This is a genomic window from Mucilaginibacter sp. P2_A5 (assembly GCF_056404995.1).
In genome coordinates this window covers 1-57,671 of the sequence record NZ_JBFUCY010000036.1, presented here as the reverse complement: position 1 = coordinate 57,671, position 57,671 = coordinate 1, and the positions used below count along the sequence as shown (strand labels likewise).

At 43.1% G+C, this 57,671-nt stretch carries 43 protein-coding genes and 2 pseudogenes; 10 read left to right on the top strand and 35 right to left on the bottom strand.

Features of this window, described 5'->3' with window-relative positions; genetic code table 11:
• Positions 1-11: 11 nt before the first annotated feature.
• The 5 genes from AC1DXF_RS24900 to AC1DXF_RS24880 form a co-directional block, all read right to left on the bottom strand.
• A complete protein-coding gene (locus AC1DXF_RS24900) occupies positions 12-632 on the bottom strand; it encodes an L-threonylcarbamoyladenylate synthase (RefSeq protein WP_477451411.1) in 621 nt (206 codons plus the stop codon).
• 137 nt (positions 633-769) lie between these two features.
• Positions 770-1,654 carry a tetratricopeptide repeat protein gene (locus AC1DXF_RS24895; RefSeq protein WP_477451410.1) on the bottom strand — a complete coding sequence of 295 codons (885 nt, stop codon included), beginning with the start codon at positions 1,652-1,654 and terminating at the stop codon, positions 770-772.
• A gap of 219 nt (positions 1,655-1,873) precedes the next feature.
• Positions 1,874-4,000 (bottom strand): ATP-binding response regulator, encoded by a 2,127-nt coding sequence (locus AC1DXF_RS24890; protein WP_477451409.1) that lies wholly within the window; start codon positions 3,998-4,000, stop codon positions 1,874-1,876.
• A gap of 377 nt (positions 4,001-4,377) precedes the next feature.
• Positions 4,378-4,731: a hypothetical protein gene (locus AC1DXF_RS24885; protein ID WP_477451408.1), complete on the bottom strand. Its 354-nt coding sequence runs from the start codon at positions 4,729-4,731 to the stop codon at positions 4,378-4,380.
• Positions 4,732-5,493: 762 nt separating this feature from the next.
• Positions 5,494-5,928 carry a hypothetical protein gene (locus AC1DXF_RS24880; RefSeq protein ID WP_477451407.1) on the bottom strand — a complete coding sequence of 145 codons (435 nt, stop codon included), beginning with the start codon at positions 5,926-5,928 and terminating at the stop codon, positions 5,494-5,496.
• A gap of 246 nt (positions 5,929-6,174) precedes the next feature.
• On the opposite strand from AC1DXF_RS24880, the gene AC1DXF_RS24875 reads away from it, so the two are divergent.
• The 4 genes and pseudogenes from AC1DXF_RS24875 to AC1DXF_RS24860 all read left to right on the top strand — a co-directional run bounded on the left by AC1DXF_RS24875 (position 6,175) and on the right by AC1DXF_RS24860 (position 11,547).
• Positions 6,175-6,384 (top strand): hypothetical protein, encoded by a 210-nt coding sequence (locus AC1DXF_RS24875; RefSeq protein ID WP_477357707.1) that lies wholly within the window; start codon positions 6,175-6,177, stop codon positions 6,382-6,384.
• 79 nt (positions 6,385-6,463) lie between these two features.
• Positions 6,464-6,805 (top strand): annotated as a pseudogene (locus tag AC1DXF_RS24870) (PIN domain-containing protein); the annotation flags it as partial.
• Positions 6,806-6,932: 127 nt separating this feature from the next.
• On the top strand, positions 6,933-8,945 hold the full coding sequence (locus tag AC1DXF_RS24865) for a glycoside hydrolase family 127 protein (protein WP_477451406.1): 2,013 nt from the start codon (positions 6,933-6,935) through the stop codon (positions 8,943-8,945).
• A 373-nt stretch (positions 8,946-9,318) separates the two neighbouring features.
• Positions 9,319-11,547, top strand: coding sequence for a putative Ig domain-containing protein (locus AC1DXF_RS24860; RefSeq protein WP_477451405.1), 2,229 nt, complete (start codon positions 9,319-9,321; stop codon positions 11,545-11,547).
• Between the two features lie 98 nt (positions 11,548-11,645).
• Here the strand turns inward: AC1DXF_RS24860 and AC1DXF_RS24855 are convergent, their stop codons facing one another.
• From AC1DXF_RS24855 to AC1DXF_RS24840, 4 genes are all read right to left on the bottom strand, one after another.
• Positions 11,646-12,551 carry a hypothetical protein gene (locus AC1DXF_RS24855; protein WP_477451404.1) on the bottom strand — a complete coding sequence of 302 codons (906 nt, stop codon included), beginning with the start codon at positions 12,549-12,551 and terminating at the stop codon, positions 11,646-11,648.
• Between the two features lie 154 nt (positions 12,552-12,705).
• On the bottom strand, positions 12,706-13,539 hold the full coding sequence (locus AC1DXF_RS24850) for a sterol desaturase family protein (RefSeq protein ID WP_477451403.1): 834 nt from the start codon (positions 13,537-13,539) through the stop codon (positions 12,706-12,708).
• Positions 13,540-13,738: 199 nt separating this feature from the next.
• The gene (locus tag AC1DXF_RS24845) at positions 13,739-14,743 is read right to left on the bottom strand and encodes a fatty acid desaturase (protein ID WP_477451402.1); all 1,005 of its coding nucleotides are present in this window, start codon (positions 14,741-14,743) and stop codon (positions 13,739-13,741) included.
• 120 nt (positions 14,744-14,863) lie between these two features.
• Positions 14,864-15,865 carry a YncE family protein gene (locus AC1DXF_RS24840; protein ID WP_477451401.1) on the bottom strand — a complete coding sequence of 334 codons (1,002 nt, stop codon included), beginning with the start codon at positions 15,863-15,865 and terminating at the stop codon, positions 14,864-14,866.
• A gap of 363 nt (positions 15,866-16,228) precedes the next feature.
• On the opposite strand from AC1DXF_RS24840, the gene AC1DXF_RS24835 reads away from it, so the two are divergent.
• Positions 16,229-19,189 carry a discoidin domain-containing protein gene (locus AC1DXF_RS24835; RefSeq protein WP_477451400.1) on the top strand — a complete coding sequence of 987 codons (2,961 nt, stop codon included), beginning with the start codon at positions 16,229-16,231 and terminating at the stop codon, positions 19,187-19,189.
• 92 nt (positions 19,190-19,281) lie between these two features.
• Positions 19,282-19,851 (top strand): hypothetical protein, encoded by a 570-nt coding sequence (locus tag AC1DXF_RS24830; protein WP_477451399.1) that lies wholly within the window; start codon positions 19,282-19,284, stop codon positions 19,849-19,851.
• Between the two features lie 22 nt (positions 19,852-19,873).
• Here the strand turns inward: AC1DXF_RS24830 and AC1DXF_RS24825 are convergent, their stop codons facing one another.
• The 10 genes from AC1DXF_RS24825 to AC1DXF_RS24780 form a co-directional block, all read right to left on the bottom strand.
• Positions 19,874-20,251, bottom strand: a complete 378-nt coding sequence (locus AC1DXF_RS24825) for a DMT family transporter (protein ID WP_477451398.1) — start codon at positions 20,249-20,251, stop codon at positions 19,874-19,876.
• 100 nt (positions 20,252-20,351) lie between these two features.
• On the bottom strand, positions 20,352-21,338 hold the full coding sequence (locus AC1DXF_RS24820) for a sterol desaturase family protein (RefSeq protein WP_477451397.1): 987 nt from the start codon (positions 21,336-21,338) through the stop codon (positions 20,352-20,354).
• A gap of 2 nt (positions 21,339-21,340) precedes the next feature.
• Complete coding sequence (locus AC1DXF_RS24815; RefSeq protein WP_477451396.1) at positions 21,341-22,780, bottom strand: N-acetylneuraminate synthase family protein; 1,440 nt, start codon at positions 22,778-22,780, stop codon at positions 21,341-21,343.
• 13 nt (positions 22,781-22,793) lie between these two features.
• Positions 22,794-23,600, bottom strand: a complete 807-nt coding sequence (locus AC1DXF_RS24810) for an SDR family oxidoreductase (RefSeq protein WP_477451395.1) — start codon at positions 23,598-23,600, stop codon at positions 22,794-22,796.
• Positions 23,601-24,947 (bottom strand): aminotransferase class III-fold pyridoxal phosphate-dependent enzyme, encoded by a 1,347-nt coding sequence (locus AC1DXF_RS24805; protein WP_477451394.1) that lies wholly within the window; start codon positions 24,945-24,947, stop codon positions 23,601-23,603.
• Between the two features lie 13 nt (positions 24,948-24,960).
• Positions 24,961-25,899, bottom strand: a complete 939-nt coding sequence (locus tag AC1DXF_RS24800) for a transketolase family protein (RefSeq protein ID WP_477451393.1) — start codon at positions 25,897-25,899, stop codon at positions 24,961-24,963.
• A 2-nt stretch (positions 25,900-25,901) separates the two neighbouring features.
• Positions 25,902-26,771 (bottom strand): transketolase, encoded by an 870-nt coding sequence (locus tag AC1DXF_RS24795; RefSeq protein ID WP_477451392.1) that lies wholly within the window; start codon positions 26,769-26,771, stop codon positions 25,902-25,904.
• A complete protein-coding gene (locus AC1DXF_RS24790) occupies positions 26,761-27,603 on the bottom strand; it encodes a cytidylyltransferase domain-containing protein (protein WP_477451391.1) in 843 nt (280 codons plus the stop codon). Before AC1DXF_RS24790 ends, AC1DXF_RS24795 begins: the two co-directional genes overlap by 11 nt.
• A gap of 14 nt (positions 27,604-27,617) precedes the next feature.
• Positions 27,618-28,682, bottom strand: coding sequence for a hypothetical protein (locus AC1DXF_RS24785; RefSeq protein WP_477451390.1), 1,065 nt, complete (start codon positions 28,680-28,682; stop codon positions 27,618-27,620).
• A 336-nt stretch (positions 28,683-29,018) separates the two neighbouring features.
• Positions 29,019-29,858, bottom strand: a complete 840-nt coding sequence (locus AC1DXF_RS24780) for a phosphatidylinositol-specific phospholipase C/glycerophosphodiester phosphodiesterase family protein (RefSeq protein ID WP_477451389.1) — start codon at positions 29,856-29,858, stop codon at positions 29,019-29,021.
• Positions 29,859-30,101: 243 nt separating this feature from the next.
• On the opposite strand from AC1DXF_RS24780, the gene AC1DXF_RS24775 reads away from it, so the two are divergent.
• Positions 30,102-30,731 (top strand): hypothetical protein, encoded by a 630-nt coding sequence (locus AC1DXF_RS24775; RefSeq protein WP_477451388.1) that lies wholly within the window; start codon positions 30,102-30,104, stop codon positions 30,729-30,731.
• A gap of 84 nt (positions 30,732-30,815) precedes the next feature.
• Here AC1DXF_RS24775 and AC1DXF_RS24770 read toward each other — a convergent pair.
• The 11 genes and pseudogenes from AC1DXF_RS24770 to AC1DXF_RS24720 all read right to left on the bottom strand — a co-directional run.
• A pseudogene (locus AC1DXF_RS24770) lies at positions 30,816-31,103 on the bottom strand (PD-(D/E)XK nuclease family transposase); the annotation flags it as partial.
• Positions 31,104-31,206: 103 nt separating this feature from the next.
• Positions 31,207-32,079, bottom strand: a complete 873-nt coding sequence (locus AC1DXF_RS24765; RefSeq protein WP_477451387.1) for an Rpn family recombination-promoting nuclease/putative transposase — start codon at positions 32,077-32,079, stop codon at positions 31,207-31,209.
• A gap of 124 nt (positions 32,080-32,203) precedes the next feature.
• Positions 32,204-32,725, bottom strand: coding sequence for a YceI family protein (locus AC1DXF_RS24760; protein ID WP_477451386.1), 522 nt, complete (start codon positions 32,723-32,725; stop codon positions 32,204-32,206).
• A gap of 160 nt (positions 32,726-32,885) precedes the next feature.
• On the bottom strand, positions 32,886-33,869 hold the full coding sequence (locus AC1DXF_RS24755; protein ID WP_477451385.1) for a hypothetical protein: 984 nt from the start codon (positions 33,867-33,869) through the stop codon (positions 32,886-32,888).
• Positions 33,870-33,903: 34 nt separating this feature from the next.
• Entirely contained in the window at positions 33,904-34,026 is a 123-nt protein-coding gene (locus AC1DXF_RS24750) for a hypothetical protein (RefSeq protein WP_477451384.1), read from the bottom strand.
• 62 nt (positions 34,027-34,088) lie between these two features.
• The gene (locus AC1DXF_RS24745) at positions 34,089-36,248 is read right to left on the bottom strand and encodes an LA_2272 family surface repeat-containing protein (RefSeq protein WP_477451383.1); all 2,160 of its coding nucleotides are present in this window, start codon (positions 36,246-36,248) and stop codon (positions 34,089-34,091) included.
• Positions 36,249-36,263: 15 nt separating this feature from the next.
• Entirely contained in the window at positions 36,264-37,238 is a 975-nt protein-coding gene (locus tag AC1DXF_RS24740) for a FecR family protein (RefSeq protein ID WP_477451382.1), read from the bottom strand.
• Complete coding sequence (locus tag AC1DXF_RS24735) at positions 37,235-37,819, bottom strand: RNA polymerase sigma-70 factor (protein WP_477451381.1); 585 nt, start codon at positions 37,817-37,819, stop codon at positions 37,235-37,237. Before AC1DXF_RS24735 ends, AC1DXF_RS24740 begins: the two co-directional genes overlap by 4 nt.
• A 272-nt stretch (positions 37,820-38,091) precedes the next feature.
• On the bottom strand, positions 38,092-38,553 hold the full coding sequence (locus AC1DXF_RS24730; RefSeq protein ID WP_477451380.1) for a DUF1569 domain-containing protein: 462 nt from the start codon (positions 38,551-38,553) through the stop codon (positions 38,092-38,094).
• A 102-nt stretch (positions 38,554-38,655) separates the two neighbouring features.
• Positions 38,656-39,867: an alkaline phosphatase family protein gene (locus AC1DXF_RS24725; RefSeq protein WP_477451379.1), complete on the bottom strand. Its 1,212-nt coding sequence runs from the start codon at positions 39,865-39,867 to the stop codon at positions 38,656-38,658.
• 106 nt (positions 39,868-39,973) lie between these two features.
• Positions 39,974-44,164, bottom strand: coding sequence for a hybrid sensor histidine kinase/response regulator (locus tag AC1DXF_RS24720; protein ID WP_477451378.1), 4,191 nt, complete (start codon positions 44,162-44,164; stop codon positions 39,974-39,976).
• 421 nt (positions 44,165-44,585) lie between these two features.
• On the opposite strand from AC1DXF_RS24720, the gene AC1DXF_RS24715 reads away from it, so the two are divergent.
• Complete coding sequence (locus tag AC1DXF_RS24715) at positions 44,586-45,002, top strand: response regulator (protein ID WP_477451377.1); 417 nt, start codon at positions 44,586-44,588, stop codon at positions 45,000-45,002.
• 98 nt (positions 45,003-45,100) lie between these two features.
• A complete protein-coding gene (locus tag AC1DXF_RS24710) occupies positions 45,101-45,667 on the top strand; it encodes a Crp/Fnr family transcriptional regulator (protein ID WP_477451376.1) in 567 nt (188 codons plus the stop codon).
• Here AC1DXF_RS24710 and AC1DXF_RS24705 read toward each other — a convergent pair.
• The 5 genes from AC1DXF_RS24705 to AC1DXF_RS24685 all read right to left on the bottom strand — a co-directional run bounded on the left by AC1DXF_RS24705 (position 45,660) and on the right by AC1DXF_RS24685 (position 55,881).
• Positions 45,660-49,823, bottom strand: a complete 4,164-nt coding sequence (locus AC1DXF_RS24705; protein WP_477451375.1) for a hybrid sensor histidine kinase/response regulator — start codon at positions 49,821-49,823, stop codon at positions 45,660-45,662. The two genes, AC1DXF_RS24710 and AC1DXF_RS24705, sit on opposite strands and share 8 nt — an antisense overlap.
• A gap of 282 nt (positions 49,824-50,105) precedes the next feature.
• Positions 50,106-51,326 (bottom strand): family 8 glycosyl hydrolase, encoded by a 1,221-nt coding sequence (locus AC1DXF_RS24700; protein ID WP_477451374.1) that lies wholly within the window; start codon positions 51,324-51,326, stop codon positions 50,106-50,108.
• A 203-nt stretch (positions 51,327-51,529) separates the two neighbouring features.
• The gene (locus AC1DXF_RS24695) at positions 51,530-53,095 is read right to left on the bottom strand and encodes an ArnT family glycosyltransferase (protein WP_477451373.1); all 1,566 of its coding nucleotides are present in this window, start codon (positions 53,093-53,095) and stop codon (positions 51,530-51,532) included.
• Between the two features lie 251 nt (positions 53,096-53,346).
• Complete coding sequence (murA, locus tag AC1DXF_RS24690) at positions 53,347-54,654, bottom strand: UDP-N-acetylglucosamine 1-carboxyvinyltransferase (protein ID WP_477451372.1); 1,308 nt, start codon at positions 54,652-54,654, stop codon at positions 53,347-53,349.
• 474 nt (positions 54,655-55,128) lie between these two features.
• A complete protein-coding gene (locus AC1DXF_RS24685) occupies positions 55,129-55,881 on the bottom strand; it encodes a DUF4290 domain-containing protein (RefSeq protein WP_477451371.1) in 753 nt (250 codons plus the stop codon).
• Positions 55,882-56,231: 350 nt separating this feature from the next.
• On the opposite strand from AC1DXF_RS24685, the gene AC1DXF_RS24680 reads away from it, so the two are divergent.
• The gene (locus AC1DXF_RS24680; protein WP_477451370.1) at positions 56,232-57,341 is read left to right on the top strand and encodes a mandelate racemase/muconate lactonizing enzyme family protein; all 1,110 of its coding nucleotides are present in this window, start codon (positions 56,232-56,234) and stop codon (positions 57,339-57,341) included.
• Positions 57,342-57,671: the final 330 nt, after the last annotated feature.

Here is a 57,671-nt window from a genome sequence, read left to right as displayed (position 1 = left end):
TGACAGAGCCCCTACAAATACAATTCCAAATCCCCCTTACCCTCACGAATTACTTCAAACTCGCCGTTGGTACAGTCGACAACGGTTGATGCTATGTTATCGCCGTAGCCGCCATCAATCACGATGTCAACCAGGTCTTCATATTTTTCGTGGATCAGTTCCGGGTCGGTAGAGTATTCGATGATGTCGTCATCGTCGCGGATAGAGGTTGATAGGATGGGGTTACCTAATACACGTACAATTTCGCGGGCAATATCATTGTCAGGAACACGGATACCAACCGTTTTTTTGTTGCTGCTTAATAGCTTGGGCACTTTATGGCTTGCGTTAAATATAAAGGTGAACGGGCCGGGCAGCGCTTTTTTAAGCACACGGAAAGTGGCGTTATCTATCGGTTTAATATAATCAGATATATGGCTTAAATCGTAGCAGATAAAGGAAAAATTCGCCTTCTCGGGTTTAATGTTCCTGATTTTGCAGATGGCTTCGATAGCTTTATGGTTGTGGATATCGCAACCAAGCCCGTAAATGGTATCTGTAGGATAAATGATCAATCCGCCTTTGCGCAGCACTTCAACAACCTGCTCTATCGCTTTAGGATTCGGATTTTCGGGATATATTTTAATGAGCATATTTAATAGACAAATATACGCTGAAGTAGTTTAAAAAATGTATGGTTGTATAAACAACGAACGTAAATGTGTTGCTGTTCGGAAATCGAACGGCGGGTGTGATTTACAGTATCAACTATAATGTAATTACCACCGGATTACCAGTTAAACAATCCTTTAGCTTTTTTAAGCAGGTTTGTTTTATTGCAATGCACGTCAATCCTCGCTTGTGCGTAGGGTGCGCCAAGTTCCTTTGCTTTGTGCCAATCGGCGCAAGCTCCTTTAGCATCGTTCATGTTCAATTTTGAATTTCCCCGGTTAAAATATGCCATCTCATTTTCGGGATCCAATTCAATAGCTTTTGAATAATCGTTAATGGCTTCCTGATGTTCCCCGGCTTCATCTTTATTTGCTGCCCTGTTTACTATTGCATCTGTAAAATCGGGCGCTATTTCGATGGCTTTGTCATAATCACGCCTTGCAGCTTTCCACGTGTGCAATTCATCTTTTATCGTTGCCCTCGAATACCACGAGTTAGGGTCGTTCGGATTTATTTTAATTGCCGTAGAAAAATGGATTATTGCCATTCCGAGGTTTCTTTTGTTATAGGCTTCCATTGCAAGATCGAAATAATGACCGGCCTGACCGGCATCCATGTTAGGGAATAACTGGTTTTGCGGATCGCCCATGGCCCCGTACCCATCCAATTTACAATCAAATTCATAGCCTTTGCAATACAAGTCGAGTGCCCAATACATCAGGTTATTTTCATCAACCGGAAACTCAGTTGCCTCGCCTGATATTTCCCAATAGTCAGTTTTTTTCGCTATATCACCAATTTTGAATCCATAATTATTTGTTAAAAATGAAGCTAAAGCATCAAGCTTGCCTTTGGTATCTGAAATGAAATTGAAATCATACGTTGCTAAGGCATTATCCTGCATTCCGCTTTTTTTTCGTTGTTCAAATACATTGGCGGCGGACGTCATTTCTTTGCCAAATTTGTTATGAAACTCCGTTTTGGTAAAAAATCTATTTTCCATCTTGTAATAAGGTTTGAGATAGCTATAATAAAGGAATCAAACAACAATCACAAATAAAATATCGACTGTTAAGGGAAAAGGTTACTGTAGTTGCAAACTACAGGCATAATCGTCCGAAGTCGGAATCGAACAGCGGGAAACACCTTATCGGAAGGCAGGAGGTGAGTCTTGACTTAGAACTTAATACTTACGACTCAGTACTCAAATTCTACCATCAATTCAATTCCCCGCCTTCGGTTTCAATACCTTTACCAGCTTATCCACCAGTTGTGTATCGATAACAGATTTTTCAATGATACCGGCAAAACCCATTTTTAAATACTTTTCCGTATCAGCCGATTCTGTTAACCCGCTTATCGCAATTACAGGCAACTTATTCGGCAAGATGGTTGATTTTTGTATTGCAGCCAATAATTCGGCCACATCTGTTTCAGGTGTCTGTACCGCTGTTAACACAACGTTTATGTCGTTTTTAGCCATTATTTCTAAGGCTTCTTTGGTATTTCCTGCCTGCATAAAATTGACATCCCATTTTGCCAGCATCATTTTCAGCGACATTAAATCAAGCTCATTATCGTCTACCGCCAAAATGTTAATCCCACTCAACAGTAATGCCGGGTCAAGCGTATTTGGTTTAACAACAGTGGCAGTATTGCTTTTTTGATACGGAATAACAAAGCTAAAAGTAGTGCCTGCTCCGGGCTTGCTATTTACCGTGATATGCCCGTCCTGCAGTTTTATCAGTTGTTTGCAAATAAACAACCCGAGTCCGGTACCCGCTTTTCCATTGGATGAGCTGGTTTGATAATATTTTGAAAACAGGTTTGATTGCTGATMTAAGCTAATCCCAGCCCCGGTATCCCTGATATCAACCAATAGTTTATTTTCTGCGCTAACCAGCTCGGCTATTACCCTTATTCCTCCTTCTTTGGTAAATTTAATGGCGTTACTCAGTAAGTTAACCACAACCTGTTTAAGCCGCAGGCTATCGCCCAGTAAAATGGCGTCTTTATCGCCTTTGAAATGATAATCTAAAGTCAGGCCCTTTTTAGTTGCGCCAAACTCCATGCTTTCTACAACTGTTTTTAATGTAAAATCGGGGTTAAAAGGTTCGCTGTTAATTTTAAACTCGCTGTTTTCCATTTTTGCCGCGTCCAGCGTATCGTTAAGGGTACGCAGCAGCATATCTGATGAGTGTTTTATAGAGTCGAGCATATCAACCTGTTTTTGCGCCAGGTTGGTTTTGCCAAAAATGTAAAGGAAACCCTTAATAGCGGTAAGGGGGTTACGTATCTCATGGCTCATATGCAAAAGCAGGTCCATTTTTTGCTGGGCAATGGTAACCGATTGTTCAATTTCTTTGTGTAAAAACAATTCGGCCTTGTTAAGCTGAATAACAAAGATAATAAGCAGGATAGCAAACACCAGTACAAGGAATAAAGCGATAAGCGAAAATTTATTTAGCAAGCCGGTAGTTTCCTGGTAGCTTTTGAACGACATTTCCCTGAATTCATTCGTCACGTTATAATTAATTTCCTTCATATCGTTAATAATGCGCTCTAGCTCATTACTGATATGTGTATTAAGGCCAATCAACTCCCGCTGCATGGTAATTAGCCTTAGGTTTTGCTGCTGCAATTGCTTAAGGCTGTTAGCGTAAGCCTTTTGATCTTTAGCTAAAACTTTTTGTGTAGAGGCGTTAACCTCATTTAAATTGTTGCGATGGTTAATCTCAATTGCAGATATCGCCCTGTCGTCTTTATCGTTAATGGCGTCTTTAATTCGTTTAAAAAGCCCCCTTTTTACTACCGGAGTAGTTTTTTTAACAGTGTCTGTACTGGTTTTAAATGATTTATTTGCATTACGGGAAAGTTCCTGCGCGTACTTACCGGCTTCGGTGTTAAAAGCAGCATAAACAGTAAGCAGTGAATCAAAATTGTGCTTAAGCTGGAATAACTGGTTGGATAACGTTAGCTTTTTTTGATACCATAACTTTATTTTATTGCTTTGGGCAGCGTTAAGGCTGGTTGTATCGGCGGCCCCTTTTAATAAAGTATCCAGTTCATTAAACGCCGATGTAAGCTTTGTTTTATAATCGTCGCTATTTTTACTGTTGGTGTTTAGTAAGGATGCCTGGAAATCGTCTTCGGCCTGGTGCAGTAGTAACAATATATGCTCAGGATGGTTATTGCCCTGGCCCATATTGTTAGCCAGTTTAGAAATGTTTTCTAACTTTTTAGTAATTGACCTGCGGACAATAAGCGCTGTTACAGAAAAAATGATGGCGAATGCAAGGAACGCAAGAAGGATTTTCCGGGCTAATGTTTTGGTATAAGTTGTTGGCATAAAATTGCGTTTGGCACAACTACACATGGTATAGTTTGGTGTGCAAAACTATCAAAAATTAAGTGCATTTAACTGATGATGTTGGCAATGGCCAGGAAGCATTTAATGACGTGTTTTGGGAACGATCTCAATGTCATTCCTCCTTCAGAGTTTAACTAAAATTTGATAACTATTTAACTAAAATTTGATAACTATCTATGACATATCCCATTTTGCTGTCATCCTGGACGAAGGATCTATCAGCTGTGCATAACCGATAGAAAAGTTCGCGAATAGATGCTTCGTTCCTCAGGATGACAGTCTTTTTATAACGTTATTCCCACCAGGGTTTCGATGGATTTTATAACTCCTGACGATACCTGAAATCTAACTCAACGCTACTTCCTTTTCAGCGTAGTATGCGCCTTAACCCCATTAGCCGCAATGTCTACGCCGATAGAATCGCCATAAAATTTGCCACTGTGTGGTATTTCGATATCGCCCAGGGTAACTGTAAACGTAAATTTATCGCCGTTAATTTTGCCATCGTCAACAGGTAGTTCGCCTTTAGGGGTTTGTACGGTGCCGGCTAATTTATCACCGTCAATTTTAAAATTGTAGGTTAAGGGATATTGGTCGCCATTTTCCATTGTTAAAATTCCGGCCCAGCTTCCGCTAAAATCGGCAATGGCAGCTAAGCAGGCAAAAAAGCAGCAGCACAGCAATACAGTTGTTAAGAATTTTCTTTTCATAACGTGTTGTTTTTCTGTAGCTAAAAGTACTGTTGCTATTAAAATTTATCATAAACAATAGGTTAAGTTTAATGGTGGGTGGGAAACGTTAGTAAATTAAGAGGTTTTTAGCGTAAAGATCGCGGAGACGCCAAGTGAGTTACTTGTTTTTTCTAAGCGATTTTGTGCGAAAGGATTATAAATGAGACCATCAAACAGTTGCCCTGCCAGGAATATCATAAAATTAAACGTCATCTCTTCGATAGTTTATCATAAACGCGTTTTGTCAATAAAATTATTGACAAGATATTTTGACAATAATTTTATTGACAGATTTTGTGTATAGACATGGGCCGTGCCTACGGCACTTTCGCGATTGTTCAAATATCCCACGGGTTGAAACCCGTGGCTACAATATGTTTCGGGCCTATGGCCCTTAGCTGCAATTGTATGGGTAGGGGGGGGATATACCCTGAGTCAAGAAAATAGAGGCAAAGCCCCGGCCTATATTGTTATTGTGGCAACAATATATGATCCTTAACGGGGGGAATTGGCCAGGAACTAAGAAATACTCTAAATCGCTAAAAAGAGGCGTAGCCTCGGCCAATATTGTAGCACCGGGTTTCAACCCGGTGTAAAATAAACAGGAGGCAAATGAGAAACGGTTCGGCACATATAAAACGGCGGAATTTGCAATTTCTATGGAACTCATAGCAAGCCCAAAGCTTATGAGAAACAAAGCGTAAGGCAGATCCCATCCGCCTCACGCAAAAACAATCAAGCCTACTCAAATTTATCGGCTACTACCATGATCTTCATTCCCGGTTTTTCCTCGGCTTCAAATGTGAGCGTAACTTTGCCTGCTACACCGGCGATAGTTATGGTTGCGGTTCTGTCATGACCATTATCATCACTGAGTTTCGCTTTGATAACTGTTTTGCCTTCTTTAAAAGGCGTTTTCCAGTCGCAGGTTTTTGAACTGATTGGTCCCGACATCTTGTGATCGTCGCCACCGGGAACAATGGTTACTTCTGTTTTTGTAATGGTAACAACCGTGTTTTCATCCCTGCTGTCGGTGTTGCCCTGGTCATCAATTTTACTTGTTTTTGATGATGTTAAGGTTACGGTTTTGTCGCACTGCGCGAAACCTGCTGTGGTACCGGCTACCAGCAAAAAGATGATAATAACCGCTTTTTTTAAATTGAATGCTGTTTTCATATACTGATGATTAAGTTTGAAATAAAGATAGGTGTTTTATATAGTATTATGCAATACAAAGTACTGTATAAAATATAGATATCTGATTATAAATGAGATGATTTTTTATCGGTTCGCTTTTCATAAAAAAGCGAATCTGAAGTGTTGTTTGGTAACGGTGTTATTAGGCACCCGTTAAACCAATTGAATAAAAAATGGTATATAAAAAATATTCTTTAAATTTGTTTACATCGTTGAGTAAACTTTATGAGCATTTTAAAATATCCGTTAAATAATGCCCAGATAGAATTGATGAAACTATTTGGAACCAACTTGTCTGATAATGACCTTACAGATCTGAAAAATTTGTTGGCCCGTTTTTTTGCTGATAAAGCCATTAAAGCTGCCGATAGTATTTGGGACGAAAGGAACCTTACAAATGATGATATGGACAAGTTATTGAATGAGCAACGGTAAAAAGCTTGTCATCGTTCTTGATACCAATATCATGCTTGTATCGGTTTAAAGCCGCTCAAAGTATCATTGGCTTTACCAGGCTCTTCTGAATGATAAGTATCAGCTTGCAATTACAGCTGATATTCTTTTGGAATATGAAGAAATGATAGGCACACATTGGAACAATAATGTTGCGCTGAACGTTATCAGATCTATAACCGAACTTCCGAACGCATTATTTACCCCAATTTATTATAATCTTAATTTAATTACCGATGAAGACGATAACAAGTTTGTTGATTGTGCTTTTGCTGCAAATGCCGACTATATAGTTACTCATGACCGCCATTTTAATATTCTTAAAACAATTCCTTTTCCTCGTATCCCATTAATTGACATTCATCAGTTTCAATTGCTATTGCAATCTCAAAAATTGATTTAATATTAAAATTATCTCCGGATAATTTCCTGCTATTAACAGTTAAAATTAATTAGTGTGAAAACAACAATTAATGTACATTTGAAATGTATTACCTTTATATTGTTAAAGCCAATTATATTAACCCGTTATGCGTAAAAACATCTGTTTATTATTAGCTGTATGCTACAGCTTTTCGGCCTTTGCACAAAAGCAGCAGGATTATCCCATTCAGCCGGTTCCGTTTACCAGTGTAAAACTGGCCGATCATTTCTGGAATTCGCGGATTGAAACCAACCGCACGGCCACTATCCCGGCATCGTTTACCCGTTGCGAAAGTACTGGCAGGGTAAAAAACTTCCAGATGGCAGCAGCCCGTTCGGGCAAATTTTGCACCACTTACCCTTTTGATGATACCGATATTTATAAAACCATCGAGGGCGCTTCGTATTCGTTGGCCGTTCATCCTGATAAACAGCTGGATCATTACCTCGATTCGATGATCACCATAGTAGGCAAGGCGCAGGAACCCGATGGTTACCTGTACACCGCCCGCACTATCGACCCAATTCATCCGCAAGCTTGGGCCGGCCCCGAGCGCTGGGTTAACGAGCAAAATATGAGCCATGAGCTTTACAATAGCGGCCATATGTACGAAGCCGCCGCGGCCCACTTTATGGCTACCGGCAAACGCAATTTCCTTAATATCGCCCTTAAAAACGCCGATTTGCTGGTACGCACTTTTGGCCCCGGTAAACGCACGGTTGCGCCCGGACATGAAATTGTAGAGATGGGGCTGGTACGGCTATACCGCATCAGCGGTAAAAAGGAATATCTTGACCTGGCCAAATTTTTTATTGATGCCCGTGGCCACAAGGAATACAACAAAAAAAGCAAGAATCCATGGGAAAATGGTGTTTACTGGCAGGATGACACCCCCGTTACCAACCAGGAGGAAGCCGAAGGCCACGCCGTACGCGCAATGTACCTGTATTCGGGAATGACAGATGTTGCAGCCCTCACCGGCGATAAGCAATACATCGCCGCTATTGATAAGATATGGGATAACATGGTGAGCAAAAAGATTTATGTACAGGGCAGCATAGGCGCAGTCGGTGATGGTGAACGCTTTGGCGGCAATTACGAGTTGCCAAACACTACAGCATACAACGAAACCTGCGCCGCTATAGGCAATGTTTTCTGGAACCAAAGGATGTTTTTATTGCATGGCGATTCAAAATATATCGACCTGTTGGAGAAGACCTTGTATAACGGATTAATTTCGGGTGTTGGACTCGATGGTAAATCGTTCTTTTATACCAATGCCATGCAAATCCGCGATAGCTTTACGCACCCCGATATTGAGCGTGAGCGCTCAGGCTGGTTTACCTGCTCGTGCTGCCCAACCAATATTGTGCGGCTAATCCCTTCTATCCCAGGTTACATGTACGCCCAAAATGGTAACGATGTTTACGTCAACCTGTTCATCAGCGGATCGGCAAATTTGAAGGTTAACGAAAAGGCGCTTAAAATTACTCAGCAAAATAATTACCCCTGGGAAGGCGGCCTGGTATTCAATATCGATCCGGCTTCGGCTATGGATATGAACCTCAAAATACGTATTCCGGGCTGGGCACAGGATAAAGCTATCCCGTCTGATTTGTACAGCTACGAGAAGCCATCGGCACAAAAAATAGAAATAAAAGTAAACGGTAAAGCTATTGATTACCAAATGGAACATGGCTATGCCGTTATCAGCAAAAAATGGAAAAAGAACGATAAGGTAGAGCTTACGCTGCCCATGGATGTGCAACGCGTAATAGCCAACGAAAAACTGGCCGACGACAACGGAAAAATTGCCATTCAGCGCGGCCCTATCATGTATTGTGCCGAGTGGAAGGATAATGCCGGCAAACCGAGCAGCTTTATTATCCCTAAAGACGTTGTTTTTACCCCAACTTATAATGCTGATTTGCTAAATGGCGTAATGACATTAAAGGCCGATGTAAAAAGTGTTAATGTTGATGAAGCAAACCAAAACATCACCACGGGCACCAGTACATTAACCGCTATTCCATATTATTCATGGGCAAACCGCGGTAAAGGGGAGATGACCGTTTGGTTTCCCGAGCAGGTGAAGTATGTGGAGTTGTTGAGTAAATAAAAGTAGGTTCGGCTCGTTATTGAAAAATTAATGTGGTAACCTACCGTCATTACGAGTATCCATCAGGTAAAACCTGAAAAAATCATTATGACGTGCAACGGAGATAGTTAAACTAATGTTCTAAACTACCGTCATTGCGAGGTACGAAGCAATCCCGAACTATGTTGGACTTAGCATGTAGGGGATTGCTTCGTGCCTCGCAATGACGATTTTAGACTATTCCCATTTTTAATAAATGTTACACATACATTTCTATTTTCTTGAAATGTTTATACCTTTAAAAAGTATAAACAAACCAGTAAACCATTCTGAGCCAATTGCAGGCCGCCTTTAATTTATGGCGACTTTTAATGGTATCATTAAAACATCAATTATGATAAGAAAGATTTTTATCCTATTATTCCTTGCCACGGGTTACCTGACAGCCTCGGCGCAGGAGGTTTCCATCAGCAAAGGCTGGAAATTTACGGTCGGCGATTCGATTCAATGGGCGTCGCCGACATATAACGATCAGCATTGGCAGGTTGCCAAACTTGATGAAAACTGGGAGCGCCAGGGCCATCCCAATTACGATGGTTTCGGCTGGTATCGTACCAAAGTGGTTATTCCGTCGTCATTAAAAGATAAATCGTACCTGAAAGATAGCCTGCGCTTAAATTTAGGCACTGTTGATGATAACGACGAGGTTTACCTTAACGGTAAACTGGTAGCCAAATACGGTGGTTACGGCGGTACCATAAAAGATGGCCATTACGGCGGCCGCTCATATACCATAGCGGCAAACAACCCCGCTATTTTGTGGGATAAAGAAAACGTGCTGGCGGTGCGTATATTTGATACCGGTGGCGATGGCGGTTTGGTAACCAGCGGCTACGGTAGTGCATTTAACATTACCATGGCCGATGTAATGGATCATGTGGCTGTAAATACCGAGGCTGATTTTGTATACGGCGATAATAACAGCCTGAGCAAAAGTGTTAAACTACACACTACAAATGCTTACCAGTACAGCGGCACCCTTGCATTTAAAGTAACCGACCCCGAAAACGGTACCGTGCTTTACGAAAAAACAAACCCGGCCAATTTTACCAGCGGCAAGCCGTTTACATACTCGTTTTCGATAGCGCGCCTGGCAAAAAGATCATATATTATCAGCTATACTTTTACCGATACCAAATCGGGCAAATCGATAGTACAAACAGAAACTACGCCTTATATTTTAACGCCTTACCCAACGGCAAAGGTGAAAATTAATGGTGCCGATGTATTTGGGGCGCGGCCGGGCCACCCGTTCCTTTACCTTATACCTGCCACCGGTAAAAGGCCGTTGCTGTACAAGGTAGCAGGGCTTCCCGAAGGTTTAAAGGTAGATGCCGCAACCGGGGTAATCAGCGGTTCGGTAGCTCAAAAGGGCAATTACCCGGTAACTTTTACGGTAAGCAACAGCCTTGGCGCCAAAACAAAACAATTCACCATTAGCATTGGCGATAATATTGGTTTAACCCCTGCTTTAGGCTGGAACAGCTGGAATGCCTGGGGCCTGAGTGTTAACGACGAAAAGGTACGTATTTCGGCCAAAGCCATGATTGATAAACTGAGTTCGCACGGGTGGGCTTATATCAATATCGATGATGGATGGGAAGCCGAAAACCGCGCTGCCGACGGCAAAATTGTAACCAACAGCAAATTTCCTGATATGAAAGGCCTTACCGATTTTGTGCATGGTTTAGGCTTGCGCATGGGTATTTATTCGTCGCCCGGCCCGCGTACCTGCGGTGGCTTTTTAGGCAGCTGGCAGCATGAAGACCAGGATGCCCAAACCTACGCCGACTGGGGTATCGATTATTTAAAATACGATTGGTGCTCATACTCGGATATTGCACCCAAACCAGATCTTGATGGATTGAAGAAACCTTACCAGGTAATGCAGGCTGCATTAGGTAAAGCAAACCGCGATATCATGTACAGCCTTTGCCAGTATGGCTGGGGCAATGTATGGGAGTGGGGTGCCGAAGTAAACGGTAATAGCTGGCGCACCACAGGCGATATCCAGGATACCTGGCAAAGTATGGCTACCATTGGCTTTAACCAGGGCCCGGCAGCGCCACATGCCCAGCCCGGTCATTTTAATGACCCGGATATGCTGGTTGTTGGTAAAGTAGGATGGGGCCCAAGCCTGCATAACACCAGGCTTACGTTTGATGAGCAGTACACGCACATTAGCTTGTGGAGCCTGTTGGCATCACCTTTGTTAATTGGGTGCGATATGGGGCACCTGGATGCCTTTACATTAAGCCTGCTTACCAACGACGAAGTGCTGGCAATTGACCAGGACGCATTAGGAAAAGGCGCAAACCAATATATCAAAAAAGATGATTACCAGGTTTGGGTAAAAGAGTTAAAGGATGGGGGCAAGGCAATCGGTCTGTTTAATACATCCGATAAATACCAAACCATCAGCCTTGATAAAACCGATCCGGCTATAGCGGGCTATACCAAATTCAGGGATGCCTGGCAGCAAAAATATATTGTGGTTACCGGCAATACGCTAACAGCTAAAATAGCGCCGCATGGTGTACTGCTGGTACGGGTGGAAAAATAAATTGGGAGCGACGCTTGTTGCCGTCAACTTTAATACGAAGGCCTGTGAAGTTTTATATTTTCACAGGCCTTTATTATTTGATGCCGTCTTTTATCGATCTATTTTCCGGGGCTATCGTAATAGTAAATAGGCGAGAATACGCCTTCGCTGGTAGTGTAGTATCCTTTACCGTCGGGTGTAAAGCCTATGGCTTCGCCTTGTTTTTCAACGGTGTAAGGCAGTTCTTTTGGTTTCCTGGCCATGGCATCCCATACATGCTCATTAGGCTGGCGTTGCCAGTAGTAAACTTTTTCGTAGCTTTTTAACAGGATCTGTTGCCCGTCTTTCGAGATATCGCCCGCGGTAATCCATTTAAAAGGCTTAAAACCGGCGAAAAATAGCTTGGTACGCCTGGTTAAGGTAAGCGTATCATTCGCTTTATAACTCAATGGCGATGTATACACCGCTACGGTATCGCTGCGCTTGGTTACAATGTATAAAAGTTTTTCAACCGGATCAATCATCAGGGTTTCGGCGTCTTTAGGGCCATCGGGATATTTGAAATTAACAGTTACCGGCGTGGCGTGTGTTGTTGTATCCTGCGCCCATAAGGTGTTTTCTAAAAAGCGGTAAACAGTAATGTATTTCCTGTCCAGCCTGTTATCGCCGATATCGCCTAGGTATATGTAGCTTTTACCTTTTTGCGGGCCTGGGCCAACGGCTATGTCCTCGCAGTCGTTTACGCCCAATTTAGCTTTTTTATCCCCTTTAAAATAAATGGTGGCTTTTAACTTGCCCTCGGGGTTTATCGAAAAAAAACGGCTGGTATCGCCGCTGTCGTTATGCACATAGTATACATCGGGATTAATTGATGATGCCGCTATGCCCGATGTTTCGTCCATTAATTTGCTGCTTAGCGTACCGCTTATTGGTTTTTTATCCAATAAACGATGCTTGGCATATGCGACTATAAAAAGCAGCATTACAACGGGCACCAGTATTTGTAACTTTTTTCTTCGACTCATTTTATCGTTGCAAATAATAATGCAAATAAACCATATTAGTATGAAATTGACATTAATTAAATGCAATTGTTGATAATGTGTGCAAAAATGCAGCCAAAATTACCTGGCTGTGTCAAAGTGCAGATTAAGGCAGTATTTGGCCCGATGCAAAGGCCTACACCTGTTTATGCTTTTGGTGATGATTGAACTTTTGAAAAGGGAGTTTTAATACATTTGCAAATTTCCCATTCAGGTTTTCATCCATATGGGTGTCTATGCCAAATACGGTGTCTTCTCTATCCAGGTTGGCATAAGTGCCAAACAGCCGGTCCCAGACGCTTAGTACATCCCCATAATTGCGGTCGGTGTAGGGTAGTTGGTAGTGGTGGTGTACGTGGTGCAGGTTAGGGGTAATAAATACCAAACCAATAATTTTGTTAAGCCTTGAAGGTAGCCTGAACTCGGTATGGGCAACAATATTTGAAAACGACTGGAAGGTTTGCCTCAATATTAAAACGCCTATGGCGGGGCCGCAAATAAATACCCAAAGCATTAAAAAGCAGGTGCGGATGCAGGTTTCGCAAGGATGTTCCCTGATGGTGGTTGATACATCTACCTTAAGATCGCTATGGTGCACAAGGTGAAATCTCCATAAGGGCTCTATTTTGTGCATGGTAACGTGGTAAACGTACTCGCAAAAATCCATCATCATAAACATGGTAATGTAATATACCCAGGGGGTGGTGTGAAAAGGAATAAAATTGATAAGCCCCCAGTGGTGGGCGGTGACCCAACCCGATATTAAAACAACAAATGTTGTGAGCATCAGTTGTATTGGCAGGGCGGTAAATATAAACAGCGTGTTAACTGAGGTGTGTTTCCATTTGGTTTTTATACCATCAAAGGAAGCCAGCATTTCGGCAAACCATAAGGCTGTTATTACACCGGCGTATAAAAGTACCTGCGTGAGATCTTCATGCTGAGAAAAAAATGAGCTCAGTTTGTGCATAGTTAAATTAAAATAGAGATTTAAAGATAATATCTTTGTTACAACTACTTTAATTCAATATTAACTCTTCATTATTTGTTCATCTTTCTGCCCTGAAAATGAACATGGTTTTCTGGTTGCACAGGTCTAATGTCTTCTTTTACAATGCCGTACGGATAAAAAAATAAAGGGGCTTTAAAGCCCCTTCTGTATTTTAATGTTATTTTACCATTTCCATTTCCGCATCGGGCTTGGATATATCGGTGAGTGCTACCCGGCCGCGGTCTTTACGCAATATGCGGTTGAAAAGCGAGATTTCCCTGTCAAACAGGAACCGGAAAAATAGCTTTGTCCATGAGGTATGATAGTACAGGGTATCGTAATATTCAGGAGCTGTTTTTTTGATTTCGGGCAATTTATTCCATGGGATAGAAGGGAAATCGTGGTGCTCGTTGTGGAAGCCTACGTTGAATGCTACCGCGTTAAAATTACCATAGTAGCTATAAGTTTCCTGCTCAACGCTGTGGGTAAGGTAATGTTCCTGGATCCAGCGGGCGCCAAGCGGGTGTAAGCCTACCGAGAAGGAAAAACTAAGCAGTAAAAATGCAACCGAATGCCAGCCCATAAAATAAGCTATAGCCGTGGTAAAAATAACCTGCAATAAAAAGTTAGTAACTATCCAACCGTCAATAGGGTGTATTTCCCTTAACCTGGATAAGCGGAAAAGCTGGAATACCGGGAAAAACAGCAGCCATATTGCTTTGCCAAAAAACGAATTGCTGATGAGTTTTGCTTCCCATTTGTTGGGCAAATCGGCATCCAGCTCATGTACACCCTGGAAAGAGTGGTGTTTGATGTGGTATTTTTCGAACGAGATGGCGCTTGGCAATATTTGCGGCAAATTGGCAAACATAGATGCCCAGCGGTTGGCATTGCGGTTTTTAAACAACAATTGGTGGGTACATTCGTGAATCATCACAAACAATGCGTGATCGGCAAAGGCGCCTAACAGGTAGGCTGCTCCAAATATCCACCACCATGATTGGTCGCGCAAAAACCAGGCTAAAACCACCTGGAAGGCTACCAAACCAATAATAGCAAATATGGTATTGGGGTTTTTACCTATCAGCTTACGCAATTGCGGAAACTGCTTTAAAATCTTTTTTGTACGGATACGATGTGGTTCAGACTCGGACGAGTAAACAAAATCAGTTCTTTTAATCATATAAAATATAAACGTTAAATATAGGAATAACGTTTTAAAAATATCATTTTGCCGTCAAAATAAAAGTTCAACCTGGAAAATTCACGAACATTTCATATTCTTTTTATATAAGAAATTAATTTATTGAAGCTTGTAAACCAGTACTTTAAATGTTCCGGGTAACGGTTTGCGGGTGCCAGGCTCAAACTCGGCCACGCTTAAGTAAATTTTATGGGTTTTGGTATCCAGGGCTAATGTTTTAGCGCGCACGGCGGTTTTCAGGGTTTGAATAACGCTGTATTCATCTGCCGTTTTTTGTTTGATAATGGTGGTTGTACCATCGCCGTTGGAGCAAAATACCAGTTTTGTTTCTGCATCATAAGCTACTGCATCAACACCCGCACCAATTGGTATGGTGGCTGTTACTTTGCCGGTATTGATATCAACAACGCTCATGCCTTTATTTTCGCGGCAAACAGTAAATACGCGCTGGTTAGCGGCATCCAAAGCAAGGCCGGTAGGGCCACCGCATGGTGCCAGCGGGTAGTTTTTAAGTACTTTAAGGGTTTTGCTGTCAATAATGTTCAGGCTGTTTTTATCTTCCAGGTTGTTGTAAATTTTGCCTTTGCCATCAGGTAACGCAAATTCGGGGCCTCCGCCCAATGCCACCGTACCAACCTGTTTTAAAGTTTTGGGGTCGATAACCGAAGAGTTATTGCTTTCGCCATTGAAGCTGAAAATGCGATCTGAATAAGGATCATACATGATAGCATCGGGACCCTTGGCATCTGTAAGCGCTATGGTTGTAATGGTTTTTAGCGTTTTAATATCAAATGCAATCACCGCGTTGGCCTTACCATCGGTAATAAAACCTCGATTTAGCTTATTCACGATGGCGATACCGTGCACGCCTTTCATATCGTTGATCGAACCTACTTCTTTATCGGTAGCCAGGTCGATAACGTTCACCTGGGTGCCGTGCGATACATATAAACGGTTGTTTACTTTATCAATGGCAAGGTAATCGTACCCGCCATCGCCGGTCAGGGAGATGGTTTTGTCGGCCACATAGGTTTGGGCTTTTAGGGTAAAAGGTGCTAAACCGATTATTGCCGCGACAAAAGTTAAAATTTGTTTTTTCATTTTGATAGATCTGATTTTGCAATGAAATTACTTTGCGAATCTGTAGAAATATTGTTGTTTATAATGGTTTTGGTAGTTTGTTTTTGAATAGCGGATGCATCATGTTTATTATAAGAGGTTAAAACTGGATGATGATGAATATACGTCATTCCTCCCCCAAGAATTCCCCGAAATTTCATCGCCCAATATGTCAAAAACCAATACATACAAGTGGTTTTTTAGTTAGAATTTAATAAATTATTTTACTTATTTTAAGTAAAATAATCCATCGCATTCAACAGTTTATCCATTTTTTGAGCTGAGGGCATCAGATAAATTTACCGGTCTGAAAACTACATTGTAAACCACCGCTCAAATTTAAAAATGTTACCAACAAACCTGATCTCTTGTTTTAAGACTGCTTTTACCATAATCTTCGTGATGTTGCTGTGCAGCAACTCAAACGCACAGTCAAATTTTGTTTACCTCAATAGCTCAAAAACGCAGCAATGGAAGATAAAGCCGCAGTCCGATGTGAACGATGCGGATAAGATAAAATCAGCAGGTTATAACACGAATAGCTGGGTGCAGGCCATAGTTCCGGGAACCACATTTTCATCATATGTGGCTGCCGGATTAGAAAAAGACCCCAACTTTGGCGATAATATTTATAAGGTTGACCGCGCAAAATACGACCGTAACTTTTGGTACCGTACCGAATTTAAGGTACCGGCCCATTACTCCCAAAAGAATACCTGGCTAAACTTTAAAGGCGTAAACCGCAAAGCCGACATTTATTTGAACGGTACCTTGCTGGGTAGCCTGGATGGTTTTATGATGCGCGGGCAATTCAATATCTCTGCGTTGATAAAAGGTCGCGATAAAAATGTGCTGGCGGTATTGGTTTACCTGCCCGTGCAACCGCTGGCCAATGTAGGCAGCCCCAATTATGTATCAAGCGCCGGCTGGGATTGGATGCCCTACGTACCCGGCTTAAATTCGGGCATTACAGATAATGTTTATTTGAGCAATACCGGTGATATCACCATAAAAGATCCATGGATACAAAGCAGCCTGCCAACCAATGCCCGGGCCGATATATCCGTTTCGGCCGAGTTGAAAAACAATAGTGCAAGCTCGCAGGCTGTACTCGTCAAAGGTATTATCACCCCTGGCAATATCGAATTTTCAAAAAAAGTTTATGTAAATGGTAACAGCAGTACTAACATTAAGCTGGATAAAAAGGATTTTGAGCAACTGATGATCAACAGCCCCAAACTATGGTGGCCAAATGGCTATGGCGAGCCAAACCTTTACAGCTGTAAGCTAAGTGCATTGGTTGGCGATGAGATTTCGGATGTTCAGAATATTAAATTCGGTATCAAAAGGTACAGCTATGATACCATTGGTCAGGTTTTGCATGTGGCCATTAATGGGGTTAAAGTATTTATAAAAGGCGGCGACTGGGGAATGTCGGAATATATGTTACGCTGCCGCGGGGCCGAATACGATACCAGGGTTAGGCTGCACAAGGAGATGAACTTTAACATGATCCGTAACTGGATTGGCTCGGTAACCGACGAGGAATTTTATGATGCCTGCGATAAATATGGTATAATGGTTTGGGACGATTTTTGGCTGAACGCCAACGAAAACCTGCCTGCCGATATCAATGTTTTTAATGCTAACGCGATTGAAAAAATAAAACGTTTCCGTAACCACCCTGCAATAGCCGTGTGGTGTGCCGAGAACGAAGGCTGGCCGATGGCGCCGCTGAATAACTGGCTTAAAGAAGACCTGGCGACATTTGATGGCGGCGAACGCTACTACCAACCAAACTCGCATGCCGAAAACCTAACCGGTAGCGGGCCCTGGGCCAATAAAGATCCGCGCTATTACTTTACAGCCTATCCAATCGGCTCTGGCGGCAATAAGGGCTGGGGCCTGCGTTCTGAACTGGGTACCGCCGTGTTCACCAATTTCGACAGCTTTAAAAAATTCATGCCGAAAGATAAATGGTGGCCGCGCAACGAGATGTGGAACCAGCACTTTTTTGGTCCGCTGGCGTTTAATGCCGGACCCGATTATTATGACGAAAGCGTAAGCAGTTACGGCACGCCAAAAGGAATTGAAGATTACTGCCGCAAGGCCCAGTTTGTAAACATCGAGACCAACAAGGCGATGTTTGAGGGCTGGCAGGATGCCATGGGCGAAGATGCCTCGGGCCTGATGACCTGGATGAGCCAATCGGCCTATCCATCAATGGTGTGGCAAACTTATGATTATTATTACGACCTCACCGGAGCATTCTGGGGAGCAAAAAAAGCCTGCGAACCGTTACATATCCAATGGAACCCGTTAACCAATGCCATCAAAATCATCAATACCACCCGTGCGGACGTGGAGGGATTAACCGCCTCGGCAGATGTATATAACCTCGACGGCTCTTTGGTAAAACAATATAGTATTAGCAAAAACGCAGATGCGCCTGCCAACAGTGCAGCACAGGTGTTCGATATTAAATTTAATCCCTACAAAGCCGATCTGGCTAAAGATAAACCTGTTTTTGCCTCATCATCAACCAATGGCAATGCATCGGATGTTAACGACGGTAAAAGCGACACCCGGTGGGCCAGCAGCTATAGCGACGCAGAATGGATCACTATCGATTTGGGTAACGACGAAGTTATCAACGGCGTTGGCCTCACCTGGGAAGATGCGTATGCCAAATCATTCAAAATCCAAACATCAAACGACAACCGTACCTGGCGCGATGTTTATAGCACCACCGATGGCCGCCAGGGAACGCAAAAGATCACCTTCCCCGAAGTAACCGCCAGGTATGTACGGATGCAGGGTGTAGAACGGGCGACTTACTGGGGCTACTCCCTATACAATTTTGAAGTTTACCAGGGTGATGTGGCCAGCGAAGGGTTATCTGCAGTCCATTTTATCAAACTAAAACTCACGGATAAAAACGGCAAACTGGTATCTGATAATTTTTACTGGCGCGGCAACAAACGCCGGGATTATACGGCACTGAAAACCCTGCCAAAAGTAAATTTGAAAGTAACTTATAAAACGGTTAAAGCTGATGGTAAATATTATATCACAGCCCAGGTAACCAATCCGGCGTCGTCAAAAGCGGTAGCATTTGGTATTAGGGCACAGGCAGTAAAAGCATCAAACGGCGAACAGATTTTACCGGCTATAGTAAATGACAACTATTTTACGCTGTTAAAAGGAGAAACTAAAGTTGTTAGGATTGAATTTGATGCGGATGTTTTGGGTAATGATGGTATTAAACTGATAGCTGACCCGTACAATAATAATATAGAGCGCTAACTGAAATAAAGTGGTATTCGGTATTAAGAGACCATTTTATAATTTTTGATAAATATAAACTCGTTATTATTGTAACACTTTAGCGTAACGGAATGACATTTAAACTGGTACTAATTTTACTCGCTTTTATCGGATATGGTAGCAAAAGCTTTTCGCAGCAAAAAAACGGCGATCCAACCGATACTCTTGGGGTGAAAATATCGAATATTGAATACAAGGTAAAAGCGCTGCCGGAGGATACCAGCGATTTTGATAACGGAATTATTCCTTGGGTAAACCTTGAAAACCCTGGTAAGGAGCTAAACAGGCTTGTTGACTCTGATGAAGTAGTTTTGGCTTTTGCCAAAGTTACATTGATTATTGATTATCCGCTTACCAAACCAGCATCATTTACCTTGGAATCCGTTTCAAAAAGCTTCTCCCGTAAGGAATTGATTAAGGCCATCAGCGAAAAATATCACGAAGTTTACGCCGGGGAGGAAAAATCTACAAAAACAGAAATTGTACCGAGGGATAAAAGGGAGGGCCTGATCAACAGGAATGAAACTAACGGAAAATATGGAATTTGTTGCCATGATCTGTCCGATTTGGATTTAAGTTCGATAGATGTTTTTAAAAACGATGAAGGCAAAATATATCTTGTACTTAACGTAGAATCTTAAAGGGCTACAAAAGGACGAGTTGCTATTTCACTTCCGTCCCAAAAAACTTCAAACCTAAAATACCGGTCATAATCAGCGTCATAAAAAACACCTCCATCCAGGATAGTTTCTGGTTGAATACCGCCATTTCGGCAATTTTGATCAGTATCAGTGTAATGGCCGTCCAAACCGCATAGGCAACTGCTGTAGGTACCAGTTTGATGGCCAGCGAAAAAAAGTAGATATTTCCTATCCCGAAAAGAATGTAGCCGGCAAAGGGCAGCCAAACCGGCAAACCATATTGTAAACTTAAAGCCGAATGCCAGCGCAGGGCTTTCAAGTCACTGAACTTCATGAACTTGAGCGAAAAGGTCCAGGCGGCTTCAAATGCCGCGGCTATGATGAGATATATCCAGGCCAATTTGTGCTTTTTAGTTAAAATTATGTGTTAAGTTGCTGGTAATCAGTTGTTAAGGTGTTTCGCTGAAATTGTTTTTTTAATTTATTTAAAATGTTCATTATCAGGCATTAAGGTGTTCCACCCGCTCCATGCGTTCCACCCGTTCCGGTGGAACATCATTCGTTAATGCAGGTTTCTCGTTTGGCGGCGGCAGATGAAAATCAGGTACACTGTATATTTTACCGAGCCGTTTTTTAAAGTAGCCCATTAACCTGTGCCTTAAAGTATAATACCATTTAAACCACGGATATTTTAAAAGTTTTTGCTCATCAAAACGCTTTACGCTGAAGGCATGCTGTAAAAAGTAATCCTTCGGGTACTCATAATAAAGCCCCCAGTTTTCAGGACTGTTACCCGGCGCATGACCAGGGTCATACACGGTACCAAACACGTAATCCCAAACAGACAGCTTGGTTGAAAAATTGGCGTGAAAAACCTCCTGGTAGTTGGCATGGTGCCATAAATGCAATTCGGGGGTGTTAAAGATGTACTTCCACTTGCCAAACTTTACATTGATGTTGGCATGGATAAACATGCCGTACATGGCATCTATCAGCGCCTTAATGGGCACTACCATGGGGTTTGCCCCTAACAAAATGATGGGGGCAAACTCGATGGTTTGGTTAATCACTATCTCCATAAAATGCGAGCGTGACCCTGCCAAAAAATCAACCTGTTTACCGGAATGGTGCGCCTCATGAATGCGCCAGAACACATTGTTGGAGTGCTGAAAACGGTGGAACAGGTAGATGTACAAATCATGTGTCACCACAAAAAATAATACCTGTATGGCCAAAGGCCAGTTGCCAACAGCACTCCAACCCGATAGATCGAAATGCTGTTGCAACGGCGCAATGATATAGCTGAATATCAGGATCTTCAAAAAGTAGCTCTGTATCAAAGTATACCATACCAAATCAACCCAAAAACCTTCCCTGAAAAATGGCAGGCCTTTACGGTAGGGCGATATCCGTTCCCAGGCGATAATGAAAACCACCCAGCAGGCCAGGATAATGGATGTTATGGTGTATACTTTTTGCAGGGGCATTCCTAAACCAATGGTTTTTCTTTATACTCGTCGCTGATGTTAACCCTTAACCTTTTCATAGGCGCCAGTTCCGAATCGTAAACCCGTTTTTCGCCATCGCCGGTAGCTGTTTCCACATCGCGGATATCGCGTACCAGGCGTTGCAGGCCTTGTGGCTCAACAGATGCGGCATGATCAGATCCCCACATAGCACGATCAAGCGTAAAGTGGCGCTCAACAAAGGTTGCTCCTAATGATACTGCGGCAACAGTAGTAGCCAAACCCGTTTCGTGGCCCGAATAACCGATAGGAATACCCGGATATTTGGCCTCCAGGGTCTGGATCATTTTAAGGTTTAATTCCTGCGGGGCGCATGGATAGGCCGAGGTTGAGTGGGCGATGAATAAAGGGTAGTTTTCATCAAAGGCATTCACAAAGTTCATGGTGGCCTCAATCTCTTTCATGGTTGACATGCCTGTAGATAGCATCAGCGGTTTGCCGGTTTCCAGGATGCGTTGGATCAGGTCAAAATCTGTTAATGATGCAGATGCCAGTTTGTATAAAATGGTATCAAACCGCTCCATAAAATCAACCGAAGGAGCATCCCAGGCAGATACAAACCAATCGATACCCAGCTTTTTGCAGTAATGGTCGATTGTGGCGTATTCGGCTATCCCAAATTCGGTTTTACGTTTGTAATCGATGTAGGTAATACGGCCCCAGGGAGTATCGCGCATAATTTCCCATTGATCTTTTGGTACACAAATTTCGGGGGTGCGTTTCTGGAACTTAACGGCATCGGCCTTGGCGGCAACTGCTTCATCAATCAGCCTTTTACAGGTTTCCAGCGATCCGTTATGGTTGATGCCAATTTCGGCAATGATATAGCTTGGCTGGCCTTTGCCAATTACGCGGCCATTCTGCAAGGTAATAGTACCGTTGCGGTTGCCGGCTGGTAAAGTAGCATTCCCTTTTGCATCGATAATAAATTCTGCGACTTCGCGGAAACAGCCTTCGCCGCCGTTTAGGGTACTTGCAAAATCGGCTTTTGTTTTAATAAGCGGCAGGGCATCGGCAGGGCAAGCGGTAAATCCAACCAGTTTCATTACTTCAAGGTCGTTATAATCATCGCCTATGTAGGCAACTTCGGTTAATGACAGGTTTAAACGGCTGCAAATTTCTTTTAAAACAGCAACCTTGTCTTTAATCCCTACGTGCAGTTCAACTATCTGCAATTTGGCAGCCCTTTTTATTAGGGAAGGGGAGTGCTCGCCGGTGACGATGCCGGTATCTACGCCTGCAAATTTCCGCAGCCGTTCCACACCCATGCCATCGCGCATGTTGAATTTTTTTAGCAGTTCGCCATCGGTATTGTAATAAACACCGGCATCAGTTAATACGCCATCATTGTCGGTTAGCAAAAGTTTGATGCCCGCCGCTTTTTGTTTTAAAATTTCATTCATGTTTATGTGTGAATTAAATTGCTGTCCATCCTCCATCAACTACCAGGTTTGCGCCGGTCATGTAGGCCGAAGCCTCGCTGGCCAGGAATACAAGCGCACCCTGGTAATCAGATGCTTTGGCCATACGGCCCAATAAAGTTTTTGCTGAATAATTGCCTATAAAATCTTCGGTCTGTCCGTTCTCGACACCACCTGGCGATAGCGTATTTACCCTTACCCCGGTATGCCCCCAGTAGGCAGCCAAAAAGCGGGTAAAGTTGATGATAGCCCCCTTGGTTACCGGGTAAGCTGCCGATTTATAAAATGTTTGTTCGCCTGCCGCGTTACGGTATATCGTTTGGTCGGGGCCTACCATGCCGTAGGTGCTGGCAATATTGATGATACTACCGCTGCCCTGCAGGGCCATATGGGTACCCAATATCTGCGAGCTTAAAAATACCCCGGTTACATTTACATTTAATGACCGCTGGAAAGCCTCTAACGGATAGTTTTCAAATGCCGAAAGCTCTTTAGCCATCGCCGGATCTTCAAATTTATCGTTGATGGCTGCGTTGTTCACCAGGATATCCAGGCCGTCGTATTTATTGAGTATGGTATTAAGCGCGTCAACTAATGATTGCTTGCTGGTTACGTCAACACCTAAACCCAAATGGTTTTCGCCCAATTGTTGTGCAAATGTTTGTGTCGCTTCGGTATCAATATCGGCCACTACCACATTGGCACCGGCTGCTGCCAGCGCTTCGCAATGTTTTTTTCCTATCAGGCCAAGCGCGCCTGTAACTACAGCCGTTTTGTGATTTAATGAAAAAAGGTTCATCATTTAGCCGGCTATAACGCTTTTAGGTTTAATGTTATAGTTGCTAACCTTGCGGAAAACAGCTTCCAATACTTCGCCTTTTAGGTAATTTTTGATATTGCCACTTTCAATTGCTTCTTTTACCAGGGGCAATACATCGCGGTATGCTAACAAAATGTAGTCGATATCTTCGGAGGTATGGCTGTAGCACATATTATGGAAGCCGGCCCAAAGTACGCCGCGTTTTATCATCTCCTGCTGCATCAGGGTTTTAACCTCTAAGGCATTGCCTGCTTCGGGAGTAAAAGTAACCATGCTGCGGCAGTTAAAGCCTACACAACGGGTATATTTATCCATGCCGGTTTCTATGGCAATAAGGTTGTATCCGTCTTTTAATAAAGCGCCGTGGGTATCTAAATAAAGCGGCACGTTTTTATTGCGCAACTCATTAATGGTTGCTATGCAGGCTGCCAATGATAAAGCCTCGCCGCCAAAAGTGGTGTAGCTAAATACTTCGGAATTAAACAATTCCATCACATCGGCGCGACCGGTTAATAGCGCTATGGGCATTCCATTGGCACAGGCTTTTGAAAACACGGCCAGATCGGCTTTAACGCCAAAATATTCCTGCGCGCCGCCAACTGCGATGCGGAAGCCAGTCCACATTTCGTCAAATATCAGCAGGGTACCGTTGGCTTTGCATACTTCAGCCAGTTGTCGCAGGTAGCCGGTTTTTGGGGCTTCAAAAATAAAGGGCTCTAAGATTACGGCGGCAACAGTCTCGTCCAGGGCGGCTTTCACCGATTCAATGTCGTTATATTCGAAAGTATAGGTTAAATCCTGTATGGCATCGGGTACGCCCGCGTTGCGGCTGGTAATACCTATATACCAATCGTGCCAGCCGTGGTATCCGCAGCAAAATATTTTATCGCGGCCGGTAAAGGCGCGTGCCACGCGCACAGCTGCTGAACAAACATCGGCGCCGGTTTTGCTTATTTTAACAGCTTCGGCATTAGGTACTACCTCTTGTACCAACTCGCTCAATTCAACCTCTAAAGGGTGCATTAATGAAAAGGTGATGCCATCTTCCAGTTGCCTGCGGATAGCCTCATCAACAGCAGGGTAGGCGTACCCCAACGAGATAGGGCCGATAGCCGAATTAAGATCGATATACTCGTTACCATCCGCATCCCACACATGCGATCCTTTGCCTTTTACAATGTATTTAGGGGCTACGCCGTTAGTAAACTGGCCGGGGCCTTTGGCCAGGGTTTGGGTAACCGGCTTTTGTACCTTTAAAGCACGCTGGTATAGGCTATCAGACTGGCTGATAGCAGGAAAATTATTGTCGAGCGCTATTTTGTTAGCCATTTTTAATTGCTGTTTATTCTGAAAATTCAGGTGTTAAAATCTCTGGTTGGTGGTGGGCGGTTTTATAGCCTAAAATCTGTTCGGCAATTTGTTTGCCGGTAAAGCCTTCGTGTTGCAAAACATCGGGCAGTAATGCCGGCCTGAACCATTTATTGTTCAGGGCTATGGGCAGTACTTTTGCGGTGGTTTGGTGCTTTAACAATACTTCGGCTACAATGCTGTACAAGCCCCCGGTTACAAAATGATCTTCGAGTGTAACCACCAAGCTACTTTGAGCACATGCCTGCAGTATAGCCTGCTCATCAACCGGTTTAAGGCTACGCATGTTTACCAGCCCTACAGAAAGGCCTTCGCTGCGCAACATATCAACCGCAATAAGCGCCTGTTCAAATAATAAACCGTAGGTGAATATGGTTACATCGCTGCCCTGGGCTATTACTTCGGCTTTGCCTAAAACAAATGGCTCATGGTTATAGCTGGTTTTACGGGTATTAATTCGGGTATAAGCCGGGGATGTGCTGTTCCAGATCTGCGGCAGCATTTTTACAAGGTCATCCTCATCGGCCGGGGCAAATACAGTTACATTGGGGATGCCGCGCATTATCGAAATATCCTCAATAGCCTGGTGGGTGGGACCATTTCCATCAGATAAAAGGCCGGGAATAAAACCGCTCAGCTTAACCGGCAGGTTAGGAATGCCCAGGTCGGTACGTACAAATTCAAAGGCGCGCATGGTTAAAAACGCAGCAAGGGCATGTACTACCGGGATACGGCCACGCAGCGCTAAACCGGCGGCGGCGCCTATCATGGTTTGCTCGGTAATGCCGGTATCAATAAAACGCTTGCCCAAAATGGCGGGCAGGTTACGTACCAGCGCGCGGTTTTCGGCAGTCATTACCACAACCTGCTCGTTGGCCAATGCCGTTTCTGTTAATAATTCTTCGTAGGTCATATCTATCTCACTACTAAAGTTTCTGATGTTAATAAGGTGTTTTGATCGCCATGCAGCTCCAATAAAAGCTGGCCAATTTCATCTGCAGAAAAATTGCAAAACCAGCGGTCGGCCCGTTCTTCAATACTGGGCAATCCTTTGCCGCGTACGGTGTCGGCAATCACCACATTTAACTTTCCTTCTTCAAAAGGATACATACTAAAGGCGTGGTGCAAATCGGTAAAGTTGTGCCCGTCTATGCGTTTTACAGAGGCACCAAAGGCTGTGAATTTATCGGCAAGCGGTTCCAGCGGGATCAGGTCTTCGGTGCGTACATTGGCCTGGAATTGGTTACGGTCAACCACGAAGATCAAATTATCCAGCTTATAGGCATTGGCCACCAATACGGCTTCCCAACACGAGCCCTCGTTTAATTCGCCATCGCCTAAAATGCAAACCACCTTGTTGCTGCCGCCGCTTATTTTAAGATCAAGCGCAACGCCGATAGCTACCGACGGCAAATGACCTAATGACCCGGAGTGAAACTCGATACCCGGGATATGGGTATTGGGGTGCCAGTAAATATGATCGTTAAGAGACAGGTGGTTTTTAAGCCGCTCTTTATCCAGCAAGCCCAACTCGGCAAAGGTGCCATATAAGGCAGGCACATCATGCCCTTTTGAAAGGAAAAGATAATCCCTGTCGGGATGGTTAAGATTATCCTTGTTAATATTTAAAAACCGGGTATATAAGTAAACTATCAAATCAACGGCCGACAGCGATGCTCCTGTAAAGCATCCGCCATTTGTCGACATGCGTACAATATGTTCGCGCACGTTTAAGGCAATAGCTGTTAACTCCTGCTCGCTAATGTTTGGGGTGTTATGCTTCACTTTGTTCAAATTGTTGTGAGTTTTCCTTCGGTGCTTTTTTTGTTTGGTCGGGTAAAATGGTTTGCAACTCATCCAGGTGATGGCGGTACCAGTTTACGCCCGCGTATTGTGTGTTAAGCTGGTAAATTTCTGGCTTACGGTTAAGCAGGTTAAGGATATCCTGGCAAGAAAACTGGTGGCAAATGGGATATAGCTCGCTATATACTTTCTCAATAAAGTAATAATCCTCAGGGTAATCAATGGTAAACCTGTGCGACATGGAGTAATCCAAACCTGTTTGCCAGCTTACATTACCAATGCTAAAAATGAGCGGGTTTTCCCAAATGTATGGCGTGGTATGTTCCAACTCCAGCGGGCGGCCGGCGTTTTCCCAGGCTTGCTTAAGGCATGCCATCGTCATTACTTCCACATCGTTGCCATCGGGCCAGGTAGCGGGGTGCAGGTTGCTTACATAATCATATTTGCCACGGTTGGCAAAAAAATATTCCAGTACCTGGTCAATAATCCGCGGGTCTATCAGCGGGCAGTCAGATGGGATTTTTAAAACTATATCGGCCTTAAACTGCCGTGCGGCCTGGTAATGCCTGTCAAGCAAATTGCTAAGGCTGCCGCGGTAGCTGGGAATATTCATCTCCTGTGCTTCCTTTACTATAATATCGTCCTCCTGGTTTTCGGATGTTGCTATAATGATGTCGGCTTTATGCTGCATCATCCGGATGCGTTCAATCATCCTGGCCAAAAGGCTTTTACCTAATATGGGCAGCATTACTTTGCCCGGCAAACGGCTTGATGCCATGCGCGCCTGAACGATAATTACAATTTTTTCTGTCATGGTATTTGTATTAGTTACCAGTTCGCTATTAGTTCGTTTGTTAACTCTGGTTGCTGTTGGTTAACCAGGTATTTGTAAATGGCAAGTTGCGGGTCGAAATTTTTTTTGTCTCCTTCATGATTTAAATACTTGCGGCAAACCGCTGCAATAGTTTTGGCCGATGTTCCTTCATTTTGCAAGGGTGCAAGCTCTTTCAGCTCATTTATATCAAACCAGGAGTGCACTTTTTTACCCAGGGCGATACCTGTATATACCACGGTAGAGTACTGTGTAATCAATTCGCAGCAATTTGCTATCATATGGGCGGTATTACCCTCTTTATAGATCATAGCATCTGCCGGCGCATGTTTGCGGATCTCGCTTTCGGCCCTGGCGAAATTCTCGTTAGGATGAAGTTTGAAAAGCAATGGCCTATCTGCCGCTATTTTAACAGCGTTTTTGATAAATGCTACCCTGTTCTCTATCCGGAAGGTTTCGCGCATATCGGATGTAGCCACCATCACATAATCGCGGTGCGGGAAATTGTTGTTTAAATGCTGCTGCTGGTTGTCATAGTTGGGCATGCCGGTTACAACTATCTTGTTTATATCGGTGCCTTTGTTGGCAAACTGCTCCTTATAGCCTTCAGATGCTGCGCAATAAACATCGCATATATTGGCTGCCCCGTTTAGTGATGTATTACCGCACATGGTAGATGGTAACCGCAAAGTGCGTACTATTTTACTCCAGGTGGTATAGCGGTCAATCATGCCCTCCTGCACCCATATGGTTTTAAATTTACGCATGCGCCTGGGCACAATCATATCGGTACAATACACTACAAGGTCGTACTGATTTTTTTGAGCCCTGAAATCAACCTGTAGTGAGTTTTGATATAAATACCTTTCGGCTTTTAACTTGAATTTGCGCGATAGCACCGTGCCGTTAAAAATGGGGGTTTTGGCAAGCAGGTAGTTTAGGAGCGCATTATCTGTAAATAGCTGACTAAACCAGCAATCAAATTCGGGCAACTCATTTGCGATCTGGTGCATCTGGGTTGTTTGGTTAATTGAACCGGTAATGAATAATATCTTCTTCATTCCTTTACTTTCAATTATCGGTGTAGTTAAACTCAAGGGTTGAATACTTTACTTGTTTATTTAAACTATAAAGCCTGGCTGATGCTTTGCTTTATAATTTGTTAAAAGTAATCGCGCTACTTTTAGATAAAGCGAAGCCAGCGTTATGAAATTATTAAGAGGTGGTTTTTGGGGAAGGAATTTATTAACAATGCTGGTAGAGAGTCAAGATATTAGAGTCAAGAATCAAGAAAGGAAAAAAGAAAAGACTTATTGCAATAAGTTTTAATGAAGAAATGACTTATAAACCAATGGTATTTATCTTAACTCTTGATTCTTAACTCTTGATTCTTTCCCTCAATCAACTTTTGCATAGCTTTTGGTGCCTGCTTGCAAAAAGTTTTTAAGCTCAACTAACCTGTCGGTATTAATCAGGTCAACGCCGCAGTTCAGCAGTTCGCGCCATACAACCTCGTTTTCGGGCGAAGCCCAGAGCCTTACTTTTTTGCCAAACTTGTGTGCCAGTAACACGTACATGCGCAGGCGCTGCCTCTCAAATGGCGAAAAAATACCTTTGCCGTCCCACTTTAATAAATGAGAATATTTGCAGCTTGCAGTTTGGTATAAATTTCTTGAAACGGTATCCTGCCTTACCAGCGTCAGGTCTTCATCAATGAAGGCCAGCCTGCTATTTTGGGCTTTGATCAGGTTATACGGCCGGTGGCCGGTAATTACAACAGTTACCTGCCGCTGGGTGTAAATGCCGTTTTCGTACCCGGATAGAATAGATTTGTATTTTTCGAGTACCAGCTGTAGCGCCTGGTAAGTTTTAGCGCCGTCGGATTTTATGTCGATCATCAGCGTTAACGGATAGGCAGGACATTTGATCTCTTTATTGGTGCCGTTAATGCATTCCATCAGCGGGGCCAGGTACAGGCGCTCCAACGTTCTTTGTTTTTTGAAGAAGGGGAGGATGTGTGCTACAATGAGTTTGTTGTTCCTTAAATAAACATCGGCCTCAATATTTGTAAAGCCGTTATCCAAAGCATCATACAAAGGCCGTTTGTGCCAGTAATCATTGTGGGCAAAACCATTGGAGATTGTGAGATTTTGGGGGTAGGCATTGTGGCCGAGAAATATCAGCAGGCTCAGGAACAATAACTTAAGGTGCTTAGGGCAAAAAATTGCTGTTCGCATCGATAATTTTTTTGTTTCCCCAAATGTACCTGTCCAATGTTGCATAAATGTTACCTTATTATGATGAAAATTTTTATAGCGACAAGGGTTTGATAACACTGTTTTATACGGTAGTAACCGTTGTTTAGTTAGCAGATAGCGATATATTTTATTATTTATATCATAATTAATCGCCGGTAATTGTACMCGTTAAGAAATAAAAACGGTACAAAAAGTCCTGGTTTTACTGTATATACTTGAGCCTTGAAAAAAAAATCGGGAACTACAGGCAACGTATTTGCGAAAGTGGCAGTAATACATGTAAATGATTATTTACTAAAACCACGTCAAATGAAAGTTCTATCAAAATTAATAGCCGTTTCAATTATTGCCTCAGCTATATTTTTTACAACAAACGCACAGGCGCAAACGTTTGCAGCTAAACAATTTACCTTTAGCCTGGGAGCCGAAACAGGTTTGCCAACCGGCATAGCGCACCGGGGTAGCAGCTTTGTGTTGGGAGCAACCGGCCAGTTTCAATATGGTATTACCAATAATTTCGCGGTGACGTTTGCTGCCGGCGGTTATCATTTTTTTCCGAAGATAAACCCAAACACCGGCAAAAGATTTGGTAGCTATGGCGAAATCCCGGTTAAAATAGGTGTTAAGCAGTTTTTTACCACAAACCTATATGTTGGTGTTGAAGGCGGTTTGGTTTGGGAAAAATTAGAAGAGGGCCAGGGATGGGCGCCCTTCCACAGGCGTGACCTGGCCGGAAGAGTTGGGTACGCAAATAAACACTGGGACCTGAGTGCGCGGTACGAGGATTTTTACATGAAGGATTATCACACAGGCCTGGTGGCTTTGCGTTTGGCTTATGGCTTTGGATTGTAAGCTGAAAGCTTAAGGCTTAAAGCAGAAAGCTAAGCTAAAAGGGGAGCGAAGATTTTTTTCGCTCCCCTTTTTTAGTGCGGGTATTTAAAGTTTTTCTATTTCTTGAACAGAAAGCTTGGTGAATTTTGATATTTGGGCAAGCGGTAAGCCGTCCTTTTTCATTTCACGGGCAATATCTAAGGCCTTTTTATATTCACCTTTCTCCATGCCTTTTGCCTCGCCCCTGGCCTCAGCGGTCGATACAGCATAGTCCATCACATTTTTATTATCCCACTTGTATTTTAAGCTGCTATCGTACATTATTTTTTCCTCCTTTGTAAGATTAATATATGCTGCGATATTGAATAGTTTTTCAAATATGGGTTTACGTAGTGAACCGGACACCTGTCCAGCCTGATGTTCTTCAGAAAATGGGCGTTAAAACATGAGCTCAGTAGTCGTTTGCCGTTTATTTTATCTTAAAGGCGGTGTTCGACTATAGCTTTTCTATTTCTTCGATAGAAAGCTTGGTGAATTTTGATATTTGGGCGACTGGAAAGCCGTCTTTTTTCATTTCACGGGCAATATCTAAGGCCTTTTTATATTCGCCTTCTGCTTTTGCAGTTGAAACCGCATAGTCCATCACATTTTTATTATCCCATTTGTATTTTAAGCTGCTATCGTACATTGCTTTTTCCTCCTTAGTAAGGTTAATATATGCTGCAATATTGAATAATTTTTCAAATATGGGTTTACGTAGGTAAACAGGGATTTTTTCCATCCGGCTCATGTTCTTTAATACATAAAGCCATTTATCTAAATCCGTATCTAAGTCAATACCCTCTTTCACAAATTTACTCAATTCTATATACGTATAGCCCAGTTTATCGTAAAAAATTTCACCGGTATCCCTGTTACATAGGCAAATGTCATGCAGATATATATCTTCTGGCGTGTCGTCTAAAGTGAAATCTTCCAACAGTGCAATAAAATATACCTCGGCAATGTTGTAGCCCCATGCGTTACGCTTACCCTTGGGTGCCTGGTCGCTTATTAGCCTGCTGGTATAAAACAAAGCCCGTTCTTTAAAATATCCTTGTTTTGCCCGCTGAATCTCAATCAGAAATTGTTCACCCCTGTCGCCGGTACAAAGCAGGTCGAATATGGCTGCGCCTTCGTCTTTTAAATCGCCATGATACTCATTCTTGTTATACACTAAATCTACAATATGCTTCCGTCCCCTGAATACTTCATTTAAAAAAGCGATCAGCAAATCCTTATTGGGTTCGCTGCCGAATATTTTTTTAAAGGCGAAGTCAACTAAAGGGTCGATGTATTTCCCTGGAACAGGTGGCTTATTGTTTGGCATAATCAAATATAAAAGTTTATTCCTTATTCAACTTCGCGATGAATTTAACTTCGACAGGAATGGAAGCAAAAAGCCCGTGTCATAAATAATTATGACACGGGCTCTTTTGTTGTGTATTTGCTATTTACCCCTTAGTAACCGGCACAGTTAAACTAATAGTCAACTCATCCGGCGATCCGTTGCGGGTGATGTTAAAATCTTTGGGCTTTACTTTGAAGCTGCCTTTAAATACACCCTCGTTGCCTTTATCATCAAAAGTAAAATGAATGGTGACGGGTTTGGTAACGCCTTTCATGTTCAGGTTACCTACGGCCTGGTAGGCGTTGCCACTTTTGCTAACCGAGGTTGATGTAAAGGTGATAGTTGGATGATTGTCGGCATCCAGGGCAGCCTTTGCGTGGTTATTTTTGATAAAGAAGCCGGTGGCGATACTTTCCACATCTATAGTTGCCGATATTTTTGATTGCCCGGGGTCGGCCTTATCAAACTGGATACTGGCTTTCAGCGTTTCAAATTTGCCACTGATGCGGCCGCCTGCAAAACTAACTTCATAAGGGCTTTTAACTTTGTAAGTAGTTAACGATAGGGCAAATGCCGAGAGGCTGATAACCAGCAGGATGATTAATGAATACGTGATCTTTTTCATATTGTAGTTTTTATGTTATCTATAGCGCCGTGTTATTGCAGGGCCTTTATATGAAAACGAACATATGGGTTAAGAGGTTGCCTGTAAAACCAAAGTTAATACATAATAAAAGGGCAAATGATTTTCATCTGCCCTTTGGTATACTTAAGCGATGGTGTTTTTATTTAAAATGATAGCCCACTTTTACAGCCAGTACATCATCAATATTGTAATTGCTGTAATTATCATACTTAACACCTACATCAATACCGTTTCTGAATTTAAAACCCATTGATGGAGTGTACACAAAAGAAGTAACGCCACCCGAAGTAAACGCTGCACCCGCCTCGCCGCCCAGGTAAAATAAATCGCCTAAGTATACGCGCAGGCCGGCTTTTACAGGTATTATGTTACTTTGGGTTTCATAAATATGGCCTATTGATGGGTATAATGAGCTAACCGTGCTAAAATATTGTTCTTTATGGAACACATGAGCGTATCCAACAGAAAAAGTAGCTTCAACGTTACTGCTTATGGCTTTGCTTACATTACCTTCTATCCCAAGCACATGTCCTTCAAACGCGCTGGTGGTTAAGCCCTGGCTCAGGCTTAGGCCCCATTGAAGGCTGGTAGCTGGTTCAATATGCCGTTTATGCGGCGCAATTTTGCGAGTGCCAAAGCCATAAGCCAGGCGAAGGGCGATATCTTTAGTTGCCCTGTCCCGGGTATAGTCTTCATATTTTATGCTGATGTCTATCCCGTTTTTAAAGGCCAGTCCAACAGATGGCGACCACAGGAATGATGTTCCCCATTGTTCAAAAGCGAAGCCTGCACCTGCTTCGCCGCCTGCATAAAGGTTGCCGGTTATAGAGTATTTAAGCCCCAATTTTACAGGGATAACATTGTATGGACTGCCATATTGGTTGTAAGATGCAAAATGATCTTTCTCAAAAAAATGGGTAAACCCGGTAGTAATGGTTCCGGATAAACGTTCGTTAAAATTCTTTTGTACACGGATGTCGCCGCCAAGGGCATATTTAAAGGCATCGCTGGTGGCAACGCCGGCGTTGATACCAAAGCCGATGCGCCAGCTGTTTGGAACTTGAGCGTGGGCTATACCAGATAAAAGTAAAAAAATGGTTAGGAATGAAAATAGGTGTTTCATGTTTTAATTATTATAAGATAAAAGGGAAAAGCGGTTAATAAGCGGGCAGAAACTTTAATGCCTTTTTGAGGGTTAACAGGCCGGGTGCGAATGCTGCCCAGGCTGCCTGCTGGCTTTTAAGCAGGTATGTTATTGTGGTTTCGCAAATTCGTTGCATTATTGTCTGTTTTTGGGGATGTGACAACAATGGACAGGTTTACCCCTATGATAGTACTAACTTTATTTACTTAGTTTAATGCGATAGCCCAGGCGCAGGGCAAATTGCTTAAAAATATAGCTGTAATCATCAAACTTAACCCCGGTTTCCAGTCCGTTTTTAAAGCTAAAACCGGCAGAAACACCATACATTAAACTTCTATAGGGGCCATCAACCCAATTACGGCCGGGTATAAAAATATTGGGGTCATGATAGGTTTCAAATAAGCCAAAAGCTTCACCCAATTCGCAGCCTATATAAAACGGGCCGCCGGTTTTTAATCGTACCCCTACTTTTACCGGTATAAATTGCCGTGGCGATGAATGGCCGGGCAATTTAACCTGGTGCGTAGCATCCACTGTTTCGTAATAATAATCGTTATGGACTGTAAAATAGGTATACCCGGCAGATAGTGTACCGGTAAGGTGACTGCCCAGATCGCGCAGTGCAATCAGTTCGGCGCCATGAACAAAGCCGCCGTAGGGGTTATCCCAGCCTACACCGGTTGTTGCCGCTGCCCCCAAATACCAGGCATTGGAATCGTCAAATACTTTTTTTGCGGGTTTAAAAACCGAATTAAATGCCAGCCCGGCTTCCCAGCCCAGCCAGCTCCTTACCTGGTGACCATATGTGTAGCTTGGATAGGATGGGGCATGTGCCGGATTTTTATATCCCGGTGTCGAAAACGAATTACTGTAATTATAGCTGTTAAAAACCGGCCCTGCCATAATGCTGATGTGTTTGGAGAGTTGCACATTTAATAACAGCTTAGCCTGTATCAGCCTATCGTCCCAGTTGCCTGCGTTGGCTATCAGGTAATGTGTCTCGGCAGATACAAACACGTTATCGCTTAACATAAAATCGTGACCGATACCCAGGCCAAAAGCATAAAGCTTGTTCCCCGGTGATATATTTGCACCTAATGAGAATTTGCTGTAAAAGCTATGCGTACCGGTTGTTAACGACGCATTGGTGTTCATCAGGTCGCTTGTTGATAAGCCTATTTTATAAAAGCCGTTGCCTATAATATTCACTAAACCTATGCTTGCCCCATGCGATGTATCGGCTGTATTAACCAATCCGATTTGTAGTCCCTTTAGTTTACGGACGCTATTGTTAAATAGCGAGAACTGTACACCCGCAACATCGCTTTCGGCTTTATTAACAAAAAACGCCAGCTGTGCGCCTTTTACCGTGTCTAAAGCCTGGTTATTGATTCCGGCAAACTGCAAGCCGGTTACCGTGCCGCCTACAAGGTTAAACACCCCTGCCAATTGCAGATACCGCGAGTTCATTTTATTGATATTAAATAAACCGGCTACTTCAACACCGTTTACCCCGGCCGTGTACCCGCCAATAAGGTTCACCGAAAAATTATTAACCACCTGCGAGCTAAACATACCGTGCGAGCTTAAGCCGGGTGTAAGGGATACCTGGAAGGGCCGGGTAGCAAAAAAATCGGGGATGTTTAAGCTTTGGATACGCTGCCTTGCCGAGATTAAGAAGCGGCCCATGCCTGTTTTTTCAACCTGGCGGTGTTTGCCCGCTTTGTCGTAGTTTTCTTTTAGCGCCCGTGTGCTTATAGATACGCTTTGCAAAAAGTTAATGGAGGTGTCTTTATAATCGAGTTTGCTTGCTGTAAGGCTGATCTGCCCCGGGTTATCTACCCTGAATTTGAGCCGGAAATAACCATGCTCGTCTGTAAGTGCCGAAACCAGCAGTTGCTTAAGGTAAACTGATGCATTCATCAATCGTTCGCCGGTGTGCTCGTTAACAACTAAGCCACTGATGCTATAGGAGTTATAATCATTGGTTATATCGATATTAGCGAGTGCAAGACGGGGTACAGGTTTGGTTAAAATGATATAGTCATTGTATTCGGCTACCTGGTATTTGCCTTGAAACAGCATGCCAAGTATCACCCAGATTTTTTGATCGGCCGCGTTAATGGTGATCAGGCTATCTTGCGGCAACAAATTAGCGTCATATGAAAAATAACAATCCCCCTTTTTAGCTATTTGATTTAATACCTCGCCCAGGGGCATACTGGTAAAGTTGACAGATATTTGCTTGTTGAGGAGGTTTTGCCCTCGCGCGTTATTAAAGCAAAACGATAGTAACAGCAGTGCCGAAAATGTAAACAGCTTACGGATGTGAATACTTTGCGCGTAAATAATGACCATCAAAAAATACGTGGTTTATTTAAGTATAATTTGATTTTGTTTTTTCTCAACTTCGATTTCTAAGGTAAAACCTATTATTCTCAGAATTTCATCGAGCGAATGGCTGGTTTTTAAAATAACCACCATCCTTTTTTCGTTTAGTTCCTTACGGCCAATTACAATGTTACTGCCGTAGGCTTCATTTAAAACTTTTACCAATTTGGATAGCGGCACATTATTGGCGACAAACTCTTTGCTATAGTAATAATTATATAGATTATCCTGATTGGTTTGTTTTAATAAAATAGCGGCACCCTTTTGTACCGATACCATTTCGCCTGGTTTAAGTAATACTGTTTTGCCATTCAGGCTCACCTGCACTATCCCGGCTTCAACAATCACTTCAATATTGCCATTTTTAAAATTCACATTAAAAGATGTGCCCACCACCCTGATGGTAGCTTTACCGGCTGTAATAATAAAAGGTTTGGCTTTATCGGGCGCTACTTTAAAAAATGCTTCGCCTTTAATTAACTCAACATCGCGTTGTTTGCCGCTAAACTTTTTGGGATGGCTCAGTAACGCATATTTATTTAAGGTGATGATGGAGCCATCGGGTAAGGTATCTGTTTTAACTGCTGTGTGTGTTTCAAATTGCACCTGCGGGTTTGCAAACCGGTTAAAATATAACCATGCGCATCCGGCAAAAAACAGTATCGCGGCGGCCATTTTAAGCCAGCGGTAGTTGCCCCGCATGTTTACCACTTGTTGTGCGTTTTTTTGCTCCGCGGCCCTTTGTTTTACTTTTTGCAAGGATGCCTGCGCATCAATGCCAGTATCGGCCTTAAAGTTTTTGCTGCTGTCCCATATCAGCCTGAATTGCTCAAACCGGCGTTCGTTGGCGGCATCTGCGGCGCGCCATTCGGTTACCAGCCGGGCTTGTTCGGCGGTTACCTCATCCAGCAGGTAGCTGATCAGTAATTCGTCATTCACTTGTATCGGTGTTTTCATGACAGTATTTTAATTAATATCCATATCATCAGCGGCAGGTAATCTGCCAGTTGTAACCTTAACCGTTTTAGCGCTTTGCCCATCTGGTTATCTACTGTTTTTATACTGATACCCAGCTGCAATGCTATCTGGGCATATTTCAACTCCTCAAATCTGCTCAGCTGGAAAATAGTGCGGCATTGCTCGGGTAAATCATTAATCGCCCTTTTTAGCTGCTGCTCAAACTCACGGAACTGCAGCTGGTTCAGCGGGCTTTCGGTATGTTTATCCATCTCATAATAAGTGTGCGACTGGTATTTTTGCTGTACCTTGTGGTGCTTAAAATAATTCATACACTCGTTATATACCGACCGGTACAAATAAGCTTTAAGCGAAGTATGGATAGCGATTGGCTCCTGCCGTTCCAGGATTTTTAAAAACACATCCTGGATCATTTCATCGGCTAATGCCGTGTCATCAAGCATGGTAAACGCATAGTGGTGTAGCGCGGCGTAATGCTCCAGGTAAATACGGTCAAAGTAGTCTCCATCCGCATTTAAATGCAGTTTGTACGGTATAGTATGTGTTTGTTTTGTATCCAACTGATAGGGTTAAAAGTACTACTTTAAACAATAATCTGTTTTGCAGACAACAAGATGAGTGTTTACCCCTATGGCGGAATGAAAAAAATGTATGGTTAATGAAAAGAAGTTTCCGTCGATTATTAATAGATTAGTTGTTAACTAATTGATGGTAAGGTGAAAGTGATTTCGTGAGGGATTTTTATAAGATATAAATAGTTGATTGTCAGGTGTAATGCGATCCAAAGCGTTCCGCATGATCCAGCGTTCCGGTGGAACACTTTTGTGGACCATTAACTCCCAAACTGTGTTAAGTGATGGTTCAGGTGTTTATAAAACATATTATTCCATTCCTCAACCTTTAGCGGCCCAAAGGAATGCGACATTTTTCCGTCGAACTCTTTTTCGCCTAATTGTTGTGTCTTTTGGATATAGCCGATAAGCCTGGCTTTTTCGGTCTCAAAATCCCTTTCGCCGGTGATGATAAAGGCCGGGGCGGTAGGGCCGTTATGCTTGTAGGCTACTTCGCTTACTACTTTGTTTTTTACCAGCAGCTTCAGAATCAGCTTCATAAAACCGTTTGGTTTGGGGTGTTTTTCCGGCTCGTAAACCATTTCGTACGATACACAGCAATGGGCAAGCATTTGCGATACATTCATTTTGCCCCATTGCGGGGTGGTGGTTGGCGTAAGGGTATTAATCCTTTGGATAATACCATCAGCAACGGGCTGCGAAAAAATATTGGGTAAGGCCATAATGGTTGTTTTATGTTGATTTATTGAATTTTAAGCTACGACGATGCTATAACTCAATATGGGACAAAAGGTAAAACTTTTTTTTATTACCCTGCAATTTGATTACCAATACTTTTTATCCATCAGCCATACAGCCAGGTCTTTATTATAGTTAAAGAAAGATGAAGGAGGAAGCCTCGGAGCGTTGAGAATAATAAGTGGCACATTAATTTCGTAAGCCGAGCCATGGCTGCGGTACGTTGCCGGCAAATCCTCGGTAGCATGGTTTTCCAGGTCGCCAAAAACGGTTGTGGAATCGCCTAAAACAATAAGATCACCGATGCGGTTAGCGGGCAGATGGTATTTTTGTGCAGCTTCGGTACGGGTTAGCACCTGTTGTACTCCTTTTAATTGATATAGCGCCGTTTTTACCGTTTGTAAATCGTTGGTATTGTTTAGGTAAACGTATGATGCCCCGCCAAACCCACGATGATGTTTAAAGTATTTATCCTTTTCGGGGCTTAAGGCTAATTTTATACTGATATGCTGCAATAGTAAAGCTTTTTGGATATCGATACAGCGGCTTTTGTGGTTTACATCATGATCTGCCGTGATCAGGATGGTAGCATCGGGCGCAGCCATGCTGATCTGGCGGATGTAGTTATCTATATTTTGAAGATGTTTTATCGAGCCGCTGTCCGTTGGCGCCCAGGTATGCATGGGATAATCGGTAGTGTGAATGTAAATGCAACCAATATCCCTGCTATTGTTCAGCAGATAGATAGCCGCCTTCATCGACCAGTAATTTACCCCGGCGCTATAAATGCTATCGGGTTTACCAATTTTATTTGTCCATGAAGTATCGGCAGTTTCGGGCGAAACCACTATATCGGCTCCTGCGGAAAGCAGTGTGGTGCTTTTCTTTTTGCTCGATATCAGTGCCGATTTAACGTTGTACTTTTTAAGTTTTTGAAAAATAGTAGGGGAGCGTACCAGGTGTTTATCTTCCATAAATTCCTCCTGGCCTTTATCGTTCAAAAAAAAGTTGCCGCTTATGCCGTTAACTTCCGGAAAAGTGCTGGTACATATCGATGTATTGTTGGCATTGGTAACCGTAGGCATCAGGGCGCTCACCTGTTTAAAAAAGCCTTTTTGTATCATCGCTTTTAAATAGGGCATGGGTGCGTTGTTAAAATAACTCAGCCCAAAACCATCAAACATAATAATAACCACCCGTTTGCCTCTATTGAATTTTACGGATTGGGTTTGTGCAATGGCGGTGGGGCAGGTTAATAAAAATGTAATCGCTATTAACCAGCAGGCTATAATTTTCATGGCTATTTTTGCCCGAAATTATTAAGGAATATTTAGTTGGATTGGTTGTTGTTGTTATTTAACGGAAAGATAATGTTGAGATAATGCAGAAAAAGATGTGATTTAATTATGCCCCCGCATTTACCTGTTTTCCATACTTTTCCAGCATACCAATAATCTCGCTAAGCTTCATGGGCTTGCTCAGGTAATCGTCCATGCCGGCTTGTACGCATGCTTCTTTGTCTTCTACCATGGCATTGGCTGTCATGGCAACAATAATAGGCTGTTTGGCAATATTTTTCCTGATGTATCGGGTTGCCTCCAGGCCGTCCATTTCGGGCATCTGGATGTCCATCAGGATAACGTCGTACTGCTTTGCTGCTACAGCGTCAACAGCTTCCCGGCCATTCATAGCTATATCAGGCTGGTAGCCCATTTTATTGAGGATCTGTTTGGCCACTTTTTGGTTTATCGGGTTGTCCTCGGCTATCAAAATATTCAGCGGGTATTTAATAGCCAACTCTTTTGATAGGGCATCTTTCGGCGGTTTTTGATCGGCAGTAGCAGTGTTATCACTCTTTAGCTGATCTATAATGTGTTTAAGCAATATATTATGCTTGGCAGGCTTGGTTAGTATTACGTTAAAAAGGCCGGCATCGCGTTTGGTTTGTCTATCAATCGAACTTAATAATATAAGGGGCAGGGCAGGGTGCGTTGTTTTTATTTTACGGGCCAGTTCGGCGCCATCCATCTGCGGCATGTACATATCTGTAATCACCAGTTCAATCTTGCTGTTGGCAGCTAAAATGGCTAAAGCTTCATCACCGGATTGGGCTATTAAGGGAACAAATTTCCAGTGCTTTAGCTGGGTTTCCATAATATTCCGATTGGTGGCATTATCATCAACCACCAACACCTGTTTGTTTTCGAGGCCCGCAGTATCCAGGTTAAAGTAGGTAGGGCTGGTTTTTATGCCAACCCTGGTTTTTATGTTAAAGCTGAATGTGGTACCGCGTGCGAGTTGGCTGCTTACTTTAATTTCGCCGCCCATAAGGTGAATCAATTTTTCGCTGATGACCAAACCAAGGCCTGTACCGCCATACTTGCGTGTTGTGCTCGAGTCTACCTGCGAAAACGCTTTAAAAAGCCGCGACAATTTATCTTCTGGTATGCCGATGCCGGTATCGCGAACGGTGAACGATAAGTTAAAATCCTCATCACCTCCCAAAAGCCTGTCTACATCAATAAATATTTCGCCTTCGGTGGTAAACTTAATGGCGTTACCCACCAGGTTTATCAGTACTTGCCTCAGGCGCATCGAATCGGCGATGATATGCTCCGGCACACCAGGCTCTATCTGGTAAATAAGGTCGATGTTTAATTTTGATGCCTTATCGGCAAAAAGGTCTAGTACGCTTTCTACACAATCCCTGACATTAAAATCATGCTCCTCCAACTCCATGTTGCCCGATTCGATCTTGGAGAAATCGAGGATATCATTAATAACTGTCAGCAGGGCATCGCCCGAGTGTTTAATGGTTTCGGTGTATTCGGCCTGCTCGGTGGTAAGGTCGGTATTGGCCAGCAAGGTTGCCATGCCTATTACACCATTCATCGGGGTACGGATTTCATGGCTCATGGTAGCCAAAAATATACTTTTGGCTTTATTGGCATTCTCTGCCTCCTCGCGGGCTTTCTCCGCTGCCTCGCGCGATCTTCTTTCTTCTATAGTAAGTTGCGTAATGCTTTCTGTACGTTCTTTTACCTGCAACTCAAGGTACTCTTTTTGTTGCCTTACCGCACGCATGCGGTATTTAAAAAAGCCATAAATTAAACCGGCGAAGGCCAAAACGGCAAGCGTATCAAACCACCAGGTAAGCCAGAAGGGCGGTATAATAGTTATCTGGAGCGGGGTTGTTACCGGCGACCATGAACCCTGGCTATTGCGGTATTTTAACCTTACATGGTAAGTGCCGGGCGAAAGGTTGGTATACAACGCCGTATTATGGCTGCCAATATAATTCCATTCTTTATCAAAGCCATCTAAATAATAGGCATACTGCTTTCTATCTGCCGATGCATAATCAAGTGCTGCAAACTCAAATGAAAACACCGATTGTTTATAGGATAATGTAAGGTTGCGGGTATCGGTAATGTCGTTTTTTAATGGCGATGGATCCTGTGCGTTTTTTGCAATTACCAGCGGTTTGTTAAACAATTGAAAGGATGTGATAACCAGGGGGGCAAACCCGGCCTGTTTTAAAACTTTGCCCGGCGAAAAACAGTTAAATCCGTTAATGCCACCGAAATAAAGGGTTTTATCATCTGTTTTTAAGGCAGAATGCGACTTAAATTCGTCGCCCTGCAATCCATCTTCTGTAGTATAGTTATAAAATGTCCTGCTTTCCGGATCAAATTTAGATAGCCCGCCGTTGCTGCTGATCCAGAGGTTGCCGGCATCATCAGGCCTTATGGCATAAATAATATCGCTGGGCAAACCATCTTTTTTTGTAAAAACGGTAAAGTGTTTGCGTACAGGATCAAAAAGATTGAGGCCTGAAAGCGTAGCAAGCCACAAACGCCCTTTGGTATCTTCAAAAATATCGGGTATACCATTATTGCTGATACTGTTTGTTTTTTCGTCGTGGACAAAACGTGTAAAAGTGTTGGTTTTGCTGTTAAAAAGGTTTAAGCCCCCGTCTGAAGTGCCAACCCAAAGGTTTCCTTTCTTATCTTCATACATTACATAGGGCCTTGGGCTGCTTAGGCTTTTCAAATCGTTCGCGTCAAAACGGTAGTGGGTGAAAACTTTGGTGTCGGGGTCGAAGCAGTCTAATCCATCGTTAAAAGTGGCTAACCAGGTTTTCCGGTCGCGGGTATGCAAAATGTAATAAACATTGTTGCCGCCAATACCTTGTGGTTTGGCAGCATCGTGTTTGTAATTGGTAAAAACATTTGTTTTAGGGTCAAATATGCTAAGGCCGTTGCCCCAGGTGCCTATCCAAAGTTTGCCTTCATAATCGGGTTTCACAGTAAGCGTATAATTGCCCGCTACGCTGTTTTTGCCGTCGGCCCGTTGTTTATAGTTGCTAAACGTTTTGCTTACCGGGTCAAACTTATTTAAGCCGCCGCCATCGGTTCCAATCCAAATTTTATGATCTTTATCTTCGGCCAGGTCAAGTACATAGTTGTTTGAAAGACTTTCGGGATGACTGTTATGCCGGTACAAGGTAAAACTTGATGTTGTTTTTTTCGACAGGTTAATGCCTCCGCCGAAGGCGCCAACCCACATATTGCCTGCACGGTCGCGGCAAATACCGTATACCGAGTTACCGTTGATGCTGTTGTTATCTACTTCGTCGTGTTCGTAAACACTAAATTTGCCGGTTTGATTGTTTAATATACAAAGCCCACCGTTTTCGGTTCCAACCCACAAGTTACCTGCGGCATCGCTGTTTAACGCGTAAATGGTATTTGATGAGATGCTGCCTGTGCGGGTTTTGTCCTGCCCAAAACGTTTAAATGTTTTATTGGCACGGTTAAATAAAAGGAGGCCATCCTCCTGGCTGCCAAGCCATAATTGATGAAATTTGTCTTCAAATATGCAGGGAATAATTGTGGCCTTCACCGTTTTTGTGGCAGGATCATAGTAGGGAAAATGGTCGAAATTGTTTGTTTTAGGGTTATAAAGGTTTAAGCCGTCGCCTCCCGTTCCTACCCAGATTCGTTGTTCAGAATCTTTGTAAACAGTGCGTATATTGTTGGCGCCCAAGCTGCCGGTATCTTTGTCACTATGCTGATAGTGGATAAAGGTGTTGCTTTTTAAGTTATAGCGATCAAGGCCGCCGTTTTGTGTGGCTATCCATAAATTGCCATTATCAAAAAGTAAACGGTTTATTATATTGTCGCTAAGGCTGTTTGTGTGGCTATTATCGTGCTGGTGCCTTATAAAACGGCCGGTTGACCGTTGGTACATATTTAGGCCGCCTTGTGTTGCCAGCCACATATTGCCGTTGTAGTCTTCGGCAATATCAGTTACGGTATTGTTACTTAACGAGGTGCTGTCCTTGTCATCGTACCTGTAAGTGATAAAACGATAACCATCGTATCTGTTAAGGCCGTTTCGGGTAGCTATCCACATAAAACCCCGGCTATCCTGAAAAATGCAGTTTACATTTATTTGCGATAGCCCTTCGACAGTGCCTACATGTAAAAATTTAAGACTTTCGTTTTGAGCATAGCTGTTAAACGGTATTACAGTACAAATTAAAAGTAAAGCGCGGATAATATGTTTAAGCTTATGGCATGGCCTGTACATAGAACGTTGTTAATATGCTGTGTTGAACTAAGAAAAGCTGCCCAAGGCAGCGGGTTTACATACAAAATTTGTATACGTTGGTATTAGCAATAGGTTACCTTCAAATTTAACGATATCCCTGGATTTTAAAAGCGATTTAGTATCATATACTGTACAAAATTATCATAATGGCGTTACAAAATCGCTGATTGACAATAACTTTACGCTGAAACCGACTCATTATACCTGTAACATAGGCCTGGATAAATTGAACATGTGTTTTTTGTACTAATAAAACGGGCTGCGGGATGAGTATAAGGAACAAATGCCTCATTTAATTTATTATTAAACGCAGTTAAATCATGAAATAGCTGGAATTGAGCAGGAAATCTAAAATATTTAAAAAATATCAAACAATTCTATTTTAAATTGTTGTATCTGAATGAATTATAATCAAACCACCAATGTGCTGATCATTGATGACGATGCGGTTAATAATTTTATTGCTGAAACCCTTATTAAAAAAGCGGCCAAAGACGCGGAAATCACTATTTGTTTAAACGGGCAGGAAGCCATAGAACAATTGCTAAGCATCAAACAAAGTTCGGGCAGGCTACCCAGGTTTATATTTTTAGATATCGCCATGCCGGTGATGGACGGCTGGAAGTTTCTTGACGAATACCTCCGTTTAAATTTGGGCGACGAAAGCGATAGCGAAATTATCATGGTTTCTTCATCCCGTTTCAGGCACGATATTGACCGCGCACTTGGGAATGCTATTGTGAAAGAATACATCAGGAAGCCTCTTAGCATGGAATTGATAAGAAGAATTTTAAAGGTAGATCATCTTGATAATTGACGGCAATTTATTGCAATAACTTTTGCCTGTAATAATTTGCCGGGCAACGTTAATTCTACCGGGGAATTGCTGAACTTAGATGAAATTTTATTGCGAACATGAGCCTGGAGCTGAAAAACTTTATCAATAACTATGTAAAGCTGAATGATGCCGAACTGGATGATATTGTTGGCCGTTTTAAAAAAAGGCAGGTAGGCAAAAATGATTTCCTGTTAAAGGAGGGAGATATTTGCAGCGATCTTGTTTTTGTCCAGGAGGGCTGTTTACGCCTGTTTTATCTTACCGGGGGTGTAGAGATATCCGTGTGGTTTGCATTTAAAAATTCATCGGCTATTGACATTTATAGCTTCATAAGCGAAAAACCATCGGTTTATTTTTTGCAGGCAATTGAGGATAGCGAGGTGATGTACTTGCCCAAAGCCGAATTGTTAAAACTATACCAAACACATCCCAAAACGCAGGAAATGATGCGCAACTTTTGGGAAGATGCCGTGCTTAACCTTATTGACCGGTTTACCGCGCTGCAAAGGGATTCGGCTGAGGAGCGTTACCTTCAACTGCTATCAAAACCACCATATTTGCAAAAAATTCCTCAAAAATACCTGGCTTCTTTTATAGGAGTTACACCAACGTCGTTAAGCCGTATCCGTAAAAATATCAGGTAACTTTAGGGTGCGGCTTTTGTCCCTTGTTTTTATTATATGCATCCATCAGGGCAGCCAATAAAAGTTCGATGTTGATGGGCTTGGATAAATAACCATCCATCCCGGCTTTAAAACAATTGTCCTTATCCTCGCTGAGGGCATTAGCAGTAAGGGCAATTATAATAGGTTTAGCGCCATACTTTTTCCTGATAAGCCTTGTGGCTTCCAGTCCGTCAATATTGGGCATCTGGATGTCCATTAAAATAATTTCGTACTTCTTGTCGCCCAGTTTTTCGAGTACTTCCCGGCCATCATTTGCCAGGTCGGGCTGGTAGCCTAATTTATTTAGTACCCTGATAATTAGTTTTTGGTTCATCAGGCTGTCTTCGGCAATAAGCATTACAAAAGGGTATGCCAGTGCAAAGGTCTCTGTTAAAAGGCTCTTTTTCTGTTCAACAACCGCTATGCTTTCTTTTCTTAGCTCGGCCTCAATAACGTTATAAAAATGTTGTTGCTTAATAGGTTTTGTAACTACCGAACTAAATAAATGATAATCCGTTTTATTACGATCGTTACCAACCGAACTTAGTAAAACGATGGGAGCGGCAGAGCCTGAAGCTTTTATTTTGGTGCCTAAGGCGATGCCGTCCATATCCGGCATTTGCATATCGGTTATAATCAGGTCAATGTCTTTTTCGATCGATAGCACTTTTAATGCTTCCTGGCCCGAGGGAACAGCAATGGCGGCCATTTTCCATTTTTCCAGTTGTGTTTTTAGTGCCCTTAAATGGGTGTCATTATCATCTACAACAAGAACTTTTTTTCCTTGGGTAACTTTATCGTTGATTAATGGTGTGTTTAAAGGTAATGCGGGCCCTTTTTTACACTTTATATAAAATGTAAAAGTACTGCCGGCGCCCCTTTCACTTTGTACAACTATATTGCCGCCCATTAATTTAACCAGTCGTTCGCTAATGACCAGGCCAAGCCCGCTGCCTCCGTATTTGCGGGTTACAGATGAATCTATCTGGTTAAACGCTTTAAATAAATTGCAAAGCTGATCTTCGGCAATCCCTATACCTGTATCCCTTACCGCAAAGTTTAACTGCAATTGGCGTGTTGATAATTTGCCTTGTGTTACATGCAGAAACACTTCGCCTTTATGGGTAAATTTGGTGGCGTTGCCCACTAAATTTACCAGTATTTGCCGTAAGCGCAATCCATCCGCAATAATATTCGCCGGGATTTCATCATCAATCTGGTAAACCAGGTCTATCCCTGCGCTTGCTGTTTTTGAAGCAAAAAGATCAAATACATCTTCTATGCACCTGCGCAAATCAAGGTTATAAGGATCCAGCTCAAGGTTGCCAGATTCAATTTTTGAAAAATCCAGGATATCGTTTATTACTGTTAATAACGATTCGCCGCTGCTAAGAATGGCATCGGCATATTCCTTTTGCTCATCATTAAGCCTTGTGTCGGATAATAATGAAGCCATACCCAACACACCATTCATCGGGGTGCGTATTTCGTGGCTCATGGTAGCCAGAAACGTACTTTTGGCCAGGTTTGCCTTTTCGGCTTCTTTCCGCGCTTCCTGCTCTTTTTCCTGTTGTTTTATAAGTTCATCCGATTGCGCCTGCAGCTCTTTTGATTGCGCCTGGTACTCTTCTGATTGTGCCTGGAGTTCTTCATTTAAGATGGTTAGGTCATGCGCCTGCCTGCTTATCTGGGCTGTGCGGTCATTTACCTGTTGCTCAAGCGCACATTTTTGTTTGTCAAAAAAATTAACTCTCAGCCTGTAGGTTATATATGCAATACTTAAAATAAGCAAGGTGGCCATAGTTCTAAACCACCATGTTTTCCAAAGCGGTGGTGTTATAACTACCTTAACCGATGCGGGTTTAGTGCTCCAAACGCCATCGTTATTGGCCGCTTTCACCCAAAACGTGTACGTGCCCGGGTCAAGGTTGGTATAGGTAACGCTGCGCTTGTTATCAATATACTGCCACTCAGGGTCAAAGCCATCCAGTTTATAGGCATATTTATTTTGTTGTGGTGCTGTATAATCCAAAGCCGCAAACTCAAATGTAAATACCGATTGTGTCTGGTTTAACGTTATTTGCCTGGCGGATAAAATGCTTTGTTTTAACGGGGAGTTTGTACTTTGCAAGCTAACGGGTTTGTTAAATAAATTAAAACCTGTTATTCTTACAACAGGAACGTTATTATTAAAACTGAGCTTTGTTGGGTCAATTACATTAAACCCGTTTATACTGCCAACAGCAATTCGCCCGTCGGCCAGCCTGGCCCCGCTCGAGAAACTGAATTCCAGGCTTTTAAGTCCGTTATATTCCCCAAAATTCCGGAATGTTTTGTTAATCGGGTCAAACCGGGTGATACCTTTTAATGTTGTAAGCCATAAAAAACCGTTGCTGTCGGCGGTTATATAATTTACCGTATTATTTATCAGACCGTTATCTTCGGTGTAGGCTGTTATCGCTTTTGTTTTTAAATCATAACAATTCAATCCCCCTTCCATGGTGCCTATCCACATGTGCTCCTTATCTTCATAAAAGTAGCTTATCACGTTACTGGTAAGCTTGCTGTTTTCAATGTTTAATCTTGAAAATTTGGCGGTGGCGGGATCATAAATACTAATCCCGTTGGAGTAACCGCCAATCCAAATATGGCCGTCACGGCTTTCGTACAAGGCCTGGATGGAGTTGTCGGCAATTGAGTTGGGATCTTTAGGGTCATTAATATATTTCTTTATCGTTTTGCTTTTTGATTCATAAATATTCACGCCCCCCTGGTCTGTGCCCATCCAAATGTCGCCTTTACGGTCTTCTAATAAGGCGTAAACGGCAGTGCTGTTTATATTGGCTGGTTTATTTCCCTTGGTAAAATGGGTAAACAACTTCGATTTAAGGTCGTACCGGTCTGCTCCATTACTGTAAGTGCCCAGCCATACCGCGTCGTTTGCGCGGGTTATCAAAATACAAGACGTGTAATTGCTTACCAGGCTGTTTTTGGCCGAATTATCATGGGTGTAAGAAATATTAGTACCGGTTGCCTGGTTGAAGTAACCCAGGCCCGCGTCTGTAGCTAAATAAAGCCCTCCTTTGTTATCGGGCGCCACACCCCTGACAATATTTTTAGCCGATGGTGCATTGGTTGGTGAGGATTTAAAAGAAGGGAAAATATTGAGGTTTTTATCATACTTTAAAATACCCTCGCTTGAGGTGCCTATCCATAGCGTATGCTGCTCATCGGCTAAAATAGAATAAATACCATCATTTGGCATATTTTCATTTTCGGAGGATGGCTGATTTATGGGTATAAAAGCTTTTTTATTGACGTTTAACAGCTGCAATGTGGTATTGGTACCCACCCACAGTTTCCCTGCTTTATCGGCCGATAGACTATAAATGGGGTTATTACCGGTAGCGCTATAACGATCTGCCTCGTTAGCATAACGGTTAAATGTGAGGCTGCTCCTGTTAAGCAAGTTCAAGCCATTGTTTGTGCCTATCCAAAGGTTGTGGTGTTCGTCTTCGGCTATCGCATTTATGGAATTATCGCTGATGCTTTTATTGTTTTTTTTGTCGTGCGTAAACCGTTTAAAATTCCCGCTTTTTTCATTATATAAATTCAGGCCATTATTTGTACCAACCCACAACCGATGGTAACTATCTTCACAGATAGAATAAACAGAAGCGCTGCTCAGGCTGGTTGTATCTTTGGCGCTATGAACAAAGTGTTTAAACCCGGTTTTGCCATTCATAAGCAGGTTTAAACCATTATCGGTACCTATCCAAAGGTTGTTTTTGGCATCGTTAAAAAGGTAGATGATGTTGTTATTGCTTAAGGCCGATGGATTTTTAGGATCGGCTTTAAAATTAATAAATTCATCTTTTTTCCTGTCAAACTTACTGAGGCCACCAATGCGGGTACCAACCCAGATATCGCCTTTTTTATCCTCGCAAATGGTTAAAACGTTATTGGCCGGTAAGCTTTTATTGTTTTTTGAATGATGTTTATATACCGTAAACTGGTACCCGTCAAATTTGTTAAGGCCGTCCTGCGTACCAAACCACATAAAGCCATAACTATCTTTCAATATACTGGATATAGAATTTTGTGAGATGCTGTTTGAACTGTTAATCCGGCTCAATTTTAAACCGATTCCCTGTGAAAAAGCCTCGCTGTTTAGCAAGAGCAGCAAGAATAAGAAAAATGTTAACAGGGGTTTATTGAACATTATACAGGGATATTCAGCACGTGGTTTATACGCTAATTTTTAATCAAATGTTTAACGGCTTAAATTACATGTAAAATTTATATTATCTGCGCAGGTATTTACGCTATATGCTTACAATTTATAAGCTAAATCCGAAAAACGCAGGTTTTTTATGATAAATTATTACGATAGGAGCCGGACTCACCGGTTGGAATGCTAAATCCTCCAATAATTGCCGCTGAGTATGATCATATTTAACATTTTGATGCTGTTATCGTAATAATCATAATCTTTCAGCTTAAAATGAAGCAGGTAATCCCACGTATGGTTTAGCCATTGCTGGTTTTTAGAATCTGTCATGGCCGAAACGGTAAAAGGCGCTATAAAGCTTAGTGCCTCAAAGTGCCGGGTGGGCAGGTCATCGCCCGCCAGCGTGTAGCCGGCAGATATATTATCAGGATTGTCGTTGCTTGTCGACCGGATCCAACGGTTAATTTTGGCTGTTATAACTTTGGCCCTTTCATCGCTGTATAATAAATAGTCGGCGGCTATGCGCCAGGGCACCCGGCAGGCATTGTAGTTATAACAGCCATCATACTTCGATTCCAGGTACATAGGCCCTACAGGGCGTGGGTTTTTATTTACCTGTCGGATAAAGTCGGGTATCAGGCCCGCATCCGGGCTGTATTTTTGCTGCATCCGGGCGAAAAGGCGATAAGTGTTATCAGTTACTTTATCCCAACGCGCATCGCCTGTAACCGCTTTAAAAGCTTTAAAATGCGATGGCATAAAATCAGATGTGCGGGTATCAAAATAATCATCGCTATCGGCTTCAACATCATTGCCAAGCAGTATGGTAAATTGCTCCCGGTTAATTTCATACTTCATGATATCGGCAATCAGCAATTTAGCTGCCTTCAAATAGTTAATACTGCCGTTGCTGCCCCATTGCTTATGGGCCAGTAATAATGAATAGGCAATGTCCATATCGCCGTCTGTTGCCGAGGAATGATCGGTGTTATTGCCTTTTTTATCCTGTGCCCATGCCATCAGGTAATGCCCCTTTCGTGCCGGATGCGATTGATAATACCGGAATAAAGCATCATACACCGTTTTTGCAGAAGCATCGGCCCCGGCCATCAGGGCTACGATGATCATGCCATAGCCTTGCCCTTCGGATACGCATTGTTTATTGCCGGGTCTTTCAAACCAGATATAGCTTTGGTTTTTTTCAGCAGCTTGTTTTACATACCGGCTTTTCCATTGCCAATAAAATGTGCGTACGCTATTATCAAGACTTTGCCTGCTTAGGTGACTGGGTAGGATAGCGCCTTTGGTATAAATTGTATGTTGTGGAAATGGCTTTGATGCAGACTGCGCGCTTAAGTTTTGGCAGGTAAGCAGCATTAGCAATAAAGTGATTTCCTTTTTTAGCATATTGTTTGTTTGATCAAATAAGAAAACATTGAACGCAAAATTTATCTACGCCGGTTAGTTTAATGCTAAAGATACAGATTGATGTGGGGTGGATAGCATAGCCACTGAAATGCCCCTCGATTGGATATGCGGAAAATCGCTGAAATTTTCAACCTTTCGCCTTTGACCTTTATCCTTTCGCCTAAATGTCTTTCGCCTAAATACTACTCCATTCTCTTCCTGATCAACTCCTTACGATACCTTTCCTTTAGCGGGAACTTGATGTCTGTAAGCAGGTAGATACCGGTGCCCTTTTCGCGGGCAAGGGAATATTCCACTTCGCCCATTTTTTTGTAGGAGCCTATCATCTTGCCGGCCACAAATTGGCGGATGTTTTCGCCGCCGTTATCATCCACATAGATCATGTATTTGCAGTTGAGCGTATCGGGAGCCCAAAGGGTAAAACTGCTGTTCAAAGATACCACGTCGGGATAGTTGTATTGTTTACGGTAGTGATGAAGGGCCCCGGCCTCGCCGTAGTTATCGGCGTACACTATGGTTTGTTTTTGCTGTTCGGGTGTAAGGCTATGGTAGGTAGCCCCAACTTTTTGAGCCATTTCTTCCCAGCCCAGCATATCGGCGTAGTCTTGCGTGGTGGCATGCATTTTCTGATCTTCCCAGGTCATGGCAAACCTGAACGCAGGTATGTTTTTGCCAGTGAACCTAAAAAACGCCAACGTTTGCTGTAACGGTAAAATAGGCAGTACCAAAGGCAACAAAAGTACATTAGGAATAGTAAAACAGGCAACGGTTAAAGTACGAAGTACATAGCCACTTGTTTTTAACCACCGTTCGAACCCAAAACCACCCGCGGCAAACAGCATTGGGTAGGCCCCAAACAGGTAGTAGTTTTTACCATCCATTTTTAATAAGAAAATGAATATCAGTACATAAGCGATAGCCAGAAACTGGAAATTGCGTAGCTTGAACGAGAAAATTAAAAACACGAAACCCGTGAGCCAAACAAATAAAGCGATGCCATGAACGGTAAGTTGTTGTTTAATAAAGTCGCCGGCGGTAATATAATCAAGTTGTTCTTCGCGGAGCGCTTTCATATGGGTTATCACCGGGAAATGGTGCGTTACCTGCCATATAAAGTTGGGCAAAAATATAAGCACGGCCAACGCCATAGCGCCCAATATGTGCTTATTAAACAATAGCTTACGCTGCTTGCTGATAAGGATGCCTACTATAAGCGCGATGGTAAAAAACAGCATCGTATATTTGGTGAGCATGCCAAAACCGACTGCCATGCCCAGCCAGTATAAATACCTTACATCGGTTGTATTGAGGTATTTGATAAAAAGCCAAACCGTTAAAACCCACCAAAACTGATCAAATATCACCGGCTGAAAAAGGTAATTGCTTGCCGCAAATGCTGGCGAAAATATCAAAGCCAAACATGCTAACGTAATGGCAAACCGGCGCCCTCCAAACTCAACCACAATACGGCCGGTAAACCAAACGATTAAGCCAGAGAAAATAGTAGGGAAGATACGGGCCGCAAAAACAGAATTGCCAAATAAAGTGATAGTTAGCTTGGCCAGCAGTGCGATAAATGGCGGTACTTCTTTATAACCCCAATCCAGATGATCGGCCAGTACCAGGTGTAAAAACTCGTCGCGGTGAAAGCCGAAATGCCCGATGGCAAACAGGTTTAAAACCACCTTTATAAGCACAAAAATCAATATGAAATAAACGTATGTCGACTTCCGGTTTCTGTAGGGCATGTTAGGTAGCTTAAGGCTGAAGGCAAAAAGCTGAAAGCTTGATGCTGGAGGGTAAAGATAATTCTTTAGCGGTAAAAAGCAAAAAGGAGGGTAAAAGGTTAAAGGCGAAAGGTAAAAGGCGAAAGGTTGGAAAACTCTTTGCGGTTACCTTTCACCCTTCGCCTTTTACCTTTCACCTAAATCCGCGTTAAAAGGCGAAAGGTTGGAAAACTTTTGCAGCTACCTTTCACCCTTCGCCTTTTACCTTTCACCTAAATCCGGGTTATGTCGGCCCCTAAAGCTTTTAAACGGGTATCAATGTGCTGATAGCCACGTTCAATTTGCTCAATGTTGTAAATGGTTGATTTGCCTTGGGCCGATAGTGCAGCTATCAGCAGGGAAACCCCGGCACGGATATCAGGCGAGGTCATGCTGATGCCACGCAATTGTACCTGCTTATCAAGGCCGATAACCGTAGCGCGGTGCGGGTCGCAGAGGATGATCTGGGCGCCCATATCCAATAGTTTATCTACGAAGAACAAACGGCTCTCAAACATCTTCTGGTGGATTAAAACCGATCCTTTGGCCTGTATAGCCACCACCAGTACAATGCTCAGCAGGTCGGGTGTGAAGCCGGGCCAGGGGGCATCGGCAATGGTCATGATAGAGCCGTCGATGAAAGTTTCAATTTCGTAATGATCCTGTGCGGGGATGTATATATCGTCGCCACGCAGCTCAAGCTTGATACCCAGGCGTTTAAATACGTCTGGAATCATGCCCAACTCTTTGTATTGCACGTCCTTAATAGTTATCTCCGATCCTGTCATAGCGGCCAGGCCAATGAATGAGCCAATCTCTATCATATCAGGCAGCATGCGGTGCTCGGTACCGCCCAGTTTGGTAACTCCCTCAATAGTAAGCAGGTTGGAGCCGATGCCGGTTATTTTGGCGCCCATGCGGTTAAGCATTTTACACAACTGCTGCAGGTATGGTTCGCAGGCGGCGTTGTAAATGGTGGTGGTGCCTTTGGCAAGTACGGCGGTCATCACTATGTTAGCGGTGCCGGTTACAGATGCCTCATCCAACAGGATATAAGTGCCTTGCAGGTTAGATGCATCTACATTGAAAAAGCCATCTTCCGGGTTATAGTCAAAGCGGGCGCCAAGCTTCTCGAAGCCTAAAAAGTGCGTATCCAGCCTCCTGCGGCCTATTTTGTCGCCGCCGGGTTTGGGGATGGATGCCTTGCCAAAACGTGCCAGCAGCGGCCCTACAATCATAATAGAGCCCCTTAAGCCGCCCCCTTTGGTTTTAAATGCCTCCGACTGGAAAAAGTCCTGGTCGATATCTTTGGCTACAAAAGTGTAGGTTGATTCGGCAACCTTTTCGGTGATAACCCCCATATCGCCCAGTAGCTCAATGAGTTTGTTAACATCCTTAATGTCAGGTATATTGCTGATGGTAACTTTTTCTTCGGTAAGCAGTACCGCCGAAATTACCTGTAGTGCTTCGTTTTTGGCTCCCTGGGGGGTAATTTCACCTTTTAGCGGTTTGCCGCCGTTTATCACAAATGCGTTAGTCATGGGTGTTTATAATTGATAGGTCAAATGCTTCAAATGTTGTGAACACCCAAAGGTGTTAAATGTGTTTTTATATCCGGCAAAGATTATAATTTTTCCTGATTGTTTGTTCATTAGTTCACTGGTTCATTAGTTCATTGGTCTTGTGTAGCGGATTTGGGGCTTTGTTGGTGCAAAACTTTTTAAATAGGCCTTTTTACTTCTAAAAACGCCATAAATGCTCAAAAAACGACCAATAATACACCATTAATGAGCCAAAAAATCGCACAAATAGTACAAAAAAATGTAACTTATTTTAATTTAAAAAGTTAGCAAAACAAACAACCCCATTCTTTATTATAAAGAACAGGGTTGTAGTATTTATCGCCATAATCTACCGGAGTATCAACCATCGGCTTGTAAAAATCATCCACCAAAAAAATCCACCAGACAAGACCAATGAACTAATGAACCAGTGAACTAATGAACCAACCGGAACTAATATTTTTTGGCGCCCTGGTTACGGTTGCGGTTGTTTTGATTATTGTTGTTGCGCGGGCCATTGTTGTTCTGGTTGTTGGTTCGGCCTCCACCGCCTCCGCCGCGGTTGTTATTATTGTTGTTTTGTTGGTTGTTGCGGCCGCGGGCGTTGTTATTGTTATTTTGCTGGTTGTTGTTTGGCCTAAACTCAACACGGTTAAGGTTCACGTTTTCATCCAGTTTTAGGGTACCGCCCGATAAGGCATATAAATCGGCAATGATGCTTTCGTCGGCAACCGAATCTTTGTTCCATTGTACGTAGGCCATTTTCATGAAATTGGCAACGGCTTGTACCATGTGGCGTTTGCGCTCGGGCTCCTCAATGCTTTTTGCTTTTTCAATCATCAGCTCAATGGTTTTGCCATAGTGCTTGTATTTGATGCGCTGGTGCGGGTAACGCAAGGGCTGCGGTTTCAGGTGAATAGCCTCGGGCGTTGGTTTGGGGTAGGGGGCATCCACATCAATCTGGTAATCAGATATAATGTGCAGGTGGTCCCACAGTTTATGTTTAAAATCAGCCACATCGCGTAGGTGCGGGTTTAAAAAACCCATCAGGTCAATCACTACCTGTGCATAGCGGTTACGTTCTTCTTTAGTGGGCAGCGCAACAATGTACTTAACCATGTTTTGTACGTTGCGGCCATATTCCGACAGGATTAATTTATTCCTGGTTGAATTATAGTCAAATATAGGCGTGTTTTCTTGTGCCATGCTATTATTAATATTTTAAGGAAGTTTTAAGTTAGCCATGCGTCTTTTCCCTGTAGTAAGGGCCCAGGAGGCTAAAATTGAATTGTACTTGTATTGAAGTAACGCAAATATAACATTATAGTTATATAGTGCAAATAAAAAAATAGCCTCACCTAAATCCTCTCCAAAGGAGACGGCTTAAAAAGAATAGTTCTGGAATCGCCGATGGCTTGGAAATTCGTAATTTGCGGCAACATAACCCGCCTGTCATGCTGAGGAACGAAGCATCTGTTAACCGCCACGCATAGTTCGCGAATAGATGCTTCGTTCCTCAGCATGACAGTTTGGGCAGAGAAAGAAATACCGTTTCCATGCAAAACAAACTACTCATTACCCATATCGACGTTTATCGCTTCAGCATCCCAATGGAGCCGTTTACCATTGCTACCGGTACTATGGACCATGCGCAGAATGTTTTTATCAGGGTGCATACCGATGCCGGGTTTTACGGGGTGGGCGAGTGCTCGGCCTTCCCCATGATTGTTGGCGAAACACAGGATACCTGCCTGGTAATGGCTAAAGATTTTGCCCGGTTGTGGATAGGGAAGAACCCGCTCGACATTCCCGCCCGTATGCAGCAGTTGCATAGTGCCGCCGCCGGTAATACCACCATTAAAAGCGCCTTTGACATTGCCCTGCATGATATAGCCGCCAAAAATGCCGGCTTGCCATTATACCGGTTTTTAGGCGGAGAGAAGCGTGTTGTAGAATCAGATATCACTATCGGCATTGATAGCCCGCCAACCATGGCCATGAAGGCTTTGTACTTTAAAGCCTCGGGGGCAAACATCCTGAAGGTGAAACTGGGCAAAAACGCAGCCGCGGATGTGGAACGGGTTAAACAGATCCGCGAGGCGGTTGGCGCCGAAATGCTCATCCGTATTGATGCCAACCAGGGCTGGAGCTTTGATGATGCCGTTTTTGCCCTGCAGGCCATGGGGGAGTACAACGTTGAATTTTGCGAGCAGCCCATGCGCACCTGGTACGATGACCGCCTGCCCGAATTAATGCAGCTATCCCCCGTAAAAATTATGGCCGACGAAAGCGTATACAACCACCACGATGCCCGCAAACAGATCAACAGCGGCAGCTGCCATTACATCAACATCAAAATGGCCAAATCGGGCGGACTGCTGGAGGCTAAAGCCATCCACGACGAAGCTGCATCAAAAGGAATAGCCTGTATGATGGGCGGGATGCTGGAAAGCCGCATTGCCCTGAGCGCCAAACTGCACTTTGTATACGCCAGCCCCAATATCAAATTTTACGATATGGACACCTGCATGCTGGGCCACTTGGTTGACCCCTGCATTGGCGGCGTTACTTATGACGGGTATAAATTGAATATCGACGATGCTATAGGCATTGGCGCCGATGCTGATGAGGAGTTTTTGAAGGGCTGCGCGCATTTTAGGGTGTAGGTGAATACAAACGAGAACTAAAGAACAGACAATTAATCAATAAGAAAATCCTTCACAACCTGTCATCCTGAGGAACGAAGGATCTCCTATGATGAAATTTGTCAGCAAGTAAGGCAATTACTCTTGAAAAGCGATAATAGATTACATAAAGTTATATTTTTCTAATAAAAAAACCAAAGCATGGCCAAGTTTTTTTATTTTCATATGCAGATCAAAAGAGGAAACAGGCGCTGCTGAGGAGCAACCTGCCAGCAATATGATCTGCTGAACCAAGGATAAAGGGTCTCTCACAAGGAGGCCTTTTTATTTATCCTGGTCATGAATCATGAA

Bases quoted from the DNA above. Each gene is read 5' to 3' on its own strand.
- AC1DXF_RS24900 (WP_477451411.1), bottom strand. From the start codon at position 632: ATGCTCATTAAAATATATCCCGAAAATCCGAATCCTAAAGCGATAGAG.
- AC1DXF_RS24895 (WP_477451410.1), bottom strand. From the start codon at position 1,654: ATGGAAAATAGATTTTTTACCAAAACGGAGTTTCATAACAAATTTGGC.
- AC1DXF_RS24885 (WP_477451408.1), bottom strand. From the start codon at position 4,731: ATGAAAAGAAAATTCTTAACAACTGTATTGCTGTGCTGCTGCTTTTTT.
- AC1DXF_RS24880 (WP_477451407.1), bottom strand. From the start codon at position 5,928: ATGAAAACAGCATTCAATTTAAAAAAAGCGGTTATTATCATCTTTTTG.
- AC1DXF_RS24875 (WP_477357707.1), top strand. From the start codon at position 6,175: ATGAGCATTTTAAAATATCCGTTAAATAATGCCCAGATAGAATTGATG.
- AC1DXF_RS24865 (WP_477451406.1), top strand. From the start codon at position 6,933: ATGCGTAAAAACATCTGTTTATTATTAGCTGTATGCTACAGCTTTTCG.
- AC1DXF_RS24860 (WP_477451405.1), top strand. From the start codon at position 9,319: ATGATAAGAAAGATTTTTATCCTATTATTCCTTGCCACGGGTTACCTG.
- AC1DXF_RS24855 (WP_477451404.1), bottom strand. From the start codon at position 12,551: ATGAGTCGAAGAAAAAAGTTACAAATACTGGTGCCCGTTGTAATGCTG.
- AC1DXF_RS24850 (WP_477451403.1), bottom strand. From the start codon at position 13,539: ATGCACAAACTGAGCTCATTTTTTTCTCAGCATGAAGATCTCACGCAG.
- AC1DXF_RS24845 (WP_477451402.1), bottom strand. From the start codon at position 14,743: ATGATTAAAAGAACTGATTTTGTTTACTCGTCCGAGTCTGAACCACAT.
- AC1DXF_RS24840 (WP_477451401.1), bottom strand. From the start codon at position 15,865: ATGAAAAAACAAATTTTAACTTTTGTCGCGGCAATAATCGGTTTAGCA.
- AC1DXF_RS24835 (WP_477451400.1), top strand. From the start codon at position 16,229: ATGTTACCAACAAACCTGATCTCTTGTTTTAAGACTGCTTTTACCATA.
- AC1DXF_RS24830 (WP_477451399.1), top strand. From the start codon at position 19,282: ATGACATTTAAACTGGTACTAATTTTACTCGCTTTTATCGGATATGGT.
- AC1DXF_RS24820 (WP_477451397.1), bottom strand. From the start codon at position 21,338: ATGCCCCTGCAAAAAGTATACACCATAACATCCATTATCCTGGCCTGC.
- AC1DXF_RS24815 (WP_477451396.1), bottom strand. From the start codon at position 22,780: ATGAATGAAATTTTAAAACAAAAAGCGGCGGGCATCAAACTTTTGCTA.
- AC1DXF_RS24810 (WP_477451395.1), bottom strand. From the start codon at position 23,600: ATGATGAACCTTTTTTCATTAAATCACAAAACGGCTGTAGTTACAGGC.
- AC1DXF_RS24805 (WP_477451394.1), bottom strand. From the start codon at position 24,947: ATGGCTAACAAAATAGCGCTCGACAATAATTTTCCTGCTATCAGCCAG.
- AC1DXF_RS24800 (WP_477451393.1), bottom strand. From the start codon at position 25,899: ATGACCTACGAAGAATTATTAACAGAAACGGCATTGGCCAACGAGCAG.
- AC1DXF_RS24790 (WP_477451391.1), bottom strand. From the start codon at position 27,603: ATGACAGAAAAAATTGTAATTATCGTTCAGGCGCGCATGGCATCAAGC.
- AC1DXF_RS24785 (WP_477451390.1), bottom strand. From the start codon at position 28,682: ATGAAGAAGATATTATTCATTACCGGTTCAATTAACCAAACAACCCAG.
- AC1DXF_RS24780 (WP_477451389.1), bottom strand. From the start codon at position 29,858: ATGCGAACAGCAATTTTTTGCCCTAAGCACCTTAAGTTATTGTTCCTG.
- AC1DXF_RS24765 (WP_477451387.1), bottom strand. From the start codon at position 32,079: ATGCCAAACAATAAGCCACCTGTTCCAGGGAAATACATCGACCCTTTA.
- AC1DXF_RS24760 (WP_477451386.1), bottom strand. From the start codon at position 32,725: ATGAAAAAGATCACGTATTCATTAATCATCCTGCTGGTTATCAGCCTC.
- AC1DXF_RS24755 (WP_477451385.1), bottom strand. From the start codon at position 33,869: ATGAAACACCTATTTTCATTCCTAACCATTTTTTTACTTTTATCTGGT.
- AC1DXF_RS24750 (WP_477451384.1), bottom strand. From the start codon at position 34,026: ATGCAACGAATTTGCGAAACCACAATAACATACCTGCTTAAAAGCCAG.
- AC1DXF_RS24745 (WP_477451383.1), bottom strand. From the start codon at position 36,248: ATGGTCATTATTTACGCGCAAAGTATTCACATCCGTAAGCTGTTTACA.
- AC1DXF_RS24740 (WP_477451382.1), bottom strand. From the start codon at position 37,238: ATGAAAACACCGATACAAGTGAATGACGAATTACTGATCAGCTACCTG.
- AC1DXF_RS24730 (WP_477451380.1), bottom strand. From the start codon at position 38,553: ATGGCCTTACCCAATATTTTTTCGCAGCCCGTTGCTGATGGTATTATC.
- AC1DXF_RS24725 (WP_477451379.1), bottom strand. From the start codon at position 39,867: ATGAAAATTATAGCCTGCTGGTTAATAGCGATTACATTTTTATTAACC.
- AC1DXF_RS24720 (WP_477451378.1), bottom strand. From the start codon at position 44,164: ATGTACAGGCCATGCCATAAGCTTAAACATATTATCCGCGCTTTACTT.
- AC1DXF_RS24715 (WP_477451377.1), top strand. From the start codon at position 44,586: ATGAATTATAATCAAACCACCAATGTGCTGATCATTGATGACGATGCG.
- AC1DXF_RS24710 (WP_477451376.1), top strand. From the start codon at position 45,101: ATGAGCCTGGAGCTGAAAAACTTTATCAATAACTATGTAAAGCTGAAT.
- AC1DXF_RS24700 (WP_477451374.1), bottom strand. From the start codon at position 51,326: ATGCTAAAAAAGGAAATCACTTTATTGCTAATGCTGCTTACCTGCCAA.
- AC1DXF_RS24695 (WP_477451373.1), bottom strand. From the start codon at position 53,095: ATGCCCTACAGAAACCGGAAGTCGACATACGTTTATTTCATATTGATT.
- murA (WP_477451372.1), bottom strand. From the start codon at position 54,654: ATGACTAACGCATTTGTGATAAACGGCGGCAAACCGCTAAAAGGTGAA.
- AC1DXF_RS24685 (WP_477451371.1), bottom strand. From the start codon at position 55,881: ATGGCACAAGAAAACACGCCTATATTTGACTATAATTCAACCAGGAAT.
- AC1DXF_RS24680 (WP_477451370.1), top strand. From the start codon at position 56,232: ATGCAAAACAAACTACTCATTACCCATATCGACGTTTATCGCTTCAGC.